At 61.7% G+C, this 56,561-nt stretch carries 53 protein-coding genes and 4 pseudogenes (2 of these 57 cut by a window edge); 19 read left to right on the top strand and 38 right to left on the bottom strand.

Annotated features, from left to right (window positions below):
- Positions 1–639, bottom strand: partial view of an anthranilate 1,2-dioxygenase large subunit gene (gene antA, locus NH14_RS03065; protein WP_035521611.1) — the 5' portion only. It extends 750 nt beyond the left edge of the window; 639 of the gene's 1,389 nt are visible here — the first part of the coding sequence; its start codon is at positions 637–639; its stop codon lies beyond the left edge, outside the window.
- 364 nt (positions 640–1,003) lie between these two features.
- Between antA and NH14_RS03060 the strand changes: the two genes are divergently transcribed.
- From NH14_RS03060 to catA, 3 genes are all read left to right on the top strand, one after another.
- Positions 1,004–2,140 carry a muconate/chloromuconate family cycloisomerase gene (locus NH14_RS03060; RefSeq protein ID WP_035521613.1) on the top strand — a complete coding sequence of 379 codons (1,137 nt, stop codon included), beginning with the start codon at positions 1,004–1,006 and terminating at the stop codon, positions 2,138–2,140.
- Positions 2,141–2,170: 30 nt separating this feature from the next.
- The gene (catC, locus tag NH14_RS03055; protein ID WP_035521616.1) at positions 2,171–2,461 is read left to right on the top strand and encodes a muconolactone Delta-isomerase; all 291 of its coding nucleotides are present in this window, start codon (positions 2,171–2,173) and stop codon (positions 2,459–2,461) included.
- A 77-nt stretch (positions 2,462–2,538) separates the two neighbouring features.
- Positions 2,539–3,474: a catechol 1,2-dioxygenase gene (gene catA / locus NH14_RS03050; protein ID WP_035521618.1), complete on the top strand. Its 936-nt coding sequence runs from the start codon at positions 2,539–2,541 to the stop codon at positions 3,472–3,474.
- Positions 3,475–3,540: 66 nt separating this feature from the next.
- Here catA and NH14_RS03045 read toward each other — a convergent pair whose 3' ends face one another.
- From NH14_RS03045 to NH14_RS02970, 16 genes and pseudogenes are all read right to left on the bottom strand, one after another.
- Positions 3,541–4,803 (bottom strand): adenylate/guanylate cyclase domain-containing protein, encoded by a 1,263-nt coding sequence (locus tag NH14_RS03045; RefSeq protein ID WP_052147770.1) that lies wholly within the window; start codon positions 4,801–4,803, stop codon positions 3,541–3,543.
- 221 nt (positions 4,804–5,024) lie between these two features.
- A pseudogene (locus NH14_RS03040) lies at positions 5,025–5,357 on the bottom strand (NAD(P)/FAD-dependent oxidoreductase); the annotation flags it as partial.
- Positions 5,358–5,415: 58 nt separating this feature from the next.
- Positions 5,416–6,363, bottom strand: coding sequence for an electron transfer flavoprotein subunit alpha/FixB family protein (locus NH14_RS03035; protein WP_035521915.1), 948 nt, complete (start codon positions 6,361–6,363; stop codon positions 5,416–5,418).
- A 24-nt stretch (positions 6,364–6,387) separates the two neighbouring features.
- Positions 6,388–7,137 (bottom strand): electron transfer flavoprotein subunit beta/FixA family protein, encoded by a 750-nt coding sequence (locus NH14_RS03030; protein ID WP_035521622.1) that lies wholly within the window; start codon positions 7,135–7,137, stop codon positions 6,388–6,390.
- Between the two features lie 26 nt (positions 7,138–7,163).
- Positions 7,164–7,595: a PaaI family thioesterase gene (locus tag NH14_RS03025; protein ID WP_152617053.1), complete on the bottom strand. Its 432-nt coding sequence runs from the start codon at positions 7,593–7,595 to the stop codon at positions 7,164–7,166.
- 69 nt (positions 7,596–7,664) lie between these two features.
- Entirely contained in the window at positions 7,665–8,444 is a 780-nt protein-coding gene (locus tag NH14_RS03020) for an enoyl-CoA hydratase/isomerase family protein (protein WP_035521624.1), read from the bottom strand.
- Between the two features lie 7 nt (positions 8,445–8,451).
- Positions 8,452–9,120 (bottom strand): 4-carboxy-4-hydroxy-2-oxoadipate aldolase/oxaloacetate decarboxylase, encoded by a 669-nt coding sequence (locus NH14_RS03015; protein WP_035521626.1) that lies wholly within the window; start codon positions 9,118–9,120, stop codon positions 8,452–8,454.
- Positions 9,117–9,776, bottom strand: a complete 660-nt coding sequence (locus tag NH14_RS03010; RefSeq protein WP_035521628.1) for an RraA family protein — start codon at positions 9,774–9,776, stop codon at positions 9,117–9,119. The genes NH14_RS03015 and NH14_RS03010 overlap by 4 nt, the downstream gene beginning before the upstream one ends.
- A 49-nt stretch (positions 9,777–9,825) precedes the next feature.
- Complete coding sequence (locus NH14_RS03005; protein ID WP_035521630.1) at positions 9,826–10,479, bottom strand: RraA family protein; 654 nt, start codon at positions 10,477–10,479, stop codon at positions 9,826–9,828.
- Between the two features lie 76 nt (positions 10,480–10,555).
- Entirely contained in the window at positions 10,556–11,554 is a 999-nt protein-coding gene (locus NH14_RS03000) for a DODA-type extradiol aromatic ring-opening family dioxygenase (protein WP_052147771.1), read from the bottom strand.
- Positions 11,555–11,588: 34 nt separating this feature from the next.
- Positions 11,589–12,818, bottom strand: coding sequence for a CaiB/BaiF CoA transferase family protein (locus tag NH14_RS02995; RefSeq protein WP_052147773.1), 1,230 nt, complete (start codon positions 12,816–12,818; stop codon positions 11,589–11,591).
- 12 nt (positions 12,819–12,830) lie between these two features.
- Positions 12,831–13,280, bottom strand: coding sequence for a Zn-ribbon domain-containing OB-fold protein (locus tag NH14_RS02990; RefSeq protein WP_084225035.1), 450 nt, complete (start codon positions 13,278–13,280; stop codon positions 12,831–12,833).
- A gap of 2 nt (positions 13,281–13,282) precedes the next feature.
- Complete coding sequence (locus tag NH14_RS02985; protein ID WP_035521632.1) at positions 13,283–14,446, bottom strand: thiolase family protein; 1,164 nt, start codon at positions 14,444–14,446, stop codon at positions 13,283–13,285.
- Positions 14,443–15,591, bottom strand: a complete 1,149-nt coding sequence (locus NH14_RS02980) for an acyl-CoA dehydrogenase family protein (RefSeq protein WP_035521635.1) — start codon at positions 15,589–15,591, stop codon at positions 14,443–14,445. Before NH14_RS02980 ends, NH14_RS02985 begins: the two co-directional genes overlap by 4 nt.
- A gap of 14 nt (positions 15,592–15,605) precedes the next feature.
- Positions 15,606–16,799 carry an acyl-CoA dehydrogenase family protein gene (locus NH14_RS02975; protein WP_035521637.1) on the bottom strand — a complete coding sequence of 398 codons (1,194 nt, stop codon included), beginning with the start codon at positions 16,797–16,799 and terminating at the stop codon, positions 15,606–15,608.
- Between the two features lie 26 nt (positions 16,800–16,825).
- The gene (locus NH14_RS02970) at positions 16,826–18,976 is read right to left on the bottom strand and encodes an acetate--CoA ligase family protein (RefSeq protein ID WP_035521639.1); all 2,151 of its coding nucleotides are present in this window, start codon (positions 18,974–18,976) and stop codon (positions 16,826–16,828) included.
- 311 nt (positions 18,977–19,287) lie between these two features.
- Between NH14_RS02970 and NH14_RS02965 the strand changes: the two genes are divergently transcribed.
- From NH14_RS02965 to NH14_RS02935, 7 genes are all read left to right on the top strand, one after another.
- Complete coding sequence (locus tag NH14_RS02965; RefSeq protein WP_052147774.1) at positions 19,288–20,010, top strand: GntR family transcriptional regulator; 723 nt, start codon at positions 19,288–19,290, stop codon at positions 20,008–20,010.
- Positions 20,011–20,046: 36 nt separating this feature from the next.
- Positions 20,047–20,424 (top strand): RidA family protein, encoded by a 378-nt coding sequence (locus tag NH14_RS02960; RefSeq protein WP_035521641.1) that lies wholly within the window; start codon positions 20,047–20,049, stop codon positions 20,422–20,424.
- Between the two features lie 61 nt (positions 20,425–20,485).
- Positions 20,486–21,487, top strand: coding sequence for an amidohydrolase family protein (locus NH14_RS02955; protein ID WP_035521643.1), 1,002 nt, complete (start codon positions 20,486–20,488; stop codon positions 21,485–21,487).
- A gap of 33 nt (positions 21,488–21,520) precedes the next feature.
- A complete protein-coding gene (locus NH14_RS02950) occupies positions 21,521–22,774 on the top strand; it encodes an aromatic ring-hydroxylating oxygenase subunit alpha (protein ID WP_035521645.1) in 1,254 nt (417 codons plus the stop codon).
- On the top strand, positions 22,771–23,763 hold the full coding sequence (locus NH14_RS02945) for a PDR/VanB family oxidoreductase (protein ID WP_237179502.1): 993 nt from the start codon (positions 22,771–22,773) through the stop codon (positions 23,761–23,763). Before NH14_RS02950 ends, NH14_RS02945 begins: the two co-directional genes overlap by 4 nt.
- 64 nt (positions 23,764–23,827) lie before the next feature.
- Entirely contained in the window at positions 23,828–24,610 is a 783-nt protein-coding gene (locus tag NH14_RS02940; RefSeq protein ID WP_035521646.1) for a crotonase/enoyl-CoA hydratase family protein, read from the top strand.
- Between the two features lie 7 nt (positions 24,611–24,617).
- On the top strand, positions 24,618–25,943 hold the full coding sequence (locus tag NH14_RS02935) for a 3-hydroxyacyl-CoA dehydrogenase (RefSeq protein WP_052147776.1): 1,326 nt from the start codon (positions 24,618–24,620) through the stop codon (positions 25,941–25,943).
- A gap of 126 nt (positions 25,944–26,069) precedes the next feature.
- On the opposite strand, the gene NH14_RS02930 is transcribed toward NH14_RS02935, so the two are convergent.
- From NH14_RS02930 to NH14_RS02905, 6 genes are all read right to left on the bottom strand, one after another.
- On the bottom strand, positions 26,070–26,786 hold the full coding sequence (locus NH14_RS02930) for a GntR family transcriptional regulator (protein WP_237179501.1): 717 nt from the start codon (positions 26,784–26,786) through the stop codon (positions 26,070–26,072).
- 183 nt (positions 26,787–26,969) lie between these two features.
- Positions 26,970–28,355, bottom strand: a complete 1,386-nt coding sequence (locus NH14_RS02925) for a spinster family MFS transporter (RefSeq protein ID WP_052147777.1) — start codon at positions 28,353–28,355, stop codon at positions 26,970–26,972.
- A gap of 229 nt (positions 28,356–28,584) precedes the next feature.
- Positions 28,585–29,874: an aromatic ring-hydroxylating oxygenase subunit alpha gene (locus NH14_RS02920; RefSeq protein ID WP_035521650.1), complete on the bottom strand. Its 1,290-nt coding sequence runs from the start codon at positions 29,872–29,874 to the stop codon at positions 28,585–28,587.
- A 39-nt stretch (positions 29,875–29,913) separates the two neighbouring features.
- Positions 29,914–31,326, bottom strand: coding sequence for a spinster family MFS transporter (locus NH14_RS02915; RefSeq protein WP_035521652.1), 1,413 nt, complete (start codon positions 31,324–31,326; stop codon positions 29,914–29,916).
- Positions 31,327–31,455: 129 nt separating this feature from the next.
- Positions 31,456–32,598 carry a porin gene (locus tag NH14_RS02910; RefSeq protein ID WP_035521654.1) on the bottom strand — a complete coding sequence of 381 codons (1,143 nt, stop codon included), beginning with the start codon at positions 32,596–32,598 and terminating at the stop codon, positions 31,456–31,458.
- A 52-nt stretch (positions 32,599–32,650) separates the two neighbouring features.
- Positions 32,651–32,821, bottom strand: coding sequence for a hypothetical protein (locus tag NH14_RS02905; protein ID WP_176329252.1), 171 nt, complete (start codon positions 32,819–32,821; stop codon positions 32,651–32,653).
- 497 nt (positions 32,822–33,318) lie between these two features.
- Here NH14_RS02905 and NH14_RS33320 point away from each other — a divergent pair.
- Positions 33,319–33,549, top strand: a pseudogene (locus NH14_RS33320) (transposase); the annotation flags it as partial.
- 252 nt (positions 33,550–33,801) lie between these two features.
- Here the strand turns inward: NH14_RS33320 and NH14_RS02895 are convergent.
- Complete coding sequence (locus tag NH14_RS02895; protein WP_152617055.1) at positions 33,802–34,104, bottom strand: DUF6440 family protein; 303 nt, start codon at positions 34,102–34,104, stop codon at positions 33,802–33,804.
- A 216-nt stretch (positions 34,105–34,320) separates the two neighbouring features.
- Between NH14_RS02895 and NH14_RS02890 the strand changes: the two genes are divergently transcribed.
- Positions 34,321–34,524: a hypothetical protein gene (locus tag NH14_RS02890; protein WP_035521658.1), complete on the top strand. Its 204-nt coding sequence runs from the start codon at positions 34,321–34,323 to the stop codon at positions 34,522–34,524.
- A gap of 148 nt (positions 34,525–34,672) precedes the next feature.
- Here NH14_RS02890 and NH14_RS02885 read toward each other — a convergent pair whose 3' ends face one another.
- From NH14_RS02885 to NH14_RS02870, 4 genes are read right to left on the bottom strand one after another with little or no spacing between them, the layout of a single operon-like run.
- Entirely contained in the window at positions 34,673–36,103 is a 1,431-nt protein-coding gene (locus tag NH14_RS02885) for an efflux transporter outer membrane subunit (RefSeq protein WP_052147808.1), read from the bottom strand.
- A gap of 22 nt (positions 36,104–36,125) precedes the next feature.
- Complete coding sequence (locus NH14_RS02880) at positions 36,126–37,304, bottom strand: HlyD family secretion protein (protein WP_035521660.1); 1,179 nt, start codon at positions 37,302–37,304, stop codon at positions 36,126–36,128.
- Positions 37,305–37,760 carry a DUF3302 domain-containing protein gene (locus NH14_RS02875; protein ID WP_052147780.1) on the bottom strand — a complete coding sequence of 152 codons (456 nt, stop codon included), beginning with the start codon at positions 37,758–37,760 and terminating at the stop codon, positions 37,305–37,307.
- Positions 37,761–37,814: 54 nt separating this feature from the next.
- The gene (locus NH14_RS02870) at positions 37,815–38,249 is read right to left on the bottom strand and encodes a hypothetical protein (protein WP_035521662.1); all 435 of its coding nucleotides are present in this window, start codon (positions 38,247–38,249) and stop codon (positions 37,815–37,817) included.
- 274 nt (positions 38,250–38,523) lie between these two features.
- On the opposite strand from NH14_RS02870, the gene NH14_RS02865 reads away from it, so the two are divergent.
- The 4 genes from NH14_RS02865 (at position 38,524) to NH14_RS02850 (ending at position 44,613) form a co-directional block, all read left to right on the top strand.
- The gene (locus NH14_RS02865) at positions 38,524–39,555 is read left to right on the top strand and encodes an EAL domain-containing protein (protein WP_035521663.1); all 1,032 of its coding nucleotides are present in this window, start codon (positions 38,524–38,526) and stop codon (positions 39,553–39,555) included.
- Positions 39,556–39,811: 256 nt separating this feature from the next.
- Complete coding sequence (locus NH14_RS02860) at positions 39,812–40,480, top strand: response regulator (protein WP_237179537.1); 669 nt, start codon at positions 39,812–39,814, stop codon at positions 40,478–40,480.
- Complete coding sequence (locus tag NH14_RS02855) at positions 40,477–43,839, top strand: ATP-binding protein (RefSeq protein WP_035521665.1); 3,363 nt, start codon at positions 40,477–40,479, stop codon at positions 43,837–43,839. Before NH14_RS02860 ends, NH14_RS02855 begins: the two co-directional genes overlap by 4 nt.
- 267 nt (positions 43,840–44,106) lie before the next feature.
- Positions 44,107–44,613: a glycine zipper family protein gene (locus NH14_RS02850; RefSeq protein ID WP_035521668.1), complete on the top strand. Its 507-nt coding sequence runs from the start codon at positions 44,107–44,109 to the stop codon at positions 44,611–44,613.
- Between the two features lie 1,436 nt (positions 44,614–46,049).
- Here the strand turns inward: NH14_RS02850 and NH14_RS02845 are convergent.
- The 4 genes and pseudogenes from NH14_RS02845 to NH14_RS02830 all read right to left on the bottom strand — a co-directional run bounded on the left by NH14_RS02845 (position 46,050) and on the right by NH14_RS02830 (position 48,915).
- Positions 46,050–46,743 (bottom strand): annotated as a pseudogene (locus NH14_RS02845) (transposase).
- Between the two features lie 136 nt (positions 46,744–46,879).
- On the bottom strand, positions 46,880–47,617 hold the full coding sequence (locus NH14_RS02840) for a BON domain-containing protein (RefSeq protein WP_035521670.1): 738 nt from the start codon (positions 47,615–47,617) through the stop codon (positions 46,880–46,882).
- A 231-nt stretch (positions 47,618–47,848) separates the two neighbouring features.
- On the bottom strand, positions 47,849–48,427 hold the full coding sequence (locus NH14_RS02835) for an elongation factor P (protein ID WP_035521672.1): 579 nt from the start codon (positions 48,425–48,427) through the stop codon (positions 47,849–47,851).
- A 161-nt stretch (positions 48,428–48,588) separates the two neighbouring features.
- Positions 48,589–48,915, bottom strand: coding sequence for a hypothetical protein (locus tag NH14_RS02830; protein WP_035521674.1), 327 nt, complete (start codon positions 48,913–48,915; stop codon positions 48,589–48,591).
- 334 nt (positions 48,916–49,249) lie between these two features.
- Between NH14_RS02830 and NH14_RS02825 the strand changes: the two genes are divergently transcribed.
- On the top strand, positions 49,250–49,405 hold the full coding sequence (locus NH14_RS02825; protein ID WP_167556474.1) for a hypothetical protein: 156 nt from the start codon (positions 49,250–49,252) through the stop codon (positions 49,403–49,405).
- Between the two features lie 33 nt (positions 49,406–49,438).
- Complete coding sequence (locus NH14_RS02820) at positions 49,439–49,909, top strand: YbhB/YbcL family Raf kinase inhibitor-like protein (protein WP_035521678.1); 471 nt, start codon at positions 49,439–49,441, stop codon at positions 49,907–49,909.
- Between the two features lie 490 nt (positions 49,910–50,399).
- On the opposite strand, the gene NH14_RS02815 is transcribed toward NH14_RS02820, so the two are convergent.
- The 3 genes from NH14_RS02815 to NH14_RS02805 form a co-directional block, all read right to left on the bottom strand.
- Entirely contained in the window at positions 50,400–51,470 is a 1,071-nt protein-coding gene (locus tag NH14_RS02815; protein ID WP_035521681.1) for a porin, read from the bottom strand.
- Positions 51,471–51,619: 149 nt separating this feature from the next.
- Positions 51,620–52,855 (bottom strand): MFS transporter, encoded by a 1,236-nt coding sequence (locus tag NH14_RS02810; protein ID WP_035521684.1) that lies wholly within the window; start codon positions 52,853–52,855, stop codon positions 51,620–51,622.
- 72 nt (positions 52,856–52,927) lie between these two features.
- Positions 52,928–54,004, bottom strand: coding sequence for a carbon-nitrogen hydrolase family protein (locus NH14_RS02805; protein ID WP_084225039.1), 1,077 nt, complete (start codon positions 54,002–54,004; stop codon positions 52,928–52,930).
- A 111-nt stretch (positions 54,005–54,115) separates the two neighbouring features.
- Between NH14_RS02805 and NH14_RS33315 the strand changes: the two are divergent.
- Positions 54,116–54,232 (top strand): annotated as a pseudogene (locus NH14_RS33315) (4-hydroxybenzoate 3-monooxygenase); the annotation flags it as partial.
- 44 nt (positions 54,233–54,276) lie between these two features.
- On the opposite strand, the gene NH14_RS02795 reads toward NH14_RS33315, so the two are convergent.
- From NH14_RS02795 to NH14_RS02785, 3 genes are all read right to left on the bottom strand, one after another.
- Complete coding sequence (locus NH14_RS02795) at positions 54,277–55,266, bottom strand: AraC-like ligand-binding domain-containing protein (RefSeq protein WP_084225040.1); 990 nt, start codon at positions 55,264–55,266, stop codon at positions 54,277–54,279.
- A gap of 76 nt (positions 55,267–55,342) precedes the next feature.
- A complete protein-coding gene (locus NH14_RS02790; RefSeq protein ID WP_084225042.1) occupies positions 55,343–56,503 on the bottom strand; it encodes an alpha-hydroxy-acid oxidizing protein in 1,161 nt (386 codons plus the stop codon).
- Between the two features lie 16 nt (positions 56,504–56,519).
- Positions 56,520–56,561: the 3' end of an MFS transporter gene (locus tag NH14_RS02785; RefSeq protein ID WP_035521688.1), read on the bottom strand. The gene runs 1,308 nt beyond the window's last position; 42 of the gene's 1,350 nt are visible here — the last part of the coding sequence; its start codon lies beyond the right edge, outside the window — the gene reads right to left on this strand; its stop codon occupies positions 56,520–56,522.

Raw genomic sequence — 56,561 nt, 5'->3', positions numbered from 1 at the left:
GTTCTGCAGCTTCCAGTTGCCTTCATAGGTGTACGTGGACTTGCCCGGCAGCACTTCGAGTTCGCCCGTCGGCGATTGCGCCACCATCATGTCGAAGAAGATGCGCGCATCGCCGAGATAGTCCTCGAGCGTGTCGGTCGCTTCGGTGTCGAGGCTGATGAACACGAAGCCCTTGTAGCTTGCAATGCGCGCTTTTTTCAGGCCGCGCGTGGACTTGTCGAAGTCGTCGCAGTATTCGCCGGGCGCCTTGACCTTGACGAGGCGTCCGTCGCTCTTGTAGCACCACGCATGAAAGGGACAGGTGAAGGTCGACTGATTGCCTTTGCCCATCCGCGTGAGGGTCGCGCCGCGATGCTGGCACGCGTTGATCATCGCGTTGAGCTGACCATTGCCGTCGCGCGAGATGATCATGGGCTGACGGCCCGCGCGCATCGTCATGAAGTCGTGTGGCTTCGGAATCTCGCTCTCATGGCACGCGTAGATCCAGCTCTTCTCGAAGATGAACTCCATCTCCAGGTCGAACAGTTGCGGCTCCGTGAACATCTCTCGCGCAATGCGATAGACGCCCTCTGCCGGACGGAAGTCGAGGCATCCTCCAATGAATTCTTGCCATTGCGACGTGTCTTTTTCGGCGCTCATGATGGGTTCTCCTCCAGTCATCTGGCGGTCTTGCGACCGGGTTCGTGATGAGTTGAATTGAATACCCGATGCGGTGCCGGAGCTATCCACCTGGTCGCCGTTCGCTATCCGCTTTTTTTGCCGCCTTTTTTCCGCCTTGCTGGATGCGCCTGCGCGACGCCTCGCAAGCGGCCTCGCACGTGGCGTTTCGCAGCCACGCCGAAAAAAACGGATAGTGAGTGTCCAATAGACGGATAGCGCCCGCGCGTGCCCGGATATCTAATGCCGTCAACGCCCCCAATGCCCATCGCGGCGACAAACGTGGAACTCAAGCGCCCACAAGCTCGCGTCCACCGGATTCCGCGTACATCACTGAGCTTCTGCCATGACCGCAACGACGATTGAACGTATCGAAACCCGCCTCGTCGATCTGCCGACGATTCGCCCGCACAAGCTCTCGGTCGCGATCATGCACGGGCAGACGCTGATGCTCGTGAAGGTTTATTGCAGCGATGGCGTGAGCGGCATCGGTGAAGGCACCACGATTGCCGGCATGGCCTACGGCCCGGAAAGCCCCGAGGCCATGAAGCTGGCGATTGATGCTTACTTCGCGCCAGCGATGATCGGCCAGGATCCCACGCGCGTCCAGACATTGATGGCCCACCTCGGCAAGCTCGTCAAAGGCAATCACTTCGCGAAGAGCGCAATCGAAACGGCGTTGCTCGACGCGCATGGCAAGCGCCTTGGCGTCCCCGTGAGCGAACTGCTGGGCGGGCGCCGCCGCGAACGGCTGCCGGTTGCGTGGACGCTGGCATCGGGCGACACCGCGAAAGATATCGCCGAGGCCGAGACGATGCTCGAAGCGCACCGCCACAAGATCTTCAAGCTGAAGATTGGCGCGAAGGAACTCAAGTCCGACATCAAGCATGTGGCCGATATCAAGCGGGCGCTAGGTGACCGAGCGGCGGTACGCGTCGACGTCAATATGGCGTGGAGCGAGACGCAGGCCGCATGGGCCATTCCGGCGCTCGCCGACGCAGGCTGCGAGCTGGTCGAGCAGCCGGTGGCGTCCGCCGCCGCACTCGCACGCCTGATGCGCCGCTTTCCTGTCGCGCTGATGGCCGATGAAATCCTGCAGGGCCCAGAAAGCGCGTTCGAGATCGCCAGGAGCGAAGGCGCCGACGTGTTCGCGATCAAAATCGAACAAAGCGGCGGGTTGTTCGCTGCCCAGCGCGTAGCCGCGATTGCCGATGCAGCGGGTATCGAGCTCTACGGCGGCACCATGCTCGAAGGCGCGTTCAGCACGGTCGCCTCGGCGCATCTGTTCGCGAGCTTCGCCAATCTGCAGTGGGGAACCGAACTGTTCGGACCCCTGCTCATTACAGAAGAGATCCTGACCGAGCCGCTGAACTACAGCGACTTCGCCCTGACCGTGCCCAATGGGCCGGGCCTCGGCATCGAGCTCGACGAGGTGAAGGTCAAGCGCTTCACGCGCGATGGCTTCATGAAAGTCACGCGGTAATTCCTATCTCTGACACGAGGACACTGGGCCATGCTTTTCCATGTACGAATGGATGTTAACCTTCCCGCCGATATGCCGCCCGATGTCGCCAACGAAATCAAGGCGCGCGAGAAGGCTTATTCGCAGGAGCTGCAGCGTAGCGGAAAATGGCGCCATATCTGGCGCCTGGTTGGCGAATATGCGAACTACAGCATCTTCGATGCAGGGAGCAACGCGGAGCTCCACGACCTCCTGAGCGCATTGCCCCTGTTCCCGTACATGAAGATTGAAGTCACGCCGTTGTGTCGTCATCCGTCGTCGGTGCACGACGACGACGCGTAAGCCGAAAACCCAGGTGTTTTACAGGGCGCCCCACCCACCCCGCGTCATTTCCCCAATACCAACTGGAGACAGTAATCATGAGCGTGAAAGTATTCGAAACCCAGGAAGTGCAAGACCTGCTGAAGGCCGCCACAAACATGGACGGCAGTGACGGCAACGCACGTTTGAAGCAGCTCGTCCACCGCCTGCTGGGTGATCTGTTCAAGGCCATCGACGATCTCGACATCACACCCGATGAAATTTGGGCCGGCATCAACTATCTGAACAAGCTCGGCCAGCATGGAGAGGCAGCGCTGCTTGCGGCCGGTCTCGGTCTCGAGAAGTATCTCGACATCCGGATGGACGCAGCGGACAAGGCGGCCGGCATCGACGGCGGGACGCCCCGCACGATCGAAGGTCCGCTTTATGTCGCGGGCGCACCTGTGCGCGACGGGGTCTCGCGAATCGACCTCGATGCGGATACGGATGCCGGCCCGCTCCTGATTCACGGCGTGGTCGGTGGCCCGGACGGCAAGCCCATCGCGGGTGCCGTTGTCGAATGCTGGCACGCCAATTCGAAGGGCTTCTATTCGCACTTCGACCCGACCGGCGCGCAAAGCGACTTCAACCTCCGCGGTGCGGTGAGAACCGGCGCCGACGGCAGGTACGAATTCCGCACACTGATGCCGGTGGGCTACGGCTGTCCGCCGCATGGCGCCACGCAGCAATTGCTCAACGAACTGGCCCGGCACGGCGACCGGCCGGCGCACGTGCACTTCTTCGTGACAAGCGAAGGCCACCGCAAGCTGACCACGCAGTTCAACATCGAAGGCGATCCGCTGATCTGGGACGACTTCGCCTACGCCACGCGCGAGGAGCTGATTCCTCCCGTCACGGAACAAGCCGGTGGCACCGCGCTGGGTTTGAAGGCCGACGCCTACAAGGACATTGAGTTCAACTTCACGTTGACCACGCTCGTCGAGGGAAAGGACAATCAGCTCGTCAATCGCCTTCGCGCTTCAGCCACGGCGTAATGACGTGAACAGGCGCAACAACCACAAGCCATGCGTTTGTTCCAGCGGCGCCGAAAAGTGAATCGGTTATTGTCCTGAAGTGGCGCCCGTTCCCGCATATATCGGATTTATTCCCGTCAGGAACCAGGTGTGCAGCGTACCGATGCCCTTCGCTTCAATTGCGCCGCGCGCCTCAAACAAAAAGCGATCCCCAAGAAGGCGCCGCGTGGCGTCGGTCACCTGCACACGCCCCGCGACGCTGTGGGACTCCATTCGACTGGCGGTGATGACTGCGGCGCCCCACAAGTCATAGATGAACTTTCGCCTGCCGATGACACCGGCGACCACAGGCCCGCTATTGATGCCAATGCGCATCTGGAGGTTGTAGCCGTGGCGCCGATTAATTCGCGCAAGCGCATCGATCATGTCCAGAGACATATGAGCTGCCCTCGCTGCATGGTCAGGCGCCGGGTCAGGCAGTCCAGCTGCTGCCATGTAGGAATCGCCGATAGTTTTGATCTTTTCAAGGCCACGGTGGTCGGCAATGTTATCGAATTCCGTGAAAATTTCGTTGAGGAATGCGACCAATTGTTCTGGAGCCATATGCGTCGAAAACGGTGTAAACGCGACAATATCTGCGAATAGAACCGTGACATCAGTAAAACTGTCGGCAATGATTTCAGGAATGCTGTCCGCGATCAGGTCCGGGCGCGCTTTCAGTCGTTCAGCGATCGGGTAGGGAAGCAGATTGAGCAATAGCCGCTCGGACATTTTTTGCTCGACGGCGAGCTTGTCATAGAGGCTCTGGAGTTCGTCGCGTTGGCGCTGGATTAATTCCCAACTTGCCTGCAATTCCTCGTTCTTACGCGCAATCGCAGCTTCCGCGCGCTTTTTCTCGGTGATATTGCGGCCCTCCGGAAGCAGGAATATGACGTCACCATTTGAATCTTTGATCGGCAAAATCGAAAAATCAACGACAATCGTCTCCGCACCGGCCAACTGACCGTAGACTTCGAAATCGCAGCGGACGAATTCGCCTTCGCCAGCGCGGCGAATGAGCTCCCGGAGCGAAGCCTGTGTCTGCGAGGATACGACCCACCACCGCGCCTCCCAGAACGGCTTGCCGCGAATGTCGTCCATTCGTATCCCGGCGGCTTCAAGCGCTGCACGATTGATCTCGAGCATTGTCCCGTTCGCGTCCAGTAAACCTACGAACTGGTACATCGCATCTACCATGACGCGCGCTAACTTATTGCGCTGAGTCTGAGGGTCATCGATCGCAGAAAGCGTCACATCGCCCACGCGAAGTTCCGGGACGTCAGAGAAACACGGGCGATGGATCGCAGCCATGCGTCACCTCTTGTGACTTCAGCATCCGGTCCAAAGCTTGCATACCAGATTGCCTTCAGTTTGCTATCGATTGGATATTCTCAGTGTAGCCACTAGCGCAACGAAGATGCGTGTATTCGGTATATTCATACAAATACAGGGTGTGTGCGGTGTGCGCTCCCAATCCAGCTCGAGAATATCTTTAGGCTGCCGGCACGCCGTGAGCGTACAGCTCGTTGCGTTCAGAACCGCGTGGCGCAAAACGGTTTCGGATCCACGATCGTTGGCGCACCGCTCATCATCTCCGCGATCAATCGGCCCGTGATCGGCGCTAGCGTGAGGCCGTGGTGGGCGTGGCCGAACCCAAACCAGAGGTCGTTGTGCTTCGGCGCTGCCCCAATGATCGGCATTATGTCGGGCGTACAGTGGCGGCAGCCGAGCCACGCCTCGCTATCGAGCCGCGCACCGAGCGGAAAAATGCCGCGGGCGAGCGGTTCCACCACTTCGAGTTGAACCGGGGTATTGGCCGTATCGCGATAGCCCAACTCAACACCTGTCGTCGGGCGGATGCCTCTGTTTGGCAAGACTACCAACACGATCAGATTTGTTGCGGTCTCACAAAAATTGCCGGAGTCAGTTGAGTTCTCTGGCCAACTCCGGCACGACGGCGAACAAATCGCCGACGAGACCGTAGTCTGCCACGCTGAAGATCGGCGCTTCTTCGTCCTTGTTGATCGCCACGATCACCTTCGAGTCCTTCATGCCCGCGAGATGCTGGATCGCGCCCGAGATGCCCACCGCAACGTACAGTTGCGGCGCGACGATCTTGCCGGTCTGGCCGACCTGGTAATCGTTCGGCACATAGCCCGCATCCACTGCCGCGCGCGAAGCGCCGAGCGCCGCGTTGAGCTTGTCGGCGAGCGGCTCCAGCACCTTCGTGTAGTTTTCGCCGCTGCCCAGACCGCGGCCACCCGAGACGATGATCTTCGCGCTCGTGAGTTCCGGACGGTCGAGCTTCGTGACTTCACGGCCGACGAACTGCGAAAGGCCACTGTCTGCTGCCGCTTCGAGCTTCTCGACCGCCGCGCTGCCGCCTTCGGCCGCGACTGCATCGAACGCGGTCGTGCGAACCGTGATGACCTTGACCGGATCAGCCGATTGCACCGTTGCAATCGCGTTGCCCGCGTAGATCGGGCGCTCGAACGTGTCCGGCGAATCGACTGCCGTGATGTCCGAGATTTGTGCGACGTCGAGCTTCGCGGCGATGCGCGGCGTGACGTTCTTGCCCGCTGCCGTCGCCGGCGCGAGGATGTGCGAGTAGTTCTTCGCCGCATTTTGCACAAGCGCCAGAACCGTCGCTTCGACGTTCTCAGCAAGACCTGCTTCGAGTTGCGGCGCGTCGGCCAGCAGCACCTTCGAAACGCCCGCGATCTTCGCCGCTGCGTCCGCAGCAGCTTGAGCATTGTGGCCCGCGACCAGCACGTGCACGTCGCCGCCGATCTTCTGTGCGGCAGCCACGGTATTCAGCGTCGCAGCCTTGATGGTTGCGTTGTCGTGTTCGGCTATTACCAGATTCACCAGATTCGTCATTTCTATCTCGCTCCCTTAAAGCACCTTGGCTTCGGTCTTCAGCTTCTCGACCAGCGTCTTCACGTCGGCAACCTTCACGCCTGCGGAACGCCTGGGCGGCTCGGCAACCTTCAGGGTCTTCAGACGCGGCGTGACATCGACACCGAGGTCCTCGGGCTTGAGCGTCTCCAGCGGCTTCTTCTTCGCCTTCATGATGTTCGGCAGCGTGACGTAGCGCGGTTCGTTCAAACGCAGGTCAGTGGTCACCACTGCGGGCAATTTCAAAGAAAGCGTTTCCGCGCCGCCATCGACTTCACGCGCGACCGTGGCCTTGCCGTCGGCAACCGTGAGCTTCGAAGCAAACGTCGCTTGCGGCAAGTTCGCCAAAGCGGCGAGCATCTGGCCGGTCTGGTTCGAGTCGTCGTCGATAGCCTGCTTGCCGAGAATGATCAGCGAAGGCTGCTCTTTATCGACGAGCGCTTTCAAAAGCTTCGCGACAGCCAGCGGCTGCAGGTCTTCATTCGATTCGATGAGGATCGCGCGGTCCGCGCCAATGGCGAGCGCCGTGCGCAGCGTTTCCTGCGCTTGCGCGACACCGGCGGACACGGCGATCACTTCTGTCGCGACACCCGCCTCCTTCAGACGAACCGCTTCTTCAACAGCGATTTCGTCGAACGGGTTCATCGACATTTTCACGTTAGCGATGTCGACGCCCGTGCCATCCGACTTCACACGAACCTTCACGTTGTAATCGATTACGCGCTTAACCGCGACCAGTACCTTCATCTTGCCCCTTTCACCACCAGTAACATTTATCTTGCGTCGCCTTTCGGAGCGATCGCGCATACCGCCGACGCCGTCGCCACGAGCTTGTCGTCCTGCCATAGCTCGCCGGAAACATTGCACACGCCACGCCCTCGGCGCACGAGCGTCGAGCGCCCTTGCAGCTTGCCGGCTTTGGCAGGCCGCAGAAACGACGTGTTCAGACTCAAGGTTGCGCAGTGCTCCCCATCCCTGAGCGTGGACACAACGAGCAATGCGGTCACGTCGTCAAGCATCGCGGACAGGATGCCACCCTGTATGTGACCGGCCGGATTCAGGAACGCTGGCGCGCCAACATACTCGGACTCGAGCACGATATCGCTCAGCGAGGCAACCCTGCCGCCAAGCGTCTGCGTCACAGGCGGCGGCGCCCCGTCCGGGCCGAAGAGCCGTTCGCGAACCCGCTTGCTGTCCATTTCCATTGATTGCCTCTCTCCATATCGAAGCCGCTGCGCATCCGCAGCCGCTGTCGCGCCTCATCGACCGCTGCTCTATTCACCGCGGAACTCGGGCTTGCGCTTTTCTTTCCACGCGAGCGCACCTTCGCGCAAGTCATGCGACGCATCCGACTGCGCAACGTCGCGCCGAAATTCGTTTTCATCGAATGTGCCGCTTGCGATGCCATTCAGATGCTTCTTCATTCCGAGCAGCGCAAGCGGCGCCATGGCGGCCAGCTCGCCGCTCAGGCGCTCAACTTCCTGATGCAGCGCCGCCGGTTCCACGACCGTGTCGAGGAAGCCGCAGGCCAGCATCTGCGCCGCATCGAACGTAGCGGCCGTGAGGAGCAGCTTCTTCGCCACGTTCAACCCGAGGCGCGACACGTATCGCTGCAACCCGCCGCGATAGAACAGCAAGCCAAGGCGCGCAGCCGGCACGAACATCTGGGTCGTCTCGACGCCGATGCGAAAATCGCAGGCAAGCGCAAGATCCGTCGCGCCACCGTAGATTCCCCCGTTGATCGCCGCGATCGTCACCGGACGCGCACGCTCCAGTTCGTTCGCGAGTGCCTCGAAGCGCTCGCCCGCATTGTCTCCGGCCACGCTGCCGATGTTGAAGCCGGCGCAAAAATGCCGTCCTTGCGCGCACAATCGCAGCACGAGCACCTCTCGTCGTGCATTCACGTCGCGAATGAAGCCCCCCAGGGTCTCGAGATCTTCCGGGTCGAGCCGGTTCGCCACGTCCGGCCGGCGCAGCGTGATGGTCGCGACCGCTCCGGCGACCTCGAGCGAGGGCGCGAGGCCGGGCGAATGTGCGGCGGGTTGAGTGGTCATCGTGGGCTCAGTGGAAGTCGTAGATCTGCATCGTGGTTGCGCCCGCTTCGATGCGCTTGCAGATCGCGGCCTCGTCCGCTTCGCGCTTTGCAGCCTTCTCTACCACGTCCGCGGCGCGTGAGCGCGGGATGGCAACCACGCCGTCGCGGTCGCCTGCGATCAGATCGCCCGCGCTGATCGTGACGTTGCCGATCATCACCGGTTCGTTGATCCAGCCGATCGCGCCATAGTCCTTGCCCGTGCCCCGGATCGACAGGCCCCGGGCGAACACCGGAAAGCCAATCTCCTCGAGCAGGTCGGCATCGCGCACGCCGCCGTCGATCACGAGACCGGCCAGTCCACGCACCTTCGCGGCCGTCGTCATGACCTCGCCCCAATAGCCGTGTTCGTAGACGCCATTGGTGTACACGACCAGCACGTCGCCCGGCTGGGCGAGCACGAGTGCGCGATGCAGCCAGAGATTGTCGCCGCCCGGCGAATGCACGGTGATGGCAGTGCCGCAAATCCTGAAACGCGGTGCGACGGGCTTGATCGCCCAGGGCAACGCGCCGATCTTGCCGCCCGCCTCGTGCAGCGTCGCCGCGGGTAGCCTGCGCGCGGCTTCGATTACCCTCGTCTCCACGCGCTCGATGGTCTCGCGTACCGTGGTGGCCGGATTGTGTTCTTTCATCGTCATTGCTCCCGGGTCTGCAACTGGTGGTACTTGAACTGCTTGCGCGCTTCGTCCAGACGCATTCCGCCGCGGCACGCTTCGCGAATCGCTTCCTCGGCGCGATGAATGGTTTCGGCAGCGTCGAGCACCGCGTCTTCGTGCTCCTTGGGAATGACGATCACACCGTCAGCGTCGCCGCGCAGAATATCGCCGGGTTGCACGCGCGCTTCGCCGATATTGACGGGCACGTTCGTCGCCTCGACCTGCACGCGATCCTTGCCTGTGCGCATCCAGTGGTCGCGGCTGAACACCGGATAGCCAAGTTTCAGGCACAGCGCGACGTCACGGCACACGCCGTTGATCACGGTGCCGGCAATGCCGCGGCGGTGCGCGATCTCGGTCATGATGTCGCCCCACACGGTGGCGTCTTCACGGCCATTGTTGTCGAGCACGATCATGCTGCCGGCCGGTACGTCGTCGATGAAGTCGCCGACGGTGCCCGGCGGGTTCGAGGCGGGACCGTATTTGATCGTGAACGCTCGGCCCGCGGTGCGGAACTCGGTGCTGCGCGCCTTGATCTTGTGGCACTGGCCAACGATGCCGAGCTTGTCGAGTGCGTCGGAGAGCGTCGCGGTATCGAGCTTCGACGCACGCTCGACGTTCTTGTCCTGAGTCGTCATGGTTTGGATTCCTGCGTGTTTGCTGAAATTGTCCGGAGGCTGCTGCCGCTTACCTGAGCATGTGCTCGTAGGTTCCGCCCATCACCTGGCCAACCGGCGTACCCGCCAGAATCGCCTTGGCCATCGCGGCTTCCTTGTTGACGATCATTTCGGCGGTTTCGAGCACGGCTTCGATATCGGCTGCGCGAATGAAGATCACGGCGCTGTTGTCGGCCACCACGTAGTCGCCCGCGTTCACCGTCACGTCGCCGATCTGCACCGGCACATTGGTGCCCTTCTGGACCACGCGCGCACGCGCGGTGCGGGCCGTGGTCGCGCGGCTGAACACTGGCAGCTCGTAGCCGATGGCTTCATCGATATCGCGCACCGGGCCGTCGGCGACCACGCCCGCCACGCCGCGCACCTTGGCAGCTAGCGACAGCAGACCGCCCCAGCAACCCGCTTCCACGCCGCTCTTCTGCTCAACGACGATCACGCTCTCGGCATCGGCCTGCTCGACTGCGGTGCAGCCAAGATGCACCGGCGGCCCCGGGGGCGCTTCGCCGGTACCGAGCTTGACAGTGATCGCGCGGCCCGCGATGCGGCCCGAGCCAGCGCGTTGCGGCAAACCGCTCACCACGCCGTTCAGCTTGAGTTTGTCGAGCGCGTCCGACACGGCGCAGCAATCGAGCCGGCGCAGGCGCTGTACGTTTTGGTCAGCCATGATGGGTTGTGCTTTCCTGATAGAAACGTGAAGTGTCATGTGCGCGCCCCGCCCGGCAGGGACGGGACTGCCGCGTTCAGTCGAGTGTGTGCCAGGCCGCGAAGGCGAGACCCGTGCCGGTTAGCGCTGCCGTGCGGTAGCCAGCCACGTAGCGGACCCATTCGAGGTCGAGCGAGTTGAGCGCCTCGACGCCGATGATCCAGTTGCGGATTTCCGAGCTGCCGGCCTGCAACTGCTTCGGATCGAGTGCGGCCAGCCAGTCGCTGTCCTTGCGGCGGATCGCGGCAATGATGCCGAGGTCGAGCTCCTCGTCCACCACGAAATGCGACAGGCCGCCCGACGCAAGCACGCCCACGCGCAAGTTCTCCGGATAGGCTTCGATCAACTCGCGCAGCGCACGGCCGAGCTGGATGCAGCGGCGCGGCGTGGGCTGGTTCGGTGGATCGAAGGTATTGACGATGACCGGGATGACGGGCAGGTCGAGATCCTGTAAATAGCGGCGATGAATGAAGGAGAACGCATGGCCCTCGTACTGGTCGCGCTCGAGGCCATCCATTGCTGCGATGTCGAAGTCGCGGTTGCACAGCTCGCGGATCAGCCACCGGGCCATGTCGGCCTTGACCGGATAGTGCACGTCGGCATCCGGCTCCTGGCGCATCGTGCGCGCCTTCGCGTACCAGCTTTCGTTCGGGCTCGACACGCGCTTCGCGTTGCGGATCGTCTCGCCGTAGTAGATCGCGAAGGCCGGATTATTTGTGGTGCGAAATAACTCCGTCTGGTCATCGCCGACCACGAGCAGCACGTCAAGTTTCGCCGCGCGGATACGCTCGCGCAACTCGTCCATGGCCGCTTCGGCCTGATCGTAACGCTCGCCCATTTTCCCGGCCGTCACCATCGCCTCGGCATCCGCCGGCGCGATCTTGAGCAGCTCTTCATAGGTCGTGGGGTTGCCGAGTCGATCGAAGTAATGCGGATTCTTCGGATCGACCTGCTTGAAACCGTGCTGCCAGTCCTCGCGCTGGCAAACCAGCATGATGCTGTGCGATGAACCGAATCCGGCGACCAGTCGTGCCATGTCGTCTCTCTCCAATGCCTTCCGTTAAGGCGCGTCAGACCACGAAGGCCGAGCGCCACTGCTCAATCTGCTGATCCGTGTAGCCAAGCTCGCCCAGGATCGCGTGCGTATGCTCGCCCTGCTCAGGAGCCAGGCGCGGCATCTCGGCGCGCTGGTATCGCGAAAGACGGAACGGCGTGCCGACGAACGACACCTCGCCCTTGCCCGGCACGTTGGCGGGCCACGCGATGCCGAGATGCCTGACCTGCGGATCGTCGAATACTTCGTTCACCTTGTAGATCGGGCCGCACGGCACGCCGACCTTGATCAGCAATTCGGTCCACTCGCGCGTGGTGCGCGTGAGGAACACCTCGCCCACCGCCTTGTTGACCGCATCGCGGTTTTCCACGCGCGCCGGGTCCGACTCGTAGCCGGGCTGGCCAATGAGGTGCTGCAGGCCGAGCGCCTCGCACAGGCGCGCGAACATCGAGTTGCCGATCGCGGCCAGGTTCAGGTAGCCATCCTTCGTCGAGAACACGCCGGTCGGCACCGTGAGCGGATGCTCGTTGCCGACCTGCTCGGGCACCTTGCGGTCCACCAGCCACTGCGCGGCCTGGAAGTCGAGCATGGCGATCTGCGCCTCCAGCAGCGAGGTCTGCACCCACTGGCCTTCGCCCGACGCTTCGCGCTCCAGCAGCGCGGTCAGGATCGCCTGAGCGCAGAAGTGCCCCGCGCACAGGTCGGCGATCGGAATGCCGACGCGCATCGGGCCTTCGCCCGGCTTGCCGGTCAGGCTCATGAGTCCGCCCATGCCCTGCGCGATCGAGTCGAAACCCGGCCACTTCGCATACGGGCCATCCTGGCCGAAGCCCGAGATGCTCGCGTAGACGATGCGCGGATTGGCGGCGCGCAACGCCTCATAGCCGATGCCGAGGCGCTCCTTGACGTCCGGCCGGAAGTTCTCGATGAACACGTCGGCGCGCTTGACCAGTTCTTGCAGGATCGCAAGGCCGGCCGGATCCTTCATGTTCAGCGTCAGGCTTTCCTTGTTGCGATGCAGGTTCTCGTAGTCGGCGCGGTTGTGGTCGCGGCCGCCGATCATGTCGTCGCCGCCCGGCGCGCCTGGCGGGATCTCCAGCTTGATCACGCGCGCGCCCATGTCGGCGAACACGCGCATGGCCGTTGGGCCCGCACGCACACGCGAGGCGTCGATGATCGTGAAGCGCGACAGCGGCCCCTTCTTCGCATCGTGCCGGCCATGCTGTTCCTTGAAATCCGCAGACATGCTCAATCTCCTTCAGGCCGGCGCGAACATCGGCACCGGATAGCCACCCTCGCTGGGCTTGAATACCACCTTGACGCGCTGACCGATCGACAGTGCGGCCGCGTCGCAATCGACGAGATTGGTCAACATCGTCACGCCCTCGTCGAGGCTCACGTAGGCCAGCGTGTAACGTGCCTCCTCCTTGCCCATCGTGCTGAACGAATAGACCATGCCCAGGCCCTTCGACTCGAGCCATTCCGTACTCGCGCTCATGCAATGCGGGCAGATGTCGCGCGGGTAGTAGTGCGTCTCGCCGCAGTCCTCGCAGCGCTTCACGAGCAGGCGGCCGTCTTTGGCCGCCTCCCAGAACGGCATCGCCTCGGGAAGCACGCGCGGTGCGGGAATGCGGCTCGGGCCACCTGGCTTCGTGGCGGGTTTGGCGTCCGGAGCGCTTGCGCCAGCAGTCGCTTGATTCGTGCTCATGGTTACTCCCGTTCCAGGATCAGCGTGCCCGCGGTGTGACGCGACGCCAGCGCGCCGCCGATACCGTTCGCGAGCGCGATATCGCAGTTCTTGACCTGCACGGCGGGATGCGCCTCGCCGCGCAGCTGGCGCACGGCCTCGATCACCTTGGTGACGCCGCCGCGGTTGGCCGGGTGGTTGTTGCACAATCCGCCGCCATCGGTATTGAACGGCAGCTTGCCGACGCCCGAGATCAGGTTGCCGTCCATCACGAACCTGCCACCCTCGCCCTTCCTGCAGAAGCCGAGGTCTTCGAGCTGCATCAGCACCGTGATCGTGAAGCTGTCGTACAACGACGCGTACCTGATGTCCTGCGGCGTGAGGCCAGCCTCGGCGAACGCCGCCGCCCCCGACCATTTCGCCGCCGACCAGGTGAGGTCGATGTTGCCGCCGGCCGCATGCTTCGGTGCCTCGCCCGTGCCGCGCACCTTGACGAGCGGGCGCTTGAGCTGCTTCGCGATTTCCGGGCGCGCAACGATCAGCGCGCCGCCGCCGTCGCTCATCACGCAGCAGTCGAGGCGGTGCAGCGGATCGGCCACCAGCGGAGAATTGACGACGTCTTCGACCGTCACGACATTGCGCAGCATCGCGTTCGGGTTGTGCTGCGCGTGATGCGAGGCCGCCACCTTGATCCACGCGAGCTGCTCGCTCGTGGTGCCGAATTCGTACATGTGACGCTTCGCGACCATGCCGTACAGGTTCTGCGTGGCCGGGCCGAACGGCAGCTCGAACTGCACTTCGGGCGCGTCGGGGTCCGGCGCCTTCAGCGACAGCGCGGCGCCCGCGGCACGCGGACGGCCCGCGAGCGTGATCAGCGCCACGTTGCAGCGGCCGGCCTTGATCGCTTCAGCGGCGTGCGCGACGTGCAGGATCGGCGCGGAACCGCCGCACTCGGTCGAATCGACATGGCGCAGCTCGAGGCCCAGATATTCGGCGACCGTCGTGGTACCGAGACCCGGCGCGTCACCTGCGCAGAAGTAGCCGTCGATGTCGTCCTTCGTCAGGCCCGCGTCCTCGAGCGCCCCCTTCGCCACGTCGGCGTGCAGGCGCAGCACGGAAAGGTCGTCGGCCTTGCGTGTCGGGTGCTCGTAGGCGCCGACGATATAGGCTGCTCCGTTCAGACTCATTCAGCTTTCTCCTGCGCGAGGCGCTGCGCAGTGAAGCGCTGCAGATGCCAGCTGGCATCGCCGTAGGTCATGTTGATCGCGAACATGCGCTTCGCGTAGTGCCCAACGCGGCACTCTTCGGTCATGCCCATGCCGCCGTGCAACTGGATGCCCCATTCGCCAGCCGTGCGGCACGCATCGCCGACGTACGTCTTCGCAGCCGACACGAAACGGCGGCGGCGCTCGGGATCGTTCTCGTCCACGGCCATCGCGGCTGCGCAGGCCATCGACTTGCTCTGTTCGAGCGCGATCAGCATGTCGGCCACGCGGTGCTGCAGCGACTGGAACTTCGCGAGCGGCGCGCCGAACTGCGTACGCGTCGTCAGGTGTTCGGACGTGTGTTCGAGCAATGCTTCGAGCGCGCCCACCGATTCCGCCACCAGCGCAGCGTTCGCGCGGTCGATTGCGGCATCGATCAGGTCGTAGGCCGCACCGGCGGCGCCGATCAAATCGGCCTTGCTTACGGCCACGTTGTCGAACGTGACATGAGCGGCTTCGCGCGCGTCGATCGTCGCGAAATTGCGCAGGCTGACGCCTGCGGTTTTCGCGTCCACGAGGAAGAGCGACAGGCCGTGCCTGTCGCCACGCTGGCCCGAAGTCCGCGCCGCCACCACGAAGGCATCAGCGATCGCGGCGTCGAACACGATGGTTTTGGTGCCCTTTATCTTCCAGCCGTCACCCGTTTCGGCGGCAGGCACGGCCAGACGCGCGATGTCATAACGCGCTTCGGCTTCGCTGACGGCGAGCGCCAGCGCCTTTTCGCCGGTTGCCGCGGCTTCGAGCCACCTGGCCTTCTGCTCCTCGCTGCCGGCCGAGCCGATCAGCGCTGCGGCCGGCAGGCCGCTCGCGAGCCAGCCCGCACCGCCGAGCGCACGACCGAGCTGTTGCGCGACCAGCATGGTTTCCACCGCGCCATAGCCGCCGCCGCCATAACCGGAATCGATTACGAGGCCGGTGATGCCCATCTCGGCTAGACCCCGGCGGCGTTTCGAGGCCAGTTGCTTGTCCTCGGCGTTGCCACGCAGGTGTGCGGGATATTCGCCGTCGCAGAAGCGGCGCACGGCATCCTGCAGCGTGACGTGGTCTTCAGTCAAAGAAAAATCCATGTTCTCGTTCCGCCTCAAGCATTGAAGAACGCGCGGCTGATCAGATTGCGCTGCACTTCGTTTGTGCCGCCGTAGATCGACACCTTGCGTGCGTCGAAATAGTTCGCCGCGACCGCAACCAGTTCGTCCGGGCTCGGGCCTTCGTAGCCGGCTGCATCGAGCATGGCCTGCTCGTCGAACGGCACGCCGAACGGACCCGCTACTTCAGTCAGGAGTGCATATATCCCCTGGCGCAGCTCCGTGCCGCGCACCTTGAGCATCGGCGCTTCGACCGAGGGTACGCGGCTCGCCTGGTTCGCGCTGAGCATGCGCAGGCCGGTGAATTCGAGAGCCATCAGTTCGACCTCGAATCGGCTGATACGCGACTGAAGCAGCGGGTCGTTCTCGAGGCCCTGCTGCTTCGCGAGGTGCCTGGCGCGCGCAAGCTGCTGCTTGCACGAACCAATGCCGGCGATGCCGGTGCGCTCGTGACCGAGCAGGTACTTGCCGTAAGTCCAGCCCTTGTTCAGCTCGCCGACGAGGTTTTCCTTCGGCACGCGTACGTTGTCCAGGTAGACCTCGTTGAGGTCGGTGCCGCCTTCGAGCATCCTGATCGGGCGGACTTCCACGCCCGGCGCATGCATGTCGATGAGCAGGAACGAAATGCCCTCCTGCGGCTTCGCGTTCGGATCGGTACGCACCAGTGCGAACATCATGTCGCACCAGTGAGCGTACGAGGTCCAGACCTTGTGGCCGTTGACGACGAAGTGCTCGCCCTCATCGTCCGTGGCAAGCACCGCGGTCGTACGCACTGCGGCGAGGTCCGAGCCAGCGCCCGGTTCCGAGAAGCCTTGCGCCCACCACGTTTCGCTGCGCAGAATCTTCGGGATGTATCTGGCCTTTTGTTCAGGCGTGCCAAAGGCATTGAGCACCGGGCCAAGCATGTTGATGCCGCTCGCCACGATACGCGGCGCGCCGCCGAGCAACGTTTCCTCATCGAAGATATAGCGCTGCACGTGCGTCCAGCCAGGACCGCCGTCTTCCTTCTTCCACGACGGCGCGATCCAGCCCTTCTCGTAGAGTTTTGTGTACCACTCGACGTAGTCTTCACGCTCGATACGCAGGCCTAGTTCGGCCTTGCGCTTGACGCGCGGCGACAGGTTCTGCTTCACGAACTCGCGCACTTCGGCGCGAAATGCCTGGTCCTCGGCAGAGAATTCCAGCTTCATTCGATGTGTCTCCTCAGACCCGGGGCTCAGTGATGTGCGGGACTCTGGGCGCCGCAGACCACGAGGGCGTCGAGCGCCAGCACGCGGTCCGGATAGACAACCAGGGGGTTAACGTCGATTTCCGTGATTTCGGGGTTGGCACGCATCTGGTCGGCTATCGCTGCCACGGCCTTCGCCACCGCCTTCACGTCCACGCCCGCGGCGCCGCGCACGCCTTCGAGCATCGCCGCGGCCTTGAGGCGACCGAGTTCGATGACAATGTCCTCTTCCGACATGTCGGCCGGCACGAGGCGCACGTCCTTCAGCACTTCGATAAAGATGCCGCCAAGACCGACCAGGACAACCGGCCCCCAGTCGGCGTCTCGCCTGGCACCCACCACCAGTTCCAGTCCGCGCGGGCCCATCGCCTCGACCAGCGCGCCGTCGAGCACCAGTTCGGGACGGTGCGACTTCACGCTCGTGTGCAGCTTTTCCCAGCCTGCGTGCAGCGCAGCAGCGTCGGCGATGCCGACCACCACGCCACCCACGTCGCTCTTGTGGGGCAGCTCGCTCGCCTGGGCCTTGAGCACCACCGGGTAGCCGATTTCATCTGCAATCCTGAGCGCTTCGTCGAGCGACTTCGCGAGGCCGCCCTTTGGCACCGGCAGACCGGCCGCGGCGAGCCACCCCTTGCCCTGGTATTCGGCGAAGATGCCGTTCGGCGGCACGGCACCCGGCAGCGGGATGGCCTTCGGCGCATCGGTGCGGGCGCGTTCCGCGCGCGCCAGCGATTCGCCGTAAGCGGCCACGCGGGCGCAGGCGCGCAGGGCGCGGTCCGGCGAACGGAAGAACGGCACGCCGCTCGCGGCGATCGCTTCCGTGAAGAAGTCTTCGAGCTTGTTGTTGTCGCCCATCACCGCAAGCACCGCCGGCTTCGTTGCGCGTGCGAGTGCCGGCACGAGGTGGTCCGCCTTGTCGCGCTGGGCGATCGACGGGCCGCCCATGATCGAGAGCACCAGCGAGCCGATATTCGGATCGGCCAGCACCGTGTCGATCAGCTCGCCGATCAGGCCCGGGTTGCGCACGCCGATCGTCGTGTAGTCGAGCGGATTGTCGGCCACGGCGTAGTCAGGCAGCAGTCCGGTCAGCTTCTGGATGGTCGGCTCGGTCAGGCGCGGCAGCGTCAGGCCGATGTCCTCGGCGAAATCGAGCGTGATGTTCTTGACCGCACCCGAAGCCGTCATGACGGCCGTGCCGGCCGCCGGTGGCACCGGGAAGCGCGCCAGGATCGTCGTTGTGTCGAAGAGCTCGTCGAGCGAATCGACCACCACTACGCCTTCGCGCGCCAGCAGGACGCTCGCGCTCGCGTGGTCCCCGGCCAGTGCGCCAGTGTGCGACTGCGCCGCCTCACGCGCACGCGCGCTCTTGCCTGGCATCAGCATCACGATCGGCTTGCCTGCGGCGCGCGCTTCACGTGCCAGTTGCAGGAAGGTCTGCGGACGGCGGATCTGTTCGGCATAGACCGCTATCGCGCTCGTTTGCGGATCGGCGATGAACCACGCCAGATAGTCTTCGATACCGAGGCTTGCCTCGTTGCCGGTCGAGACGGTTGCCGTCATCGGCTGGCCACGGCCCATGAAGGCGTCGCGCAGGTTCGCGGCCATCGCGCCGCTTTGCGCCACCACGCCCACGCCACGGCGCCCTCGGGCCGGGTACGGCGCCACGGCTTCGAAGGTCACCGGCACGCCGGCTTCGAAGTTCGTGAAGCCCATGCAGTTCGGACCGATCAACGCGACGCCGCCTTCTGCCGCGACGCGTGCCAGCTCTTCCTGCTTCGCGCGGCCTGCGTCGCCGGCCTCGGCATAGCCGGACGCGAAGATCACAGCGGCGCCCGCCTTCAGCGTGCCGAGCGTGCGCACCGTATCGAGCACGCCCGACTCGGGAATGCACAGCACCACCAGATCGACGCCTTGCGGCAGCGACTCGACACTGTTAACGCAGGCGCGGCCGTTGATTTCCTGGCTGCTGCGCGACACGAGATGGATATCGCCCGCATAACCGAACCGCTCGAGGTTCTGCAGCACGAAGTTACCGAAAGCACGCGGATCGGCGGATGCGCCGACGATCGCAATCGATTTCGGCTTGAGCACACGCTCTACAGGCTGCACGCCGGCTACATCTAAAAGGCTCTTGCTCATCTGGTCTGACCTGTGGTGTTGACTGAACCGGCTCTGGCATACCAGAACCGCCGTGACTTGACGGATTCTGGCATACAAACATGGCCTTTTCAATACACCAAGCGCCAAAATCCCACCCTGGTACTTTCCCTACGACACCCTCCGCACGCCCCGTAAAATCCTGATATTTAATTGATTTATAAAGATTTTTTTGAATTACCCAATCCCACGAAGAGGGACCTGACAACATCGAGACAAACGCGGCGTTGAATGCCACAAATAATTGGTGGTATATTTTCTACACCTGAAAACACCTGAGCATTCACTCCTCAATGAAACTTCCAGCCGAGCCCACCCTCGAGCGCAGCGAAGCTCCCGCGCGCAGCAGTGCGAGTCGCGCAAGCGATATTCGCGCCACGCTGGAGGCTGCTATCGAGCGGGGTGAACTCCCCCCGGGCGCGCCGATCGACGAGCGCGCGCTCGCCGCCCGCTTCAATGTGTCTCGCACGCCAGTACGCGAGGCGCTTCAGCACCTGATCGCGCGTGAACTGGTGGTCGTCTCGCCGCGCCAGGGCATCACAGTGGCGCGGCTGACGATTGCAGAAGTGCGCGCCATGCTGGAATACATTGGCGAGCTCGAGGCGCTGTGTGCGCGTTTCGCCGCGCGCCGCGCCAGCGACGAGCTGCGCGAACAACTCGACCAGATGCTGGTGGTGTGCCAGCAGGCCGCCGTGGCAGGGGATGCGTCCCAGTATGCGCTAGCCAACACGCGGTTTCACGAGCTGATTTACGAAGGCAGCCGCAACCAGTACCTGGCCGAGCAGATCCGCACCGCTCGCCGCCGTTCGGCACGTTACCGCGTGGCCGACCTGCGCAACCGCAGCCAGATCACGCGTTCGCTGCAAGAGCACTTCGAGATCGCGCGCGCCATCCAGGACGGCCACGAAGCCCAGGCAGCCGAAGCCATGATGAAGCACGTCCCGGCCGGCACGTCCGGTTTCTCCGAATTCCTCGCGGCCGTGCCGCGCCACTTCTTCGATACCGGCGAGGACTGACAGGCCTTGCCATCTCAACGAATCCACGGAGAAGACATGCCCCAATCCATCGATGTTCCAGGCCTCACGCACAAGGTGCCGATTCCGGTCGGCTCACGCGTTGGCAATGTGCTGTGCTCGTCGGCGATCGCCGGCAAGGATCCCGCCACCGGCAAGCTCGCCGATGCCCCGGCAGAACAGGTGCGTCTCGCATTCGCGAACATCAAGCGCTTCCTCGAGGCAGGCGGGGCCACGCTGGACCACGTAGTGAAACTCGCCGTCTACATCAAGGACGACTCGGTGCGCGAACACATCAACGAGCACTGGCTTGCCTTGTGGCCCGATGCCGCGCATCGCCCGGCACGCCATGTCACCGTGTACGACCTGCAGCACGGCATGGTCATCCAGCTCGAAACCCTTGCGGTGATCGCGTAAGCGCCGCAAACCCTTTGGCTCACCGTTTAACTGAAGACCCCTACCGAACTGAGGCTCAACCATGATCATCGATTCCCACGCCCACGTCGTCATGCCACCGCAAAGCTTCCGCTACATGGCGGAACTCGTCGGCGGCCGGGCGAATCCGTCAGCCACCCCAAACATCCCCGACGAGGCGGTGCGCAAGCAGGCCGAGGAACTCGTGCGCAGCATGGATGCAGTCGGCACCGACGTGCAGTTCATCTCACCGCGCCCCTACCTTCAGATGCACTCAGTCAAGCCGTCGCGCGTCACGCAGCTGTGGACGCGTCACTGCAACGACCTGATCAAGCGCTTCGTCGACATGTTCCCGGACCGTTTCCGTGGCGTGGCCGGCCTGCCGCAGTTCATGAATGAGTCGCCGGCCGAGCACTGCGTCGCCGAACTCAAGCGCTGCGTCAACGAACTCGGCTTCGTCGGCACCCTGCTGAACCCGGACCCGACCGAAGGCGAAGGCCCGGCGCCGGCTGGCCTCGGCGACCCGTTCTGGTACCCGCTGTATGACGCGATGACCGAACTCGACGTACCCGCGCTGATCCACTCGGCCGGCAGTTGCAATCCGCGCGAGTCGTACACGCTGAAGTTCATCAACGAAGAGAATATCGCCGTCATTTCGCTGCTCGAATCGAAGGTGTTCGAGAAGTATCCGAACCTGAAGATCGTGGTCGCGCACGGCGGCGGCGGCATCCCCTACCAGATGGGCCGTTTCCGTGCATGGGCAGCGCGCCGCAACAGCCCGGTGTCGTTCGACGATCAGTTGAAGAAGCTCTACTTCGACACCTGCAACTACTCGAAGGATTCGATCGAACTGCTGCTGAAAGTGGCCGGCACCGACAACGTCATGTTCGGCACTGAGAAGCCGGGCACCGGCAGCGCGCGGGACCCGGTCTCGGGCCGCGACTACGACGACATGAAGCCGGTGATCGAAGGCATCGAATGGCTGACCGAAGCGCAGCGCAAGAACATCTTCGAATGCAACTGCACACGCGTCTACACGCGCGCATTCCGTAACTACAAGGCCTGACGCGCGACGCGCACACCGCGAGGAGTACTCATCATGGCTATGAGCCGCGAAGACAACGAACTGCTCACGCGCGTCGAGAACGGCGCGCCGATGGGCGAGATGATCCGCCAGCATTACTGGATTCCGGCCGTGCCCTCGGCCAAACTGGAAGCCGACGGTTCGCCCGTACTGGTGCGCCTGCTCGGCACCCGCTACGTGGCGTTCCGCGCCACCGACGGCCATGTCGGCGTCGTCGACGAGCTGTGCCCGCACCGCCGCACGTCGCTGATGATGGCGCGCAACGAACACAACGGCCTGCGCTGCATCTTCCACGGCTGGAAGATCGATGCATCGGGGGCCGTGGTCGAGGCGCCGAACCAGGTCGGCGATCAGGCGCAGTTCTGCAAGCGCGTGAAGACCAGCCAGTATCGCGTCGTGGAGCGTGGCGGCGTGGTCTGGGTGTGGCTCGGCAAGGGCGAAATTGCGCCGCCGTTCCCGGAGTTGCCGTTCATGGACCTCGGGCCGGAACACCGCTCGGTGACGAGCGTCGAAGTGCCGACGAACTGGGTCCAGGCGGTCGAGGCCTCGATGGATTCGTCGCACGTGGGCGTGCTGCACGAGTCGACCACGCAGATCACTGCGGGCGGCGGCAACGAACGCATGATCATGACGAAGGCGCTCGCGCCGCGCTTCGACTTCGAGGATCGCCCGTACGGCTATCGCTATGCGGCCCTGCGCGACCTGCCGGACGAGAAGGTCTATGCGCGCGTGAACAACTTCGTGATGCCCTGGTACGGCATCATCTGCCCGCCCGACGCGAAGGGCCCGACGACGGTGTTCTTCTCGACTCCGGTCGACGACGTCACACACCGCGCGTGGTTCATCCAGTACAACCCGCACCGCCCGCTCGGCATGACCATCATGTCGGCCACGCCGGACGTCTGGAACTTCCCGCCGCTGCCCCCGGGGACGCGCGAGGAATCGTTCGGCCAGAACCGCGACCTGATGAAGCGCGGTCACGCGACCGGCTTTTATCAGCACCTCGGCACGGAAGACTTCGCGATGTTCCTCGGCCAGGGCCCGATCTACGACCGCACCCAGGAACAGCTTTGCTCGGCCGATGGCGCCGTGCTGCGCGTGCGTGCGCTGCTGCTGAAGGCCGTGCGCGAGTTCATGTCCGGCAAGACGCCGACGCTCGCCGACAGCCCGGAACTCGATTATTCGAAGGCCGTCTCGGTCGGCGGCGTGCTGCAGGCCGGCGGCGACTGGCGCTCCCTGGCGGATACAAAGCAAGACCCGTTGCCATGACCACCATGCTCGCACCTACTCTCAAGCTGCGTGTCGCGTCGGTTGACGCGTCCACCTCGCTGATCAAGTCCTTCACGCTCGAGGCCGAGGACGGCGCGTTGCTGCCGGGCTTCGAGCCGGGCGCGCATATCCAGGTTGAGGTTCCGGCTGCCGACAACGGCGTCGCACAGTGGCGTTCGTATTCGCTGATCAACACTGATCCGCAGCAAGACACGCGCACCGGCGTGCGCGCGTACCGTCTGGGCATCCGGCGCGAGGACGAGGGTCGTGGCGGCTCGCGCTTCATGCACACGCTGCAAACCGGCACCAAGCTCACGGTGCGCTCACCCATCAACCACTTCCCGCTCGCCGCGCCGCCTTCAGTCATCCTGATTGCCGGCGGCATCGGCATCACGCCGATGGCGGCCATGGCTGCGGAACTGAGCGCACAGAACCGCGACTACACGCTGCACTTCTCGGGACGCACGCGCAACGCGCTGCCGTTCGTCGACGAACTGCAGGCCTTCGCGGGCGAGCGCCTCGTGGTGCATGCCGATGACGAGAGCGACACGCGCCTGTCGATCGACGCGCTGCTCGATGGCGCGCAGCTCAACCAGCCGATCTACGTGTGCGGGCCGGCCGGCATGATCGACGCGGTGCTCGCCGCTGCGCGCCATCGCGGCTGGCACGAGTGCGACCTCCATTACGAACTGTTCAGCGAAGCCGCGCCGCAGGAGGGCGACACCGCCTTCGAGATCGAGCTGAAGTCCTCCGGCAAGGTACTGAGCGTGCCGGCCGACAAATCCGTACTCGACACACTGCTCGATAACGGCGTCGATGTCATGTACGACTGCCGCGCCGGGTATTGCGGCCTGTGCTCGACGCGAGTCTGCAGCGGCGAAGTCCACCACCGCGACACCTACCTGTCGGACGCCGACAAAAACGCCGGCAAGGTGATGCAGGTATGCGTCTCGCGCTGCAACGGCAAACGTCTCGTGCTCGATCTGTGACTGCGATCGCAAGCAATCAATCCGTCCTACTGAACATTACCGGACCTATCCAACGGAGCGCCGTATGAGCGAAACCCTGGTTACCTATGAACTCGACGGCGCCGTGGCGTTGATCGGCCTGAATCGTCCCGACAAGCGCAATGCGATCAACGAAGAAGTGATTTCGCAGTTGCGCGACGCCGTCAACCGCGCCGGCGACGAAGCCATGTGCGGTGTCATCTACGGCCACGGCGGCAACTTCTCGGCCGGACTCGATCTGCGCGAGGCGCTGTCGCGGGCCACCGGACAGACGGCGCCCCCGAGAAAGCGCCGGCGTCACACGTGGCACGAAGTGTTCGATCTCATCGCGCGTGGCCCGATTCCGTTCGTTGCCGCGCTCCACGGCGCCGTCGTCGGCGGCGGTCTGGAGCTGGCGACCGCCGCTCATGTGCGGGTCGGCGACAAGACCTGCTTCTTCGGGCTGCCAGAGGGTCAGCGCGGCATCTTCGTGGGCGGCGGCGGCACGGTTCGCATCCAGCGCGTTGTCGGCTACACCATGATGGCTGACATGATGCTCACGGGCCGCTTGCTGAGCGCCGAGGAAGGCCAGCGCGAACACATCATCACCTACCTGACGCCGGAAGGCGGAGCACTCGGCCAAGCGAAGGAACTCGCCGCGAAGATCGCGCAGAACGTGCCCGACACCAACTGGCGCATCACGAACCTGCTGCCGCGTGTGAACGATCTCTCGCACGAGGACGGCCTCTTCCTCGAGTACATGAGCTCGAACATGATGCGTTCGCCCGAAACCGCTGCCCGTCTGCAAAATTTCGTGGACGGAAACGCCAAACTCGTCAAGCCGGAGTAAAGCAAGGATGAGCACACCCGCAGAACTCACGCCGCAGGAAGCCGCGGCACTGGCCCATGTGAAAGCCGCAGAGCAGGCCGCTGCGCAGATCCCCGTTGCGGCCGCCGTGAAGCCGCGCGACATCAGACACGCCGCCGTGATCGGCGCCGGCACCATGGGCGGCGGCATCGCCATGGCACTCGTCGCCGCCGGCATTCCGGTCACGCTGATCGACGCCAATGACGACGGCCTCGCGCGCGGTCTTGCGCGCATCCGCGACAACTACGACGGCAGCGTCAAGCGCGGCAAGCTGGACGTCGCCACGCGCGACGAGCGCCTCGGGCTCATTACGGGCTCGACCTCGATTGCCGATGTCAAGGACGCCGACATCATCATCGAAGCCGTGTTCGAGGATCTCGGCCTCAAGCAAGGCATCTTCCGCGAGCTCGACCTGCACGCGAGGGCCGGCGCGATCCTTGCGACCAACACGTCGGGGCTCGACATCAACGAAATCGCCGCTGTCACGAAGCGCCCGCAGGACGTCGTGGGTGCGCATTTCTTCAGCCCCGCGCACGTGATGCGCCTGCTTGAAGTCGTGCGTGCGGACAAGACCTCCGACGACGCCGTGGCCACGCTCATGGAGCTGGGCCGCCGCATGGGCAAGGTGTCGGTCTATGCGCGCGTCTATCCGGGCTTTATCGGCAATGCGCTGTTCCGCAATTACAACCGCGAAGCGCACTTTCTCGTCGAAGACGGCGCACTGCCTCACGAAGTCGATGCCGCACTCAAGGATTTCGGCTACGCAATGGGTATCTTCGCGGTGCACGACATGGCCGGCAACGACGTCGGCTACCAGACGCGCAAGGCGCAGATGACCACGCGTGCGAACGACCGCCGCTGGAACGACCTCATCATGAAACTCGTCGAGATGGGGCGCCTTGGCCAAAAGAGCGGCAAGGGCTGGTATCGCTATGAAGCGGGCGACCGCACGCCGCATCGCGATCCGGAGATCGAGCAATATATCGTCGACGAATCGGCGCGCATGGGCATCGCGCGGCGCCCGATCTCACGGGACGAAATTATCAAGCGCTGCATGTACGGCATGATCAACGAAGGCGCGAAGCTGCTCGAGCAAGGCATCGCGCTGCGCGCGAGCGACATCGATATCGTCTACGTGACCGGCTATGGTTTCCCCGCGAAGCGCGGCGGCCCGATGTACTACGCCGACCAGATCGGCCTCGCGAATGTCTATCGGGACATCGTGCGGCTGCACGAAGAGTACGGATACTGGTGGAAACCGGCGCCGCTGCTCGATAAGCTTGCGGCCAGCAACGGCCGGTTTGCCGATCTTTGAGCTTCAGTAAAGGTGCGCCGGCTTGCCGGCGCAACACTGTCTACGAAAGCCCTCGCCCCTTGCGAGGGCTCCGTCGTTTTGGGGGCCCTGCCGAGTGCACTCGGGCTTGGACCGACTGGCACCCTGTCACTCGTCTTCGAAGACAGGTTCCGTCGAAGAAATGGCGTCATCGCGGCCCGACGTGGGTGCGCCAGCAAAATATTCAGGCGGCAGCGTGGCGAGGAACTCCGAAAAGCCCGAGTCGCCGCCGGGCGAATGTTCGGCCATGGCTGCCTCGGCGGCGGCTTCATCGCCCGAAAGCAACGCCTGCGCCAGTTTCTGGTGATCGGCAATAGCCTTTTCGCGCCGGCTTGGCGCCAGAAACGGCTTTGGCCTGTAACGCGAAATCAACCGGCGGATCGAACGAATCTGATCGGCCAGATAATCGTTATGACAAGCGTTGCAGATCACTTCGTGGAATGCCACGTTGGCGCGCGCGAACCCGCGCGCATCGTTTTCCTGCAATGCCGCCACGCCCTGGTCGACGGCCTTTTGCAGCGCCGCTCGCTGCGCGTCATTCATGCGCCGCGCTGCCAGACGGGCCGACACGACCTCCAGCTCGCTGAGAAGCTCGAGCACATCGCGTAGTTGCGGCACCGACATCTTGTTCACGAATACGCCCTGCCGCGGCACGATTTGCACGTACTGCTGGGCCGCGAGCTGCTGCAGCGCCTCGCGGATCGGCGTACGAGACACATTGAAGCGCGCAGCCAGTGCGCGCTCGTCAAGCGTCGCACCCGGGACCAGTTCGCCGCGTTCGATTTCCGCTTCGAGAAGCGCCTTGATTTCGGCCGATCGGCTCAATTTTGGAACCTGATTCATCGAATGAGAATCGCAAACATGAGAAGTTGAACGAGATAATGCGTACCAGCTTGTAGTCCTATGATACCCCATTGGTATACCAGTTGTGCCCCTTGTCTGATCCAGAATGCAAAACGGCGTCGTGTCCTGGACACGACGCCGTCGGTCGATGCATGCAGAGAAAGCTTAGCTGTTCTTCAGATGGCGCTGCGCGCGGAAGTAATGCACCGCCGACCAGACCAGCATCACGGTCACCGCCAGCATGGCATAGCGCACACCGTTGGCCGAGGCGTCGTGGCAGGCCGCCGCGAGCGGCCCCTGGAAGGCGGCCGCAGTACCATGCGGCCCCTTCGGCAGAGTGCACACAGCATGGAAGTCACCCTGCGTGAACAGATGCGATGCAATATGGTCGCTCAGGAATCCGACCACCGGCGTACCCAGGCCCTGACCAATCAGGTTCATGAGCAGAAACACGATTGCCGACGCGGTCGCGCGCATGCGCGGCTCGACGATGCTCTGCACTACGGCAAATGTCGGACCGTTCCACAGGTTGAGCGCGATCGTACCGATGAATAGCAGAGCGACACTTACCTGCCACTGGTTCGAGAGGAAAGCAAGTGCCAGCGTCGGAAAACCCAATGCGGTACCGATCGCGGGAATGCGCGCATACCAACGGCGGTCCTTGGCGCTGGCCCAGTCCGCAGATACGCCGCCGAGGGTATTGCCGATGATACCGCCCACGCCGAGCACCAGACCAAAGATTAGCCCGGCCTGAGCGAAGCTCATGTCGTAAGCGCGAATGAAGTACATCGGGATGAACAGGTTGACGCCATACTGCGCAAACGCGCCGACCACAGTACCAAGCAGCATCTGCACGAAGGCGCGGCTGGACATGAGCAGTTTGAACACCTCGCTCATGGGCGGAGCACTCGCATTCGTTGCAGCAGCCATGCCATCGGCGCCGCCGCGCTTCGGCTCGCGGAGCGTGAGCCATGCCAGCAGGCCCAGCACGAGACCCGGCAGTCCCACCACATAGAAGACTGGACGCCAGCCGAGATGCTGCACGAGCCAGCCGCCGCCGAGCGCGCCGGCCAGCACGCCGATGGGCGGGCCCAGCGCATAGATTGCGAGCGCGCTTGCGCGGCGGCGCGGCCCGAACTGGTCCGCGATCAGCGAATGCGAGGTCGGCGTGCTGCCCGCTTCGCCGATACCTACGCCAAGGCGGTACAACATCAGCTGCCAGAAGGCGCCTGCCGTGCCACACAACGCAGTCATCGCGGACCAGGCGATGATCGAGATCGAGATCAGTACGACGCGGTTGAACTTGTCAGCCAGACGCGCAATCGGCAGGCCGAGCACCGAATAAAAAATAGAGAACGCGAGACCGCCGAGCAGGCCGACCTGGAAATCGCTGAGGCTCATGTCGCTCTTCACGGCCTGCCCAACGACAGCAACAATGATGCGATCGACGAAGCTCGACGCATAGATCAATACCAGTACCAGCAAAAACCAGCACCGATACCCGCTGCTGCCCGACTTCGTACTCACATTCTGTGCAGTAAGTTCCGTCATCTAAATGTCTCCATGATCTCGCACAATGCCGCGGGCTCTGCCAGTTTCGCGGCTCTTGTCGATTTATATGTATACCACGATAGCGATTGTGGAATTCTTAATGGATTGTCCTGCATAACCTTTGGTCATGCAACGACCGTGGCAGCCAGACGCGTCATGGTTTTCACCTATCTGGCACCGATGACACGACACGTCAAAGAGAAAACCGTCCTCGTGGTTGCGGCCTGTCTCAGACCGTCACGGCGGCGCTGTCGACGTCTTTCATCGTCACGCCAGTGGCCGCTTCGCACGCACGGCGGACTGCATCGGGCTGCCCCGGATGGAACAGGAAGTGATGCAATAGCTTGCTCCATTTAGGGTGACGCTCATACTCGCTGCGAGGCAAGCTGTTCGCGAAGAACTCCCGCCAGTCTCCACAGGGCAGAGGAATGCCCTGTACGCCGGCAGCCTCCCGACGCACGCCCTTCGGCTCAAGCCCCTGCGCTACGGCTTCCATGTCCCGGAAATACTGACGGCGAATCATCAAGATGCCCGCGTCGCTGGCGGCCAGGTTTTCACGCGTGCGGTCTGCGATACGCCCCTGTCCGCACCACGCGATGATGTCCTGGTTGATCACGTGCGAGCTGATCCATTTGCCGGTCTGAGGATCCGTGACCGGCGCATGCCAGGTCGGAATACTCTCCTGGACATAGGGCTCGGACTCGCGGGGCACGCGTATATACGACCAAGTCACATTGAGCGTATTTTCGTCGTCGATGGGCACCCGCCACTCGAAGTGGTCCCCGAGGAAAAATCCGTTGGGCCAGAGACAGACACGACCGGCCGTCCAGAGGGGATGCGATTCGTCGGTATCCTCGGTCACACGCCGGTAGATGAAGCCGTGCTCAAATTCCTCGAATGCCATCTTGAGGTGTACCGGCGCATAGTCCCGCTCGCCGCGCAGGCGACGCCCCCAATTGGCGTGCATCCACTCGAAATGCAGCGGATCAATTGAATTCTCCTGCGTCTGCAGCCAATTGCAGGGCACGTTCGCGAATGCGGCTTGCACGAAGCCATTGCGCCAGTGGAACGGTTCCCAATCCGGCAACTGTGGCGCCGGTTGAGGACCGAGATAGGCCCAAAGCAGGCCCGCGCACGCACGGACCTCGTAGGCCTTCAGCCTGATCCGCTCACGCATGGCGCCGTGCGGCGCCACCAGATCCTGGTAAGGCTGCGCCACGCACTGCCCGCCATGGTTGTAATGCCAGCCGTGATAGTTGCAGCGCAGTCCATGTTCCTCGACAAAGCCGTAGGCCAGGTCCGCGCCGCGATGCGCGCAGTAGCGCTCCATCAGGCCGTAATGTCCACCCAGGTCCTTGTAGAGCACCAGATCCTCGCCAAGCAGGCGCACGGGCTTGATCGTCTCGCGCTCGAGTTCGTCGATGCCGGCGATCGGATGCCAGTGCCGGCGCATCAGTTCGCCCATCGGCGTGCCGGGGCCAACCTGAGTCAGTTGGCAATTCTGTTCTTCGGTAAGCATGATGATTGGGTTCGTAATTGCGACTGGACGATGCCTCGATCAATGCCGCTTGTCGACGTGGCGCACGGCGCGGAAGTAGTGGAACGCAGCCCATAGGAGGAGCAGACTCATCGAGAGCATCGCGTAGCGCAGGCCAGCCGACGAAGCGTCCGCACAGGCGTGCGCGAACGGCGAGTTCGCCACCGCCCCAATCGCCCCCTGAGCGCCATGAGCGCCATGAGCGCCATGCGGGATTCGGCAGACTTTCGAATAATCACCGTCCGCGAACAGATGGGCGGCGATGCGATCGCTCAGGAATCCGATGAAAGTCGGCCCGCCGCCCTGGCCGACGAAGTTCATCATCAGGAACACGAACGCCGACGTCGTAGCGCGCATGCGGGGCGCAACGAGGCCATGAATCGCGGCGAATGTGGGGCCATTCCATGAGCTCAACAGGATCGTGGCGAGAAACAGTAACGCCGCCGCGATATGCCAGTCGGACTGCATGAACGCGAGGGAGGCAGGCACGAACCCAAGCAGCGTGCCCCAGGCTGGCACCCAGGCATACCAGCGCTTGTCGCGGGTTCCGGCCCTATCGGCAATCCATCCGCCGAACGTCGTGCCAATCGCGCCACCGACGCCGATCGTGAGACCAAACATCAGCCCGGCCTGCGCGGCATTCAGACCGAATTCGCGCGTCAGATACGCCGGAATGAACAGGTTGATGCCGTACTGGGCGAACGCGCCGATCACCGTACCCAGCAACAGTTGCAGGAACAGAGGACTACGCAAAAGGATGCCCGCGATGGCACCCAGCGAGGCATTGCGCTGGGCATCGACTGCGGCGATTCCGTCCATGGCCCCGCGTTCAGGTTCGCGCAGGCTCAGATAAGCAATGACGGCGAGAATCAGACCCGGCACGCCGACGACCCAGAAGGCCGGACGCCAGCCGTAATGCTGCGCAATCATGCCGCCGCCTATCGCGCCGCCTATTGCGCCAAGCGGAGGACCGAGGGCATAGATCGCCAGGGCGGTGGCGCGGCGGCCCTCGGGGAACTCGTCCGAGATCAGCGAATGCGCGGTGGGCGTGCTGCCAGCTTCGCCAATACCGACGCCAAGCCGGTATAGCAGCAACTGCGCAAAATTGCCTGCATTGCCGCATAGCACAGTCATCACCGACCATGCCGCAATCGACAGCGATATCAGCGTAACCCTGCTCATCCGGTCGGCGAGCCGGGCCATCGGGATGCCCAGCGTCGCATAGAAGAGCGAGAAAGCCAAGCCGCCCAGGAGCCCGATCTGCAGGTCGCTCAGGTTCATGTCGACCTTGATCGACTGCCCCACCACGGCGATGAAAATGCGATCGATGAAACTCGATGCGTAAATCAGGCTCAACAACAACAAGAGCCATGCACGATACTTCGATCCCCTCTTGGCCCCGACAGCGGGCAGTATGTTCCCGGCGTTTTCCATGACCTCGTCTTCTCCAGGCGTTGATGGCGGGCTCGCGGACAAGCCGGTCTGAACCGCCTCACGCTTCGAACAGGATTCCTAAAAAACACCGGCAGCTTCCAGGCGAGCTGCCGGCGTGCCGCAAAAGCGTTAGAAGAGGTGCCGGATACCCACCTGCACAGCCAACTGGTTAGCCGTGGTCGAAGCGTTGTTGCCGTAGAGCGACCCGCCCGGACCAGGCACCGAGTACGGGGTCGAGATCAGGAAACTGTCGGCGTACTTCTGGCCCGCGAACGCGTGCTGCCAGACACCGAACAGGTACACGTCGGTGCGCTTCGAGAGTCGGTAGTCCACGCCTGCCGTGTAGAGATCGTACTTGCCGAGCTTGTGCTGGTCCACGTACGTGAAACCACCACCCACCGTAAGCGCCGGTCCGAACCGGTAGCTCGTCCCCAGTTCATAGGCGCTCACCGTCACCACGCCGCGCGGGCTTTGCGAAGCATTGGTGTAGGTGTACACACCATTGATCGACCAGGCATCGGTCAGGCTATACATGCCACCCGCCGCGATCGTATAGATCGATTGCGCGTCGAGCGCGACCTGCGCCATCGTGCCCACGCCGCGCGCCGCGTTGCCGCCCTGCGTCTTCGTGAATGTGAGCGAACCCGAGTAAGGCGCGTTGAACGTGCCGGTCGGACTGTACTTCACGCCCGCGCTGATCACGCGCGGGTTGCCCGTCGGCGTTCCCGCGAAGGCGCCCGGAATATTGCTGAAGCCATACATCACGCCCGCCGTGATGCCGTGCCAGGTCGGCGTTTCAAAACGCACCATATTACTCACCGGCTCGCCGGCGAGACGGTCGATGTCATACGCACCGTGGAACGCGTAGGACGGCGCGAACTGTGAGACGTTGGTGTAGTACGAGACGTAGTCGTAGATGAAATCGTAGTCGTAGCCGGCGATCAGCGTGCCGAACGTCGTGCTCTGCAGCCCCACAAAAGCGCGGCGCCCGAAGAGCGCGCCGCCGTGGCTCGCGGTGCCCGTGTTCAGCGAAAAGCCGTTCTCCAGCGTGAAGATCGTCCTCAGGCCGCCGCCGAGATCCTCGACGCCGCGCAGGCCCCAGCGCGATGCCTGGTTGATCCCGTCATCGAGCTTGACGACCGAGTGGCCGCCCGCGTTGTTCACATAGGTGAGGCCATCGCTGATGATCCCGTACAGCGTCACGCTGCTTTGCGCGTGCGCACCTCCCGCCACTGCGGCCGCTATCACACCCGCCAATAACTTCTTCTTCACTTTACGATCTCCGTGTATTAGCGGGCGTTGGCGCCCGCTTTTTATTGCCGGTCTATTTCCGTCGGCTGCCGACGGCTACGAACTGCTTGCTGCGAGAAAGGTGACGCGAGGCAAGGAAGTAATGCGCGGCCGACCACAGCAGCACCACGCTCACGGCCAACATCGCGTAGCGAATGCCGTAGGCCGAGGCGTCGTGGCACGCCGTCGCGAACGGACCCTGCACCACAGCTGCTGCGCTGTCAGCCCCTTCACTTCTGGTGTCTCTTTCGCGGGTCCCAGGTAGTAGCAGGTTAGCTCTTTGTATGCCACAAGTGCTCTGTGGAATTTTTTATGGATTCTGCGGCATAACCTTTTGCCGCGCAAGACGAACTAGCGTCAAAGGAATGCTCGTTTTCACCAGGGCAATTCGTCTGATCAATGCATCGGCCAGGGACACAGTACGTCGGAGCGGGCAAGTGCCCCGGGGGCAAGGGCGGTGACGGCCGCAAGGCGGGCAGTGCAAAAAGACCGAGATGGTAACCCACGGCGAACTCGCAATTCGTTGCTAACGCAACTATCATGGTATGTGTACGGAGTCGCTTACTGGCACCGCTTCAAGCTTGTTGTATCGCGCAGCGGCTATTGGTCCGTGGCGTGCAAGCGGCAAGCAGGAGCGTTATAAGGGTGTGCAGAGGTGGCAGGACGTTAAGCTCTGTGCTGCGTGACAGGAAAAACCTTGTCATGAAGAAGTCGCGGTTTAGCGAAGAGCAGATTATCGGGGGGCTGAGGGAAGCCGAAGCTGGCATGAAGGTCTCGGACGTATGCCGCAAGCACGGCATATCGGATGCGACGTTCTACACCTGGCGTAGCCGCTACGGCGATATAGATGTGTCAGAGACGCGGCGTCTGCGGCAACTTGAGGAAGAGAATCAGCGGCTTAAGCGGCTGGTGGCGGAGCAGGCGCTCGATATCCAGGTGTGCGAGCAAGGCACGACCTTCAGCAAGTGTCAGTCCCAGATCGGCGAGGCTGAGGTCATTTCGTTCAACCACAGCAAGAACCGTTGCATCGATCGCACGCGCTTCCTCGCACTCTACGCGGGCCTCGATGATCAGTCGCATAGCACCTCCGATCGGTTGGCAACGTCGCCAGCGTAGCGGAAACGGCTCAGCGTGCCGCGCGAGCTCGCTGGGCTTTTCGCCGGGACTTCGTGATGTCCCCCACCCCTATTTTGAAAGGCCACACATCGGCTTGCCGTCCCGCCGAAGTCGCGGCGTAATGCTCCAGCCCACTCTCACGTATTGACACCCGGTTTCACGGTCGACGTATATGTGCACGTAGTCGTCTGTTTTCACCAGCAGTTCGGCAAAGAGGGCCGGCCCCATTGGAGTTAACTTGAGAGCATCGGGAAATAAAACAACCACAACAGCAAAGACAATTATCGCCCACGCGAAAAACAATGGGTACTTCATTAAGTCGGCTTCCTTATTATTATCCGGCGCAGTGTGACCCGTTACCTCATCAGTCATTCAATCTGGTGGGCCACTCTTGCCGGCATCCTTGCGACAAATGACATCCTCGGTCTGCGCCCCAAGACTATACCTGCGTTCGCTGTCAAAAGCAGTCCACCTGCTCCATGGATTCACCCGATAATCCGCATCGAGCATGGGAATTTTCCGCCGAAGTGGCAAAAGTATCAGCTGATCGGGACATTTTCTGTCCCAACTGTTCCGGAAGATCCACACATGGCCAAACTCGACTCCGATCTTCTTTCCGCCCTGCACACGCCGCGGTCGTTGATGATGTGGATGACCACCCCGCAGGTCACCGAAGCGCTGGCGGTCCCGGTCCTGAGACGCTTCGCGACCCGGCAAACTCTGGCCACTTCGACGACCAGCAAGCCACTGAGGCGATGCTGCGGCGCGCTTCGAATCCGCAATTCCGCATAGCCGGCCTCTGGTTCCATCCCCCGTGAAAAGCCGTGCTCGTGAAGCCTCGTCGCAACCCTGGTGCAGCATAGCGGCGCGCGGCCACTGAACGAAGGCTTTTTAATTGATTCCGAGCCTTTCGCCCAATCACCCCATTCGTATCATTCCGTCAATGCACCACGTTAGAAACCGGAGCATCCGCAAGCGCAAAGTCACCCTCATTCGCGCCCGCAACACCCGGGCTCTGCCAGTCGCCACCCAGTGCGAGCAGCAAATCGACACGTAGATTGAGTTGATCGCCGCGTACATCGACGAGATCCTTCTGCGCCAGCAACAACGCTTGCCGGTCCTCCAACACACTGCGCCTGTCCGTCGACCCAATCGTTGCCCGCGCCTCTTGCGTGCCCAACAGCGTCTGGCTCTCGTCCACGCGTGCCTGCAACTGCGTGACGCGCGCGGCATAACGCGTTTCTGCCTGAAGGCCCGCTTCGACTTCGCTTAGGGCTTGCAGCGCACAATTGCCATAAGTGACAATCGCCGCCTTTTGCGCCTGCGTGTAGTAGTCCGCCTGAGCCTTGAGCCTGCCTCCGGTAAAGATGGGCGCGAGCAACGTGGCGCTCACCCCCTTGACCGGGCTGCTGGAGTCCATGAGCGTCAGCACGTTGCTGCGAATTCCCGTAATCGCCGCATTGATCGAGATATTGGGCAGACGCGCGGCCTGAGCCGATTGCCGCTGGTCGAACGCCGCTGCAACGCGCTGTGAGGCCGCGACCATATCGGGCCTGCGCTCGATGAGGCTTGCGGGCAAGCCCGCTGGCGGGGCCGCGGGCAAGGCCGGCATGTCCTGCCCCGCTTGAATTTCGCCGCCTGGATAGCGGCCCAGCAGCAATTCCATTGCCTGCGAGGCGCGGTTTTTGGCGAGCGTGGCCTGGATGAGAGCATCCTGATGAACCCTCAACTTATTTCGCGCTTCCTGAAGCTCCGTTTGCGGCGCAGCGCCGATTGCCACACGGTGATCTTCGATCTTCACGATCTGCGCCTGCGTGTCGACGATCTGCTGCAGTTTGCTTTCGAATTGCGTGCATTTGATGAGCGCAAACCAGGCCTTCGCAGTCGTGGCCGCGACTACGCGCTGCGCCCATACATAATCGGCCTCCGAGGCAGCATGCTCGGACCGGGCCGCCCGGGCCTGCGCACGGATGCGCCCCCAGAGGTCGAGTTCCCAACTCACGCCAACGGAAAGATACTGCGATTCGGATTCGCCCACCCGCCCCTTCACCCCCGCACTGGGAAGGAGGCCGCTGTTCTGCTCAGCCACCAGCGCTTCGGCCTGCTGGACCCGAATGGCGGCTAGCGCCAGATCGCCGTTATGGGTCATTGCCTCGCGCACCAGCCGGTTCAGTTGGGCATCGTTGAAACTGGCCAGCCAGCCGGCGGCGGGGTCGCCCGGTACGGCGCCATTGACCCATTGCCGATGATCGTCGTGCGCCGGAATTGCATGACTGGCAAGCTCGGGGGCCGCAGGCGGATTCTCGAGCGCGCATCCAGACAACCATCCGAATTGAATCGCGAGTAGAAGAAACAGCGTTTTTTTACGCATCGAATACGTCACAACGAGTCCTTTAATGCAGCTTGAGAACGAGGTAGTTCAACTTGGAGCTGACACGCAGGAACACCATGCGAATGATCTGAATCGCCTCCACGTGCTCCGTATATATCGCGCCCGCCCCGACCGCTCCAACCGGCAGCACACGTCCTTTCGACTCGCCACGGAGCGCCAGCTTGACCGCGAAGCGATTCGCGCTCACGGCTGCCGCGCCAGTGTTGGGCAACGTGCCGCTTTGCGCAAATTGACCTTGCGACTGCGCCCAGACGATCGAATCCACTTTCGCATCCAGAATCGCTCCGGGATTCGTCGGCAGATAAACTTCCGCCGGATCCCCCTCGCGCACGTTGTACAGCTCGTTCTGGTCATAGAACGCGACCAGCTCCTGGTCATCCTCGATGAAGCTGAATGCTGGCGTCAGTGGCAGCGGCACCAGCATCGTCCCCACACGAACCTGCAGGTTCACGACCTGGCCATCCGCCGGCGCGCGATAGACCGTCTGCGCAAGCTGCCACTTCGCGTTTTCAAGCATGCTTCCGGTTTCTGCCCGATGGGCGCGTGCCGCCGCAATCGCGGCGAACTCACCCTGGCTTTTCGCGGAAAGCTTTTCCTTCGCCGCGTCTTCCTCTGCCTGGGCGCTCACGAGCTGACCCTCCAGCTCACGCTGCCGTGCCAGGGCATCGTCGCGGTCGAACTTCGACCCGGCACCCGCCGCAAACAGCGCATCCTGCTCCGTCAGCCGTTGTCGGGCCAGCGCCAGCGACGCCTGCACGGTGCTGACTTTCCCCGCTTCGCGGCGCACGGAGTCCGCGAGCTGACGCGCCGACGCCTCGGCCTCTGCAACGGCTGCGTCGTCAGCGCGCAACTTTGCTTCGAGCTGCTCGACCGCCAGCGCATAGGGCGTCGGGTCGATGCGCAGCAGGACATCGCCTTTCCTGTAGCGCCGATTGCCCTCAACCGGAATCTCCACGATGCGCCCCTTGACCTGCGGCACGACTTGAAGCACCTTGGCGACGACCCTGACTTCGTGTGTGGAAGGCGCCACCACGTTGAGTGTCAGAACTATGGTTGTAAGAGCAACGATTGGTATCGTGAAAGCGACGACCATAGAGACGGTGTTCCATGGCAGCCATTCGAATTTGAAAAAGACCAGCCATACACAGAATGCGTAAATACCCAGAATCAAAATTTCCATCTAAACCGCTTCCTTCTCGTTAGCCAGGGCGTTCGTTACGGCGCGCATGCGGTGTTTGGAGACTTGGGGCTCGACTTCGTCCGGTGGCGCCTTGTCCGTGCCATACGCCGCCCGATAGAAAACCGGCTTGGTGTGCGCCCATAGCCAGGCCAGCGGCCACAGGAGCCCTCCGAAGAACAGCGACAGCAAACAAAGGGCGTGGATGGCTTCTTTCTGCGGATGCTGCTTCTTTCTGGCTACCTTTTCCGGCAAAACGTGCAGCATCCAGAAAACGTAGATGCCGGCAACCGGCACGACGGCGAGAACGACCCAGGAGATCAGGTCGGCCGCGTGCTCGAGCACCCCGCGCGGGACGGCGGCGAAAGACGGTGTACTGATTTCCAGAAGCGCGGCGCCGGCCGCGAAATATCGACTCGATTTGAGCAATGCATTACTGATGCGCGAATAATTAGCCATAGTTTCCGGTATAAAAAGATGGATGCAGTCCTGTTTGGACGTGCTGCCCCTGCATCAAGGCGCGTGCACGTTCAGAACTGGCTCATGGATGAAGCGATTGGGCTCGCAGATTGCGTAGTTCCCAGCACACCGGTTCGATATGGAACCCGCGAAGACCATGAGCGGCACGGCCCCGTTCAAGCCTGGCGCAAGCGTCGCCATGGCTGCGCTCTCGAAGCCACCCGGCGCCGTGCCAGCCTTCGCGTCCATTGACGGTACCGCTGGCGAACGATTGACTGCGTTCAGCGGCGTAGCGGACCGCGCGCTTTGCGCCCGGTCCGTATAGAGCAGGTCATACTTGCCCGGCATCGCGCCGGTGGAAGCCGCGGGCCGCGCGGCTTCCATATAGAACCCGAACCCGTAACCGGAACGCGGCAAGATGCGCACCCACCCGTCATCGCGAACGTCCTGCGCCTGTGCGTTGCCCGCTCCGGCCAGCACGGCAGTCAAAGCGAGCCTGTGTGCGATTGCCGGTACCGCACCACAGCGCCGGAAAAAATTCTTTGGCCGCAATCGTTCAATCGCGTGGCGTCCTCCTGATAGAAGGATGGCGAACAGACTGGCGCCCTCTCTTGGGGCTGCGGCATGATCATTCCCATTCATTTGTTGAGTTCCCTTCCAATGGAGCGCGCAGCGCACATGGAGATATGCGTGTATCAAACGCTGCAGTAGTGTTGGAAACTTATGCGCGTCGCGCGCTGCCCGCTATCACAGGAATCAGAAATTGCCCGGCTGGCACCGCCTTGCGTCGCACTTCCAGTGCACCAGCGAAGCGTTTCTAACTTCTACGATAGCCTTGAGGGAAAACGTGCCCTATCTTCGGGAAACGATAGAATTCACAACGGGGGAGACGGGCATGATGAGTTGCTTGCGGCGCAACAAGAAGAGGCTCAATGCTTTGGATACCAAACAGATTGGCAAAGACCATCCATCGCCATCGGCTCCCGCTTTGCCGGGCGAGTTGCGGGTCGCCTACCAGGCGATCGTCTCGGCGCGCTCTGGCGCATTGACCGGCGCGGAAGCCATCGCCGGGTGGAGTGATCTGCCCAGGGCGCCATTGCCTGAAAGAGGCATTGCACGACTCGGGCATCAGGCTAACTCATCGCCCCCGGTGTTCGAAACCATTTTCGAACTCGGATGCGCCAATCTCGCTCGATGGCAGCGCCACACACCAGATGGCGTAGCGCTCTCAATCGATATTTCGCTCGAGCAACTCCTCGCGAAAGACTTCACCGCTATGGTCATGGGCTGCATCCGGCGTCACGCCATCCGGCCGGATTGCGTGAAATTCGAAATGCCGGAGCCGAGGGACCGGGACATTCCCCGGACGCTCATCGAGCGGCTGTCCGAGTTGCGGCGTATCGGCGTCGCCGTCGTGCTCGACGACTTCGGCATGGAACATTCGACGCTGTCGAGCCTCATTGCATTGCCGATCAGCGGGCTCAAATTTGGCCGCCGATTCACAAGCAGCCTGCCAGATGACCGAACTGCCAGCGCGATACTAACAAGCGTGGCGAGTCTCGCTCGCGACCTGGGAATCTCGATTGCCGTCGACGGTGTTCAGACCGATGCCCAACTCGCGTGGCTTCGCCGATTCGCCAATCTGGACGTTCAAGGCAGCCTGATTTCGAATCCGGTCTCCGGCGAGGCATTCCTTTCCCGGCTGCCGGGGTCACCCGGCGGCGGAACATCGAACCGAGGCGGCGACGAGAAGCGATGGAATTCCATTGCCGTTGTGAACAAGCTCTCTGCGTGAATGAACGCACACGATTCAAGTTCTTTTGTCCCTCAAAAATACAGTGCGGGATTAAGCGCGGAAGAAAGTGCAATTCGGATAAACTCCACTTTCTCAAAAATGCGCTCGACCGGCCAAACGCCGTCGAGCGCCCTTGCGGCAAGGGGCCATCAGCCTCTGATCCGCACATGACACTACCTGCCGTGATTGTAATTTTTCGAAATATCGTCGCTGTCGTATGGCTCCAGGCGCCGCACGCCTGCTCTGCGTGGGGAACATGCTGATGACACAAGCGCCACTTTCCCGTGCGTTGTCGGTCGCGATTGCTGACGATCATCCGATGATACGGCTCGCGATCAAGGACGTTCTGAGTCCGCTCAGGCTTCAGGACGTCGCGATGTGCCAGTCGGGCAACGAACTTCTCGAAGCGCTCGAGCGGCAACGCTTCGACCTCGTGGTCACCGACTTCTCGATGGAGCGCGAGCAAGGCAACGACGACGGTCTGCGCATGATCCAGCGGATCAGAAACCGCTTTCCGCAGATGCCCATCGTCGTCTTCACCATGCTCACCAATCCGGGGCTGCTTGCCTGCATTCAGGCCGAGGGGGTTAGCGGAATTGTCGGGAAAACCGAGGATCCCGAAATCCTGCGCCGGATCTGCCTCGACGCCGTTTCGGAAAGCGGCGGCCCGCATCTCTCCAAGGCCATCGCCAATCGGATCGCCAGTGCCGGTGGACGCCCCGGCGCCAGTGCCCGCCTGCTCTCTCCCAAGGAACTCGAGGTCGTACGCATGTTCGCGAGTGGCGACTCGCTGACGAAGATCGCCGCCGGTTTTCATCGCTCCCTCGCGACCGTCGCGGCCCAGAAGCGGTCCGCCATGCTAAAGCTCAACATCGCCAACAACGCGGACCTGATCGCCTACGCGCGCGAGAACGGCCTTGCATGAAGAAGCCGGCAACACCTCGATACAACGATTCGCCGCTGCGCACCTTCGACTCCGTCGAGAAAAACCTGCTGCGCGAGCGGCGCGTCTTCTCGATCGTGGTGCTGCTACTAGTGCTTGTCACGCTCGCGGGCGCTGGTGCGATCTTCCTCGTGCGGCTGAGCGACTCGCTGCGGGCACAGGAACAACTCGCGCGCATCTACGAGCAAGGTATCGTCGATGCGGTGCTCGAGCGCCGCAGCGCCCTCATGGCCGCCAACCTCATACTCGACCTGCGCGCCAACGACGGCTATCGCGCTGATCACGCTGATCACCGCCCCGTCGCCGGCAAGCTGTGTGCACGTGTCTCTCTCCTTGGTCCGAACAACGACGTTCTTCGGCAAGGCTGCGATGAGGCCGTCCGCACGCTGCTTGCAGCAGGCCAGAGGCCTTCGATCGAGATGATCTCGGTCGCCGATGGCGCCGCATACTGGTACATCGTGCCGCCCACGGGGGAGTCGGCCAACAAAGGCCGCCACCCGCCCATGCCTGCCGCGATGATTGTGGAGGCTGTGCTCAACCACTATCGCACCGCAAAGCTGGATCCGCTGGAGGCCGCAAGAGAGAAACGCGTTGTCTGGCTGGCGATGCCCGCTACGGCCGTGGACGACAGTCCGGAAATGATCGGCGCATCGCTGGTAGCGAAAGGCACCCGCATCTACGCGGTCGTCCTCACCCGCATCGCCCTCAAAGATCTGCTTCAGCCGGCAAGACAGGCATTGTCGATTCCTGACGCCATCTTCTTCGACAGTTTTGGCGTGCCGCTGGCCAGCTCGGGCAAAAGCGTCGATGCACAACAGCTCGACCGCAAGCTGCCCGAGCGGGAAGACGGCGTCTTTCACTGGGTGGCGGGCTATGGCTGGGCGCTGCGGCTTGCTCCGCTCGCCGCTGACTTCGGGCGGCTCGTTTTCGTGCTCCCGCCCGGACAACAGGCACGCAAGATGACCGGCGAGTTATTGCTGGTCGGCGCAATTGCAGCGGCAGCCCTGGGCTTGCTGTTCGCCATGTACCGGCACTGGAACTACCGGTTTCTGGTGGTCACATACGAAGAAGCGTCGCGAGCGCTCGAGAGCGAAATGCTCAATCATCTCCTCGTTCATGTCACGCCGGTCGGCCTGTGCATCGTGCGCCGCGAAACCCTGGAGATCATCGTTTCGAACCCAATTGCGCGCGAAGTGCTAGGTCTTGCACAGGAAGACGCACGCCTGCCTCTGGCTCTTCGCGCCGCACTCGCCGCCCGTCCCGACGTGCAGAATACGGCCGTCGGCGAGAGCGGCCTGTTCCAGATCCCGCTTACCTTGAACCGCGCCGGAAGCAGCCCGGTGTCGCTGGAGATCACCTACGCCCCCGCGGAGGTCCGCCACGAAGCCGTGCTGTTTTGCGCCATCGTGGACGTGACGGAGCACCATCACTCGAATCAATTGCTGCGGCAAGCCAAGCTCGCAAGCGATGCCGCTGCGAAGGCAAAACTCGCGTTCTTCGCTTCCATGAGCCATGAGATACGCACGCCACTTTCGTCTCTCGTGGGAAACATCGAGCTCATTGCCATGGGCCCGCTGCAAGCCGAGCAACGTGAGCGCGTGCGCGCAATGCAAGTCTCGGCCGAAGGGCTCATGCAAGTGGTCAACGACGTACTCGATTTTTCGAAGATCGACATCGGTGCGATGAGTATTGCCGAAGAACCCGGCTCGCTCGTCGAGCTGCTTGAGCACCTTGCCACGTCGCATGCGCGTGAAGCCAGCAAGCGCGGGTTGACCTTGCATGCCGTATTCGACCGTCATATCCCCGCTGAGCTTTACTTCGATCCGGTGCGCCTCTCGCAGATCGTCAATAACCTCCTGAACAATGCCTTGAAGTTCACGCATTCCGGCAAGATCGTATTGCGTGCGCGCTGGGGCGACGAGGGCATCGAAATCGAAGTGTCCGATACCGGTGTTGGGATACGAGAGGACGAGCGGCATCGACTTTTTCAGCCGTTTTCACAGGCCGCCCCGAATCGCCTCGCCCGCGCACGCGGGACCGGCCTCGGGCTATCGATCTGCGCGAAGCTGTGCGAGCTGATGGGCGGCCGGATCATGCTGGACAGCATGGTGGGCATGGGCACACGCGTTACCGTTCACTTGCCGCTCAAGGCCGTGAACCACGGCAACGAGGCGTGCAAGTCCATGCGTTTGCCGCCAAACCGTACCGTAATGCTGATGCGGGCGTCCGAGTACCATGAAGCAGTGCTGAATCAATTTGACTGGGGCGCATCGACACCCATCGCCATGTCGGACCTGAGCGAGCCCGTTGAGCGCGAGACGTTCAATTGTCTGATGGTCACCGAAGAGTTCGATCCCGCGGAAGTGCTCGCATGGTGGCCCACAGCGACCGCCATCGTCTGGTTGAAGCAGCAGGGTCCCCTGCTCGCCACCACGCGCGCGGACGGCGGCCAGGATGTATCGGTCTATAGCCGTGCCGGCCTTCACGCCGCCCTGCGGGCAGCAATTTCAGGAACGCCCCGGCTTGCCGCGGGTGCAACTCGATCCGCGGACGGCCGGGCGAGCGCTGCGCCGAGCGAACTGTTGGCGGGTCTGCGCGTGCTGGTCGCGGAAGATAACCCGTTGAACCGGAGCCTTCTGCGCGATCAGCTATCCATGTTGGGCGCGAAGGTTCTCGAGGCTGGCAATGGTCACGAGGCGCTCGCGATGCTGGCGAATGCACACGTCGACGTGGTTCTGACCGATATCGACATGCCCGATATGAACGGATTCGAACTGCTTCGCGAAATGAGCCGTAGTGCCTTGCCGATGCCCGTCTATGCAGTAAGTGCAAGCACGCGACCTGAGGACATTGCCGAAGGACGGGCAATGGGCTTTGCCGACTACTTCACCAAACCGGTTCCGCTGGCCGTGCTCGCTTCAGCGCTGCGCGGCAAGGCCGTCACAGCCACAGAGGCAGCGCATCTCGACGAGAGCCTGCAAGTGCCGGATCCAAGCGCCCGGTCCGGCGCGCACGAGAACCCCGATATCCCGCAAGTACCCGCCGGGTATGCCCGGGCGTTTGTCGATCAGACCGAAGCCGACATTCGGGCATATCGCAGCGCCATTGCCGATCAGGATCGCACTCGCCTCGAACGATTGCTGCACCGTACCTCGGGAATGCTCTCGGTGCTCGAACCTTCCCAGCTGCTCGCCTTGTGCGAGGACCTGCGCCTCTACCTTACGGAGATCGAGCATTGGGATGACGAAACCAGGCTCCAGTCCGAATTCATTCTGCAGAGTCTGACTCAAATGTGCCGGCTTGCGCGTGCCGATGCCGCGCATCCCGATCGGCCCGGTTAGCGCCACGCCTTCCAACTCCGTCATTTCCAAGTTCTATGATTGCGGGCGTTGCCCGCAAGCCCCAACATGATCATGACAACTGCAGCGATCACGCGGCAGATCTGTCCAGTAGTGTATGTGAGTCCTCCTTTCGCGCCCGCCTTCGTGCGGGCGCCTTTTTCAGGAACATCGTAGGGAAGCTGCTGCGTCCGCGCTCAATGTACATTCGCTTCGCCGTCGCACTGAGCGTCGCCAGCTCCCTGGATGATTGACTTGTCAGGATAACGAATGAAAAAACATTCACACCTTATGCAGATCATGCGGGTAGCGCTCGCGCTGGCTTCGGTGACGGCCGCCGGCCTTGCGCAGAACGCCCACGCACAGGTCATCTACGCGAAGCCCCTGGCCTATCCCGCACGCGGACAAACACCGTATCAGCAATCCGCCGACGACGGCGCCTGCTATAGCTGGGCCAAGCAGCAAACGGGCTTCGATCCGGCATGGGCGGCAACGTCGCCCGCCCCCGTTATGGCGCCCGGTGGGCAGCGTGTTGTGGGCGCGGCCCGAGGCGCCGCGACAGGCGCTGTGGCTGGAGCCATCGCCGGCGACGCAGGAAGGGGCGCCGCTGCTGGCGCCGCTATCGGCACGATGGTCGGGGGCATCGAGCATCGTCAGGCGCGGCGAGCAGCAGGTGCCTATGACGCGCAAATTGCGGCGAATAATGCGGCAGGAACGTCGTCGTACTGGCGCGCATGGGGCGCCTGCATGACCGGCCGCGGTTATACCGTCAACTGAGCGGTCATCTGAGCGGTTTCAGAACCGCAACGCCCGGCTCTCTCGTGCATCGACAGCGACCTGCTCGACCACCGGTAACAACGAAATGCGCAAAACGAACGCGACACCGCGCATGACGTTGCTACCGGGGTGAGACCGCATAGCTAATGGCAGGAATTCTCGACCATTACTCGAGGTCAATCAAAAGTGAGTTGGAGTCCATCCAGTCATATTGACCCTGCGGAGCCGCCCACGCCCAGTTCGGGCACGTGTTGATGTCACGTGCCCGAACTGGTGTGGCCCGGTCCGAAACAGGTTTGGAGTCCGTGATGCCTACGGCAACGTTTTGTTTCGATTCATACAGATCATTCATCCTGCTCCATCCTCCTAAAACATTAAGGAACGGCCTTCTTTCATTACGTAATCGCGTAAATAGGGGCTCATTGCTGCTGGTTTTTAACCGTCAACGATAAAGCAAGGAATGCGCCAGACAGCCGGCAAGCAGCCAAAACTCATGTTTTCGCGCCTTAGCAAAGCAAAGGCAGTGAAATGCATTCAGATTTGAAACTTGATTTTGCAGTTTTGAAATATTGCCCGCCTTTTTGACAGAAGCATCGCCTGAACGATCACCTTCGCTGGCTCGCGCTCATTCCCTCATTAGCCGTCAACAGCGAACTCACTGACTTCGAGCTTCAGCCAGCGTGCGCCAACAATTCGCGCGGCCGGTTGCGGAGCACCGGGTGGATTGCGAAGGACTCAGCGACTACCCTGAGGCACTACCTCAAGCTCCGCGGCAAACCTGCCCCCACTGACGTCGGCGTATCGACCGCGGACCGGGTTGATACGCCACACGTGAAAACAAAATCACGGGCATCTTCCTTCGGGCTCAAACCGCTTTCGGGCCGATCGAATGCATAGTTCACCTGCACAGGTTTCTCGCCACAAACCTTGCTGGCAAGTTTGAAACAGGTCTTGCTGCTTTCGAACAAACCGTGGCAATGAACGCCCCAGCCCTCGCGGGAATTCGACAACTTTACGGCTTCCACGTTGTGCGTCGGACCGGATGCCGTCGTACAACCGGCGGCAAATGTCATGACTACAACGGCAGAGAGAATACAGATCTTCATCAGGCTCAAGCGGAATGATTGTGGTGGCTGCGTTTCACTTCACTCGCTATGACGAGCTTGCGGCGGGGCTTGCGCCCGCAGGAGTGAGTTCATGCCGGGTGCGCAAATAAACGCACCCGCTCGAAGGCGGGCGCAAAGGAGGTACTCACATACGTCAACCGATATCTGCTACTTGTTCGCTACGACCGCCCCCGGAAATATTGCTTCTTCGTGATTGCGCTCGCAATCGTAGAAATTAGAAAATGGGAAGTGGTACGGTTGTGGTGCAACTCGAATGAGTTGAAGGCGTTACGCCCAGGCTTTTTGCGAAAGCGAGCCCGCTATAGCGTGTTAGCAGCTATTGCTAAGGTTTGCGAAATGAACAAGCATGAGCATAGCGAAGACAATGAAGTGGAGTCCGGCCAGCGTTTCAGGCAAGCGTTCGTAGTCTCTGGTCAAGCGCCGGAAGCGATTGAGCCAGCCAAAGCTGCGCTCAACCACCCAGCGTCGGGGCAACAGCACAAAGCCCTTTTTCGCCTCCGGCAACTTGACCGCCTGAAGCTCGATACCTTCGTCGCGCGCGGCCTCCGCTGGCTCCGCGCCTGTGTAGCCTTGGTCAGCAAACGCGATTCTCACTGCCTGTCCCGTGGCGTGCTGCACCTGCCGCGCGAGTTCGCTCACTTGCGCGCGGGCCGCTCTCGCAAGTCCACTGCAATGTGCGGCCGTCAAGAATTACCGCGCTTGGCTGCCCACTTCGTCCTTGTGCCACGCATATCACCGAGCGCAGGTCGCTCACCATCGCTTCAAAGGAGCCTGCACGAATCCAACGTTGAGTCTGCTGATAGACCAGCTCCCACGGCGGGAAGTTGGTCGGCAGCATACGCCACGAAGCACCAGCTCTCGCCATCCAGCGCAGTGCATTGAACATCTCGCGCAATTCGTATCGGCGTTGCGGCGCGTCTTTGCTCATCAGCGTCAGGTACGATGCCGCGAAACTCCATTCTTCGTCAGACACGTCACTCGGGTACGGTTTGCGTTTTTCTATCTGCCCAGGTTACCAGGCCTGAGCTGAAGTTCCTGACACAGTCTAGTGATGGGGATTGAAATCCGGGGCCGCTCACTTCGTACTGCTTTTCGAAAGAGGGGCGTTCACATGGCTGACGGTGCGCCCCCCAACACGGTCAGGCTCGCACCTCGATCCGGTTGACCACGCCAGAAATTGTGTCAAGGCACCACGCATCCATCTCTGCCTGCCGTCTCTCAGCTTCAGTTGCCACGCATCCCGCGAGCGTAATCCGCTTGTCCTCCACATTGATGGTGATTTGCGCAGCGTGCACGCGCGGGTCGGTTTCGAGCACGAGAGTGAGTGCCTCGCAGATCTCTTCGTCGCCATCCGCTTCAGCAGGCACCAACTCCAGCAGATTCACCACGTCCCGGCACCCGCCGACCCACCACGCGATCGCACTCGCGAGTCGTCGATGCGACAGGCTGATCACCTGGCCCGTCAAGGTCACGACGCCATCTTCAACCGTCACCTCCACAACGCCGCTGCCCTCCTCGCCGGCCTGGTCCATGGTGCCACGCAGCATTTCGAGCTGGCCTTTTACGCGCATACAGATTACGCAGTTGCGGTATTCGATCGTCTGCAAAATGCGTTCGCAGATCCGCGTGCGCAACTCGCCGTCCCCGATCGGCGGCTCAGCGCTAACGCGCAACTGGTCGATGAGCGGTTCGCCGGCGCTGTAGGCCCGGGTCAACTGAATCAGCCGTTTCTTCGACGCAACGTCCGGCACCTCGCCGGCAACAGTCAAAGCACCGCTCTCGAGGCGGATATGAATGGAGGAATTGTGGAGCTTCAGGTGCGATTCGCGTTCGAACGCTGCCATCACCTGCCTGAGGATCACTTCGGTGCGTTGCATGATCTGCCTCGCGCAAAGGGGGACGAAGCAGCACCCCACCGCGCTGCAGCCCAAAACTAGTCGGGCGAGGTGGGCGCTACCCAGTTCATTATAGATATTGCTTCCGTCCAATCACGATGCTGCTATGCGGAAACTGAGCCATCGTAACCCGCGAGAATGTCATGCATGATTGCCTCCAAACCCGCATCCGGATCTCTTGCAACCATTCCGGAGTACAAATAAACGACGAAGTCAGGGCTTTCGCGGTTCTCGCCTTACCCGCTCCATGTATTTTCCTGACGCGACCTCGATTCGCACCGTATCCCCTTCCTTGATGAACTGGGGAACGAGAACTTCCAGGCCATTCTCGAGCGTGGCCGTCTTGAAAGTGGAGGTTGCGTGCTCGTGCACGCCCGGCGGCGCGGACACCACGCTTAACTCAACCGCATGCGGAAACGCAATGGTGACCGGCTCGCCTTCATAAAGCGCGATCGGGATTCGCATGTTGGACCGAAGGAACTTTTCGTATGCGCCAATGGCTGCCAAAGGCAAACTGATCTGCTCGAAGGTGTCCGGATCCATGAAGTAGAAGGCAACACCGTCCGCATACAGATATTCCATCTCCTTGTGATCGAGCGCGACCTCTTCGAGCCTGTCGCCCGGGTGTAGCCGCAACTCCCTGATATGCCCGGTCTTCAGGTTCTTGACCCTGGCAAACACCGCGCTACCCTGCTGGCCACCGCCGGCATGGTACCCGGCGCTGGCGACACTATGAAGTTCGCCCTCAAGCATGAAGACCATGCCCGGCTTCAATCCGGATGCTTCTACCATTTGCCTGTCTCCGCCTTGCCAGCAAGGTGACGACATCTTCAGCCTGGCACTGCAGTCACACCGAAGCGGGCGGCCGCGCGTCAAGCAGAAGCTTTGCGGTGCGCCTTGACGCGCCGAGGTGCAATTGGACCGGGCGGGTTGGACCGGTGCTCTCAGCCAGGTCAGTGCAGTTGCCGCTTCAGGTTGGAGAGTTCGGCATGCATCGAACTCACACTATCCATGATTCCGGCGGCGAGGCCGCTCTCCTGTTGGCAAGCGCGCTGCGCACGATCACCGATCCGTTCGATTTCACCGACGCACTTCCGGATGCAATCCTCGTCCCTGGACGACAAAATCTTCTTTGCCGATTTGCATTCCCTTTCAAGCTCATCTATCCATTTCATCAAACGCTGTGGAATTGTCGCGTCGGCATGCATGGTCCGTGAAGCCTCGCTGACGGTTTGCTGAATATGAGTAAAGCGCTTTTGGATTTCACTGGCTTGCAACATGATGCCCCCTTCTTGAACACCAGTTCCAGATAAATTCAGGCAGCAGATGCCGGTGTGTTGGCCGTGCCATCGCCATTCGCCTGCTCCAGTCGGCGGCCAGCGACGTTGCACCGCGTCAAGACAACACCCGCGCACGCAAAAGACGCCTCTCCAGTCCAGGTCACAATCGGTCGCCCGGACCGGTCCTTACGGCGCCCGACGAAATCAGCGTCGCAGCCGACGAGCAGCGCGGTTTCGCTACGCCGGAGGTTTGTAACCAGCCTGCTCGAATTGAGCCAGTCCGTCCGGCAACGAGTAGAATTTAATAATGGTCGCATTCCAGAAGGAGGCTGCCATGACTCAGTCAATGATCAGCTTTTGGGTTGGCCTTGTGGTGCTCGTTGTCGTTGCAGGGGCCTTGTCCCGTCGCTACAGGCGAGATCACCCGGGCGAGAGCCTGAGCCAGTGGCTCGACACGCACCATATGGGCTGGATGCATCGCAAGCACTAGCCGGCGGCGCGGAAAGACGCCGAGGAGTGCACGATGGCCTTCACCCTTAGCTCGCAGGCTTTCCAGGAAGGGGGCGAGATTCCTCGGCGCTATACCTGCAAGGGCGCGGACGTCTCGCCGCCGCTCGCGTGGTCCGGGGTACCCGCCAATGCGAAGAGCCTCGTGCTGATCGTGGACGACCCCGACGCGCCCGACCCGGCCGCACCAAGGATGACATGGGTCCACTGGCTGCTTTACAACATCCCGGCGACGGCGCCCGGTTTTCAGGAGGGTGTCGCGGCGGGCGCGCTCCCGGCAGGCACACTCGAAGGGACCAACGACTTCCATCGCACCACATATGGCGGCCCATGCCCGCCGGTTGGCCGTCATCGGTATTTTCACAAGCTCTACGCACTCGACACCGTGCTGCCCGACCTTCACAAGCCCACCAAGGCGGCATTGGAGACGGCGATGAAAGGTCATGTGGTGGCGCACACCGAACTGCTCGGCACATTCCAGAAGTAACACGCAGACGCTGTGCGCGAACCCGGGGCTGTCGATTCCTCGTCGAAGCTTCCCATGCGAGTCCAACGGAATACGCTGGCACTCTATGGAACAGCAAATGGTGGGCCGGGTCGGACTCTCATCGTAGGCGCTCCGGCCCGTCCCGTAAGGGATTGGCAATGTGGCGACACGCGGTTACCCCCAGATCTACCCCTGCTGAGTGGCGGAACAAAATGGAACTGGGCCGCTGAAAACGCCAGGCCTGCCATAGGCACTTCCGTGGCGTTAACCGGACGGCGATGTCGTCATATTACAACTCTCTCAGCACCGCGACGTGCCACGAATTGCTTCTGCGCGACGCGTTGGAAGAGCAACGTAATCGTCAGCCATGCGTCGAGCTAATCGCCTGCAAAGCGAACGCAGGGGAACACACCATTCTGCAAGTCAGCCGACGCGCAACTCGGCATATGACTTCTTCCTCACTTGCGCGCCGCCTCGTCAAAAAGTCAGGCTAGAACGTGTGGGAGATCCCGACTGAGGCGCCCGTAGTTGTCCCTGTGGGGGCGTGCAAGGTGGTTGGTCCCTGGCTAATCGAAAGACCCAGATCCTGCGCACCGTGGTTATTGACCATGCCGAACTGGGCGTAAACCGAAGTGCGCTTCGAGACGAAGTAGTACGCGCCGATCGCCCCTAACAACGAATGGCTGCCGGAAACGGCGCGGTTGTCGACATACCAGACGCCGGCATTCAAGTCGATGTCCGGGCGGAGCATGTAGTCGGCGCCGCCACCGTACACGTCGTTGTTAGCCCCGCCGCCAACCTTGATCCTTTCATATGAACCTTTTACGGTCAACGAGCCGATCGTGTACGTCGCGCCAATCAACTTGCCATCGAATCCCACGGTGGTGGGCGGCGTAGTCGACACGTTGCCACCAGGATTGCCATTGTAATAGGCAGCATTGATGGCGAGCCCGCTCCAGGTGTAGCTCAGACTGGCGGAGTATTGACGGCCGGACTGGAAATTTCCTGCCACGCCGCCCAATGCGTACATCGCGCTACCTTGAAACCCCGCGAGTTTCGGGCTTGTATACGATATGGCATTGGGGTTGAAAATACTGGTTGCACCAGCGGCATTGGCGAGAATCAGGATGGAACTGCCAAAGTTTGACAGGTGTCGCGGGTCCTGTGCAATCAACGACATGAAATACGGAGATTGCTGCAAGCCGGCGCGGACTTCGCCAAACCCGCCTTTCATTCCGACCCATGCGTTGCGGCCGAAAACGTTGCCGTTCGAGTTGTTATAGCTGCCATTGGCAGTGTCGATACCACTTTCAAGCTTGAACTCGGCCGAGAGCCCCCCGCCAAGGTCTTCAGATCCAGTCATTCCGAATAGTGACGGAAGATTTCCACTATCATTAAAACCAACCAACTTTCCACTGTTTCCGCTGGTTTTGTTCAAATAAATCAAACCAGAGTCGACAATGCCATACAGCGAAACGCTACTCTGCGCGTGAGATCCGGCAGAAAAAATAAGCCCGGCGGAGACAGCGATTGCGGGCCTGACAACATACAACCTCTTCATCAAAATCTCCCGACCTTTAAAGTATATTTATAACAATAAGCAATGCTAATGTTGCATATCGAATTTTCTCTTGACAAGAAGCGCCACAGAAACATCTCGACGCGTGGATTCCAGACCTGAGCGAGAACTCAACTCCGGTCAAATTTGGCTTAGACAACCTCTACTCGCCGAGCTTCAATCTCTCCGCGGCGACGAGGACATGTTTCTTTAAGGAATAGTCCCACAAGCGCGCTTAATATGGAGACAACGCCGACGATGAGCATCGGATAGGTCAAACCAAACTTGTCAGCAACACCGCCTGCCACAACTGGCATCAGCACCCCACCGACGAGTTCGCTTACTGCGGTGGGAACCCCAACTGCCGAGCCGGTCAACCGCGGCGGAACAGACTCACATGGGATCACAGCCAGGAACAGGGGTGCGATGCCAAATCCGAAGAAGCCGGCTGCGAAGAGATTCGCGAACTTCGCAATCGGTGCCGCCTCAACCACGACGAAGGCAAGCATCAAAACACCGTACAGCGCTGCCGACAGAACGAGCACAATCCGGCGGCCGACGCGATCTGATATTGCGGGCACGATGATCATGCCCAGGAAGCCGCCGAATCCCCAGCCGGAGATGATCAAACCGACAACGCTTAGTGGAAGGGCGGCAACCTTCGTCAGGTAGAGAGCGACAAACGTGGAGAAAACGAACAGTCCGGTCTGGAACAGCGAGCCAATCAGCGTCGTTAGCCATACGTTCCGGAACTTCAGCACAGCAACTGCGCTGCCTTTCTCGTTCGGCTGGCTAGCGTGTACCGATCGAGGCGAGGTGTTGCGCATTATCTTCGCGAGAATCATCGTCAGGATAATTCCCGGAATTCCCAAAACGAAAAAGACCGCCTCCCACCTCATGTGAAGAATCAGCTGCGTAGCGATGATTGGACCCAAGCCAATTCCAAGTAGCGGGAAGAATGATTGGTGAATACCCAGATTCAGTCCGCGCTTTCGTGGCGTGGAAATCTCATCGATCTTTGCAACACTGGTACTGAAGACTCCACCTTCTCCGATCCCAAGAAGTCCGCGTACAGCCAACATGCTGCAGAAAGATTTTGCGACGCCAGTAAAGGAAGTCATCAGTGAGAAGAAGACGGCAGATCCAATGAGAATCTTCTTTCGACCGAATCGATCGGAAAGACTCCCCAGCACCCACGTCGATATCGCCCACGTCAACGCGAGGACTGACGCAATGGCGCCCGCCTGAGTATTGTTCAGTCCAAGCTCAGGCATCAGCACCGGGAAGAGATAGACGATAACGAGCCTATCCAACCCGACGACGCCGAATAAAACAGCCAGGAGAACCACAATTGACCACTCGTATCCAGTGTCTTTTTCTGGTTTCATTTCGCAATCCTATATACCAATCGATCCATCATCTATGGTCTCTTTACAGGGACCAGCCACTTTTACATGAGATTAGCGATCGTTCGCGGGTGTCTCGACCGAGTGGACTTCCTCACCGCCAATCGATTCGATGTTACGTGCCCCTCCTGCTGCCGAGACGTCACCAATCTCCACCCCATCGCTTCTGTCGCGTAACTCGTGCATTGGTGGGCGGCGACGTCTGTCAAGCACAAGTCGGACGACATCGGGTCGTGCATAGTGCCCCGCCGGGTCAAACACTGCTTTCGAGAGCGACTGTAGCGACAAATCGATTTCGGCGAAGAGGAGGCCTTCAACGTCGGGCGGCAACTTCTCGAAGAGTTCTGCACCGTCGGGGCCATAACCTACGCTATGGCCCCCGCCCGCTTTCAGCAAATTTCGCCGTTCGGGAGTATCGCAAAGAAGGTCAATCATTTCTTGACTGACAACTGTCGAGGGTGCGAGGACAAAGCAGCCGCCTTCTACAGCGTAGGTCCGTGTCACTGCGTTGTTGACCTGGTAACTCAAGGCGCTCGCAAAATCGTAAAGGGAAAAGCTGGGCCATGCCGCGACATGTATCTGTTCATCTTGAGCAAACATCGCGGCCTTGGTTAGTGGCTGTACATGCTCAGCGCAGCACAAGGCACCAATCCGACCCAAGGCTGAATCAACGACGGTTAGCCCCTCCCCGGCTCCGTCTCCAAAAACGGTTCTCTCCAGATGAGTAGGCTTTAGCTTGCGGCGCTGAAGAAGCGTCTCGCCATCCGGACCGATTATCCATTGGGAAATATACAGGGATCGCCCAGCGCGCTCTGATAAACCCATGACGACGGTAATCGAGTGCGTGCGCGCGGCCTCCCGGAGCTGTTCAGCCTCTGGACTGTCGAAGCTGAGTGAATTGTCAAAATATCGCTGAACGTACCCCTCTTGCATGTACCACGCGGGAGTACCAAGCCAGACGTAGAAGGGGTAACCCGGCAACCAAACCTCAGGGAATGCGATGAGGCTTGCGCCTTTGTTCGCCGCTTCCTCGATGAGTCGGATCGACTTTTCGATACCAGCCTGAAGATCCAGGAACGCGGGCGCCGCCTGAACAACGGCGGCCTTATAGCGTGGGTGTTTAAGTGTCATGTCTCTACTCCAATCGGCTCTTGCCTGCTTCAAACGCGTTTCACGGAAGTGTCGGGCCGCAATATTCGCGTTGCTTGATTGAAGCTGAACCCGAACTTGACTGCGACTGCCTGGTCGGGGGACCGCATCTGGGCCAAACTGCATGCACGCGTCGATACCGCCGGCGGCTGGCAGATTACGGAAGGCAAGATCTTCCAGAAGAACATCGTTGCGATGTTTTCGGGTGTGAAAGCGCGCCGAGACTTACGTCAGACAAGGACAATGATCCAGCGTCAGCTAGCCACGCATCCAAGGCGATGAACGCCCGCACCTACGCCACTTAGTCGCCGGTATTCCCTGGCAGACACCCCAGCATGGCGCCGGAACGCGCGACTGAAGTGCGAGGGGTCATTGAATCCCCATGTCATCGCGATTTCGGTGATGGACAAATGCGCGTAGGCCGGTTGACGCAGCCACGCGGCGCAACCGTCCAGACGACCGGTGATGATCCGCTCGCTCATCGACTCGTGCTCGCGGGAGAACAAACGATACAGATAGCGACTCGACAACCCGAGTGCGGCTGCCACTCGATCCGGATTCAGCTCCGGGTCGCGCAAATGCTCATCGATGAAACGGCGCGCCCGAAGTATGTGCATCGTCTTCAGGTTGGTGTCGGCCGTCGGCATCCGGTTGAAGAAGTCCGCCAGGGCCACGGCCACAAGGTGTGCCGTCACCCCCGCCAAACCAGCGCGGGCCTCACCGCACGTCGGCTCGAGCAACAGCTCACGATGAACCGTTGCCACATGCTCGGTGGCAATGCGCCGAATGCCGTCCTCACCGGGGATACGGACCGCCGTATGTTGACGGCTCAATGGCGCTAGCCCCGTCAGCAACTGACGAGGAAATCGAACGGTATAGTGCTCCCCGGAGAAATGCCATTCGAAGTCGCGCGAAGCATCGAACAACACCATATCGCCGGGATAAACGACTGCGACACGGCCATCCTGTTCGATGGCAGATCGGTTACGTGACTGGATCGAGACGAGCAGGTAGTCGTCCTCGATCGACGACATCGCCCTGCGGCGATACTTCGCGACATGATCGACAGCCGCAATCCTCGAGACGTGCACCCCCCCATTTTCGACAGCGAGCATCTCTCCCTCGAATGCCCCGTCGGACGTCATCGAATACACCATCGGTACGCAGCTTTCCTCAACCTGATGCGCCCAAGCCTCCAGGCGATCGGCGGGAGTGGCAGCGGATTCGGGGGCTGGTTCTTTCATGAGAGACTCCGCTGAGGTGGCGAATCGCAAGCGATGGATCACAGAATCCTCCGCCGGATTGTCTCCGTCAAGTCCATCACCTGCCGGCCGCCATGAGGGGCCGCTCCGCCACGAAGTCACGCGTCAATGCCGAAATTGCCGGACACCCGATCAGCGCCAGCGTGCGATCGATGTCGCGCCGGATCATCGCCAGCACATCCGCAACCCCGGCCTCGCCGTTCGCGGCCAGACCGTAGAGCGTCGCCCGTCCCAACATTACCGCATTGGCGCCGAGGGCGATCGCCTTCACCACGTCGGCGCCTGTGCGCACACCGCTGTCGACAATCAGGTCAGATGCAGGCACGGCGTCTCGCACAGCGGCAATGACGTTTGCGGGCACGGGGAGCCCCGCGTGCTGACGCGCACCGTGATTGGACAGGATGACGCCATCGGCTCCGGCCTCAATACAGCGTGTGGCGTCGGCGCTGGTGAGAATGCCCTTGACCAGCAACTTGCCCGGCCATGCATCGCGCAAACGCTTCAGATCGTCCCAATCGAATCCGGCGTCCATCTCCCGGCGCAACACCGCCGCCTGAGCCGCCGTATCCGAGGTGGTATCGGTCGCGAAATTGCGCAGCTGCGGCATGCCATTCGTGAGGTACGACCAGAGCCACTTCGGATGCGTGAGGCCGTCGCAGGCGGCACGAACACTCGTCCTGAACGGCATGGCAAACCCGTTGCGCAAATCCCGTTTGCGAAATCCGTTGACGGCCACATCCGTCGTCAAGATCAACGTCGAATATTCGGCCGCCCATGCGCGCTCGACGAAGCTTTTCGCGAGGTTCTTGTGGACAACGTATAGTTGAAACCACAGGTCGCCCTGTACTTCCCGCGCCACTTCCTCGATCGACATGTTCGACGCGGTCGATAACGCAAACGGTATTCCGGCCCCGGCAGCCGCCTTGGCCAAGGCCAGATCGCCCTTCGGCCAAAACGCGCCATTGAGACCGGTCGGCGCAATCACGAGCGGCGTCGGCAGCGATTTGCCGAGCAGCCGCGTCTGTTGTTCCCGCGCGCTGACGTCCACCAGTCTGCGTGGGCAAAACTCCCAGCGGTGAAACGCCGCCCGATTGTGGTCGAGTCCCGACTCGTCGTCGGCGGCCCCCTCCAGATAATCGAACACCATGGCCGGAAGGCGCTTTTTTGCCTTGGCCCGATAGTCATCGATGTCGAACACGCCCTTCATTTTCTTCGTCATTCGGTGTTTGTGTCTTTCAAGCTCTCTTGACCGGAGGAATGTGCCGTCGAACCACCAT

This window comes from Paraburkholderia sacchari (genome assembly GCF_000785435.2).
GTDB lineage: Bacteria > Pseudomonadota > Gammaproteobacteria > Burkholderiales > Burkholderiaceae > Paraburkholderia > Paraburkholderia sacchari.
Note: the sequence above shows the minus strand (reverse complement) of the source record. Positions and strands in the feature narration are given on the sequence as shown.

Excerpts from the sequence above, each read along its gene's own strand:
- NH14_RS02885 (WP_052147808.1), bottom strand. The coding sequence starts at position 36,103 with ATGCGTAAAAAAACGCTGTTTCTTCTACTCGCGATTCAATTCGGATGG.
- NH14_RS02920 (WP_035521650.1), bottom strand. The coding sequence starts at position 29,874 with ATGCTTACCGAAGAACAGAATTGCCAACTGACTCAGGTTGGCCCCGGC.
- catA (WP_035521618.1), top strand. The coding sequence starts at position 2,539 with ATGAGCGTGAAAGTATTCGAAACCCAGGAAGTGCAAGACCTGCTGAAG.
- NH14_RS02955 (WP_035521643.1), top strand. The coding sequence starts at position 20,486 with ATGATCATCGATTCCCACGCCCACGTCGTCATGCCACCGCAAAGCTTC.
- NH14_RS02855 (WP_035521665.1), top strand. The coding sequence starts at position 40,477 with ATGAAGAAGCCGGCAACACCTCGATACAACGATTCGCCGCTGCGCACC.
- NH14_RS03015 (WP_035521626.1), bottom strand. The coding sequence starts at position 9,120 with ATGACGATGAAAGAACACAATCCGGCCACCACGGTACGCGAGACCATC.
- NH14_RS02795 (WP_084225040.1), bottom strand. The coding sequence starts at position 55,266 with ATGAAAGAACCAGCCCCCGAATCCGCTGCCACTCCCGCCGATCGCCTG.
- NH14_RS02950 (WP_035521645.1), top strand. The coding sequence starts at position 21,521 with ATGGCTATGAGCCGCGAAGACAACGAACTGCTCACGCGCGTCGAGAAC.
- NH14_RS03045 (WP_052147770.1), bottom strand. The coding sequence starts at position 4,803 with ATGGCTGCGATCCATCGCCCGTGTTTCTCTGACGTCCCGGAACTTCGC.
- NH14_RS02925 (WP_052147777.1), bottom strand. The coding sequence starts at position 28,355 with ATGACGGAACTTACTGCACAGAATGTGAGTACGAAGTCGGGCAGCAGC.
- NH14_RS02790 (WP_084225042.1), bottom strand. The coding sequence starts at position 56,503 with ATGACGAAGAAAATGAAGGGCGTGTTCGACATCGATGACTATCGGGCC.
- NH14_RS03025 (WP_152617053.1), bottom strand. The coding sequence starts at position 7,595 with ATGGAAATGGACAGCAAGCGGGTTCGCGAACGGCTCTTCGGCCCGGAC.
- NH14_RS02975 (WP_035521637.1), bottom strand. The coding sequence starts at position 16,799 with ATGAAGCTGGAATTCTCTGCCGAGGACCAGGCATTTCGCGCCGAAGTG.
- NH14_RS02820 (WP_035521678.1), top strand. The coding sequence starts at position 49,439 with ATGGCCTTCACCCTTAGCTCGCAGGCTTTCCAGGAAGGGGGCGAGATT.
- NH14_RS02940 (WP_035521646.1), top strand. The coding sequence starts at position 23,828 with ATGAGCGAAACCCTGGTTACCTATGAACTCGACGGCGCCGTGGCGTTG.
- NH14_RS03000 (WP_052147771.1), bottom strand. The coding sequence starts at position 11,554 with ATGGCACGACTGGTCGCCGGATTCGGTTCATCGCACAGCATCATGCTG.
- NH14_RS02895 (WP_152617055.1), bottom strand. The coding sequence starts at position 34,104 with ATGACTGATGAGGTAACGGGTCACACTGCGCCGGATAATAATAAGGAA.
- NH14_RS02915 (WP_035521652.1), bottom strand. The coding sequence starts at position 31,326 with ATGGAAAACGCCGGGAACATACTGCCCGCTGTCGGGGCCAAGAGGGGA.
- NH14_RS02965 (WP_052147774.1), top strand. The coding sequence starts at position 19,288 with ATGAAACTTCCAGCCGAGCCCACCCTCGAGCGCAGCGAAGCTCCCGCG.
- NH14_RS02880 (WP_035521660.1), bottom strand. The coding sequence starts at position 37,304 with ATGGAAATTTTGATTCTGGGTATTTACGCATTCTGTGTATGGCTGGTC.
- NH14_RS03030 (WP_035521622.1), bottom strand. The coding sequence starts at position 7,137 with ATGAAGGTACTGGTCGCGGTTAAGCGCGTAATCGATTACAACGTGAAG.
- NH14_RS02815 (WP_035521681.1), bottom strand. The coding sequence starts at position 51,470 with ATGAAGAGGTTGTATGTTGTCAGGCCCGCAATCGCTGTCTCCGCCGGG.
- NH14_RS02945 (WP_237179502.1), top strand. The coding sequence starts at position 22,771 with ATGACCACCATGCTCGCACCTACTCTCAAGCTGCGTGTCGCGTCGGTT.
- NH14_RS02890 (WP_035521658.1), top strand. The coding sequence starts at position 34,321 with ATGGCCAAACTCGACTCCGATCTTCTTTCCGCCCTGCACACGCCGCGG.
- NH14_RS02985 (WP_035521632.1), bottom strand. The coding sequence starts at position 14,446 with ATGAGTCTGAACGGAGCAGCCTATATCGTCGGCGCCTACGAGCACCCG.
- NH14_RS02835 (WP_035521672.1), bottom strand. The coding sequence starts at position 48,427 with ATGGTAGAAGCATCCGGATTGAAGCCGGGCATGGTCTTCATGCTTGAG.
- NH14_RS02995 (WP_052147773.1), bottom strand. The coding sequence starts at position 12,818 with ATGTCTGCGGATTTCAAGGAACAGCATGGCCGGCACGATGCGAAGAAG.
- NH14_RS02875 (WP_052147780.1), bottom strand. The coding sequence starts at position 37,760 with ATGGCTAATTATTCGCGCATCAGTAATGCATTGCTCAAATCGAGTCGA.
- NH14_RS03060 (WP_035521613.1), top strand. The coding sequence starts at position 1,004 with ATGACCGCAACGACGATTGAACGTATCGAAACCCGCCTCGTCGATCTG.
- NH14_RS02960 (WP_035521641.1), top strand. The coding sequence starts at position 20,047 with ATGCCCCAATCCATCGATGTTCCAGGCCTCACGCACAAGGTGCCGATT.
- catC (WP_035521616.1), top strand. The coding sequence starts at position 2,171 with ATGCTTTTCCATGTACGAATGGATGTTAACCTTCCCGCCGATATGCCG.
- NH14_RS02980 (WP_035521635.1), bottom strand. The coding sequence starts at position 15,591 with ATGGATTTTTCTTTGACTGAAGACCACGTCACGCTGCAGGATGCCGTG.
- NH14_RS03010 (WP_035521628.1), bottom strand. The coding sequence starts at position 9,776 with ATGACGACTCAGGACAAGAACGTCGAGCGTGCGTCGAAGCTCGATACC.
- NH14_RS02825 (WP_167556474.1), top strand. The coding sequence starts at position 49,250 with ATGACTCAGTCAATGATCAGCTTTTGGGTTGGCCTTGTGGTGCTCGTT.
- NH14_RS02850 (WP_035521668.1), top strand. The coding sequence starts at position 44,107 with ATGAAAAAACATTCACACCTTATGCAGATCATGCGGGTAGCGCTCGCG.
- NH14_RS02805 (WP_084225039.1), bottom strand. The coding sequence starts at position 54,004 with ATGACACTTAAACACCCACGCTATAAGGCCGCCGTTGTTCAGGCGGCG.
- NH14_RS02830 (WP_035521674.1), bottom strand. The coding sequence starts at position 48,915 with ATGTTGCAAGCCAGTGAAATCCAAAAGCGCTTTACTCATATTCAGCAA.
- NH14_RS02810 (WP_035521684.1), bottom strand. The coding sequence starts at position 52,855 with ATGAAACCAGAAAAAGACACTGGATACGAGTGGTCAATTGTGGTTCTC.
- NH14_RS02860 (WP_237179537.1), top strand. The coding sequence starts at position 39,812 with ATGCTGATGACACAAGCGCCACTTTCCCGTGCGTTGTCGGTCGCGATT.
- NH14_RS02935 (WP_052147776.1), top strand. The coding sequence starts at position 24,618 with ATGAGCACACCCGCAGAACTCACGCCGCAGGAAGCCGCGGCACTGGCC.
- NH14_RS02970 (WP_035521639.1), bottom strand. The coding sequence starts at position 18,976 with ATGAGCAAGAGCCTTTTAGATGTAGCCGGCGTGCAGCCTGTAGAGCGT.
- NH14_RS03020 (WP_035521624.1), bottom strand. The coding sequence starts at position 8,444 with ATGACCACTCAACCCGCCGCACATTCGCCCGGCCTCGCGCCCTCGCTC.
- NH14_RS03005 (WP_035521630.1), bottom strand. The coding sequence starts at position 10,479 with ATGGCTGACCAAAACGTACAGCGCCTGCGCCGGCTCGATTGCTGCGCC.
- NH14_RS02990 (WP_084225035.1), bottom strand. The coding sequence starts at position 13,280 with ATGAGCACGAATCAAGCGACTGCTGGCGCAAGCGCTCCGGACGCCAAA.
- NH14_RS02840 (WP_035521670.1), bottom strand. The coding sequence starts at position 47,617 with ATGCAACGCACCGAAGTGATCCTCAGGCAGGTGATGGCAGCGTTCGAA.